The organism is Streptomyces sp. NPDC028928, from assembly GCF_055564915.1.
In genome coordinates this window covers 230602-286982 of record NZ_JBVHVI010000004.1, presented here as the reverse complement: position 1 = coordinate 286982, position 56381 = coordinate 230602, and the positions used below count along the sequence as shown (strand labels likewise).

General features: G+C 72.9%; 47 protein-coding genes and 1 pseudogene (2 of these 48 only partly in view). 20 read left to right on the top strand and 28 right to left on the bottom strand.

Going from position 1 to position 56381, the window contains the following annotated elements:
• Positions 1 to 923, bottom strand: partial view of a ketopantoate reductase family protein gene (locus ACZ4U1_RS12520; RefSeq protein WP_467902604.1) — the 5' portion only. The gene continues 94 nt to the left of window position 1, outside the view; 923 of the gene's 1017 nt are visible here — the first part of the coding sequence; it begins with the start codon at positions 921 to 923; the stop codon falls past the left edge of the window.
• 449 nt (positions 924 to 1372) lie between these two features.
• On the opposite strand from ACZ4U1_RS12520, the gene ACZ4U1_RS12515 reads away from it, so the two are divergent.
• Positions 1373 to 3616, top strand: a complete 2244-nt coding sequence (locus ACZ4U1_RS12515) for an MMPL family transporter (RefSeq protein WP_467902602.1) — start codon at positions 1373 to 1375, stop codon at positions 3614 to 3616.
• 103 nt (positions 3617 to 3719) lie between these two features.
• Complete coding sequence (locus ACZ4U1_RS12510; RefSeq protein ID WP_467902600.1) at positions 3720 to 4706, top strand: hypothetical protein; 987 nt, start codon at positions 3720 to 3722, stop codon at positions 4704 to 4706.
• Here ACZ4U1_RS12510 and mgt read toward each other — a convergent pair.
• Genes mgt through ACZ4U1_RS12490 form a run of 4 tightly spaced genes read right to left on the bottom strand, consistent with a single transcriptional unit; the run spans position 4697 to position 9057 of the window.
• Positions 4697 to 5911, bottom strand: coding sequence for a macrolide-inactivating glycosyltransferase (mgt, locus tag ACZ4U1_RS12505; protein WP_467902599.1), 1215 nt, complete (start codon positions 5909 to 5911; stop codon positions 4697 to 4699). The genes ACZ4U1_RS12510 and mgt overlap by 10 nt on opposite strands.
• Positions 5912 to 5969: 58 nt before the next feature.
• Positions 5970 to 7250, bottom strand: coding sequence for an ABC transporter substrate-binding protein (locus ACZ4U1_RS12500; RefSeq protein WP_467902598.1), 1281 nt, complete (start codon positions 7248 to 7250; stop codon positions 5970 to 5972).
• The gene (locus tag ACZ4U1_RS12495; protein ID WP_467902597.1) at positions 7250 to 8128 is read right to left on the bottom strand and encodes a carbohydrate ABC transporter permease; all 879 of its coding nucleotides are present in this window, start codon (positions 8126 to 8128) and stop codon (positions 7250 to 7252) included. Before ACZ4U1_RS12495 ends, ACZ4U1_RS12500 begins: the two co-directional genes overlap by 1 nt.
• Positions 8125 to 9057, bottom strand: coding sequence for a carbohydrate ABC transporter permease (locus tag ACZ4U1_RS12490; RefSeq protein WP_467902596.1), 933 nt, complete (start codon positions 9055 to 9057; stop codon positions 8125 to 8127). Before ACZ4U1_RS12490 ends, ACZ4U1_RS12495 begins: the two co-directional genes overlap by 4 nt.
• Before the next feature lie 176 nt (positions 9058 to 9233).
• Between ACZ4U1_RS12490 and ACZ4U1_RS12485 the strand changes: the two genes are divergently transcribed.
• Entirely contained in the window at positions 9234 to 10100 is an 867-nt protein-coding gene (locus ACZ4U1_RS12485) for a phosphotransferase enzyme family protein (RefSeq protein ID WP_467902594.1), read from the top strand.
• Between the two features lie 25 nt (positions 10101 to 10125).
• Here the strand turns inward: ACZ4U1_RS12485 and ACZ4U1_RS12480 are convergent, their stop codons facing one another.
• From ACZ4U1_RS12480 to ACZ4U1_RS12465, 4 genes and pseudogenes are all read right to left on the bottom strand, one after another.
• A complete protein-coding gene (locus tag ACZ4U1_RS12480; RefSeq protein WP_467902592.1) occupies positions 10126 to 10851 on the bottom strand; it encodes an exonuclease domain-containing protein in 726 nt (241 codons plus the stop codon).
• Positions 10852 to 10975: 124 nt separating this feature from the next.
• Positions 10976 to 12257, bottom strand: a pseudogene (locus ACZ4U1_RS12475) (SAV2148 family HEPN domain-containing protein).
• 74 nt (positions 12258 to 12331) lie between these two features.
• Positions 12332 to 13681: a copper amine oxidase gene (locus ACZ4U1_RS12470; protein WP_467902591.1), complete on the bottom strand. Its 1350-nt coding sequence runs from the start codon at positions 13679 to 13681 to the stop codon at positions 12332 to 12334.
• Between the two features lie 54 nt (positions 13682 to 13735).
• A complete protein-coding gene (locus ACZ4U1_RS12465) occupies positions 13736 to 14548 on the bottom strand; it encodes a Tat pathway signal sequence domain protein (protein WP_467902589.1) in 813 nt (270 codons plus the stop codon).
• A gap of 198 nt (positions 14549 to 14746) precedes the next feature.
• On the opposite strand from ACZ4U1_RS12465, the gene glgX reads away from it, so the two are divergent.
• Positions 14747 to 16858, top strand: a complete 2112-nt coding sequence (gene glgX, locus ACZ4U1_RS12460; RefSeq protein ID WP_467902588.1) for a glycogen debranching protein GlgX — start codon at positions 14747 to 14749, stop codon at positions 16856 to 16858.
• 16 nt (positions 16859 to 16874) lie between these two features.
• Here the strand turns inward: glgX and ACZ4U1_RS12455 are convergent, their stop codons facing one another.
• Positions 16875 to 18485: an MFS transporter gene (locus tag ACZ4U1_RS12455; protein WP_467902586.1), complete on the bottom strand. Its 1611-nt coding sequence runs from the start codon at positions 18483 to 18485 to the stop codon at positions 16875 to 16877.
• A gap of 80 nt (positions 18486 to 18565) precedes the next feature.
• On the opposite strand from ACZ4U1_RS12455, the gene treY reads away from it, so the two are divergent.
• On the top strand, positions 18566 to 20935 hold the full coding sequence (gene treY / locus ACZ4U1_RS12450) for a malto-oligosyltrehalose synthase (protein WP_467902585.1): 2370 nt from the start codon (positions 18566 to 18568) through the stop codon (positions 20933 to 20935).
• 261 nt (positions 20936 to 21196) lie between these two features.
• Here treY and ACZ4U1_RS12445 read toward each other — a convergent pair whose 3' ends face one another.
• Positions 21197 to 22132: a LysR family transcriptional regulator gene (locus ACZ4U1_RS12445; protein ID WP_467902583.1), complete on the bottom strand. Its 936-nt coding sequence runs from the start codon at positions 22130 to 22132 to the stop codon at positions 21197 to 21199.
• 88 nt (positions 22133 to 22220) lie between these two features.
• Here ACZ4U1_RS12445 and lpdA point away from each other — a divergent pair, with 88 nt between their 5' ends.
• Together lpdA and ACZ4U1_RS12435 are read left to right on the top strand one after the other, a co-directional pair.
• A complete protein-coding gene (lpdA, locus tag ACZ4U1_RS12440; RefSeq protein ID WP_467902581.1) occupies positions 22221 to 23690 on the top strand; it encodes a dihydrolipoyl dehydrogenase in 1470 nt (489 codons plus the stop codon).
• 137 nt (positions 23691 to 23827) lie between these two features.
• Complete coding sequence (locus ACZ4U1_RS12435) at positions 23828 to 25078, top strand: M14 family zinc carboxypeptidase (protein WP_467902579.1); 1251 nt, start codon at positions 23828 to 23830, stop codon at positions 25076 to 25078.
• 168 nt (positions 25079 to 25246) lie between these two features.
• On the opposite strand, the gene ACZ4U1_RS12430 is transcribed toward ACZ4U1_RS12435, so the two are convergent.
• Together ACZ4U1_RS12430 and ACZ4U1_RS12425 are read right to left on the bottom strand one after the other, a co-directional pair.
• On the bottom strand, positions 25247 to 25660 hold the full coding sequence (locus tag ACZ4U1_RS12430) for an SSI family serine proteinase inhibitor (RefSeq protein ID WP_467902577.1): 414 nt from the start codon (positions 25658 to 25660) through the stop codon (positions 25247 to 25249).
• Between the two features lie 120 nt (positions 25661 to 25780).
• On the bottom strand, positions 25781 to 26332 hold the full coding sequence (locus tag ACZ4U1_RS12425; RefSeq protein WP_467902575.1) for an FHA domain-containing protein: 552 nt from the start codon (positions 26330 to 26332) through the stop codon (positions 25781 to 25783).
• A 178-nt stretch (positions 26333 to 26510) separates the two neighbouring features.
• Between ACZ4U1_RS12425 and treZ the strand changes: the two genes are divergently transcribed.
• Positions 26511 to 28256: a malto-oligosyltrehalose trehalohydrolase gene (gene treZ / locus ACZ4U1_RS12420; RefSeq protein WP_467902574.1), complete on the top strand. Its 1746-nt coding sequence runs from the start codon at positions 26511 to 26513 to the stop codon at positions 28254 to 28256.
• Positions 28257 to 28361: 105 nt separating this feature from the next.
• On the opposite strand, the gene ACZ4U1_RS12415 is transcribed toward treZ, so the two are convergent.
• The 4 genes from ACZ4U1_RS12415 to ACZ4U1_RS12400 all read right to left on the bottom strand — a co-directional run bounded on the left by ACZ4U1_RS12415 (position 28362) and on the right by ACZ4U1_RS12400 (position 32627).
• A complete protein-coding gene (locus tag ACZ4U1_RS12415) occupies positions 28362 to 29297 on the bottom strand; it encodes an aminoglycoside phosphotransferase family protein (protein ID WP_467902573.1) in 936 nt (311 codons plus the stop codon).
• A 53-nt stretch (positions 29298 to 29350) separates the two neighbouring features.
• Positions 29351 to 30478 carry an aminopeptidase P family protein gene (locus ACZ4U1_RS12410; protein WP_467902571.1) on the bottom strand — a complete coding sequence of 376 codons (1128 nt, stop codon included), beginning with the start codon at positions 30476 to 30478 and terminating at the stop codon, positions 29351 to 29353.
• 263 nt (positions 30479 to 30741) lie between these two features.
• Positions 30742 to 31305: a PDZ domain-containing protein gene (locus tag ACZ4U1_RS12405; RefSeq protein ID WP_467902569.1), complete on the bottom strand. Its 564-nt coding sequence runs from the start codon at positions 31303 to 31305 to the stop codon at positions 30742 to 30744.
• Positions 31306 to 31760: 455 nt separating this feature from the next.
• On the bottom strand, positions 31761 to 32627 hold the full coding sequence (locus tag ACZ4U1_RS12400; RefSeq protein ID WP_467902567.1) for a LysR family transcriptional regulator: 867 nt from the start codon (positions 32625 to 32627) through the stop codon (positions 31761 to 31763).
• Positions 32628 to 32723: 96 nt separating this feature from the next.
• Here ACZ4U1_RS12400 and ACZ4U1_RS12395 point away from each other — a divergent pair, with 96 nt between their 5' ends.
• Complete coding sequence (locus tag ACZ4U1_RS12395) at positions 32724 to 33446, top strand: CTP synthase C-terminal region-related (seleno)protein (protein WP_467902928.1); 723 nt, start codon at positions 32724 to 32726, stop codon at positions 33444 to 33446.
• Positions 33447 to 33485: 39 nt separating this feature from the next.
• On the opposite strand, the gene phsA is transcribed toward ACZ4U1_RS12395, so the two are convergent.
• Positions 33486 to 35360, bottom strand: coding sequence for an O-aminophenol oxidase PhsA (gene phsA, locus ACZ4U1_RS12390; RefSeq protein WP_467902566.1), 1875 nt, complete (start codon positions 35358 to 35360; stop codon positions 33486 to 33488).
• A 113-nt stretch (positions 35361 to 35473) separates the two neighbouring features.
• Positions 35474 to 37636, bottom strand: coding sequence for a germacradienol/geosmin synthase Cyc2 (gene cyc2 / locus ACZ4U1_RS12385; protein ID WP_467902565.1), 2163 nt, complete (start codon positions 37634 to 37636; stop codon positions 35474 to 35476).
• Between the two features lie 152 nt (positions 37637 to 37788).
• On the opposite strand from cyc2, the gene ACZ4U1_RS12380 reads away from it, so the two are divergent.
• A complete protein-coding gene (locus tag ACZ4U1_RS12380; RefSeq protein WP_467902564.1) occupies positions 37789 to 38670 on the top strand; it encodes an alpha/beta fold hydrolase in 882 nt (293 codons plus the stop codon).
• On the top strand, positions 38667 to 39932 hold the full coding sequence (locus tag ACZ4U1_RS12375) for a cytochrome P450 (RefSeq protein WP_467902562.1): 1266 nt from the start codon (positions 38667 to 38669) through the stop codon (positions 39930 to 39932). The genes ACZ4U1_RS12380 and ACZ4U1_RS12375 overlap by 4 nt, the downstream gene beginning before the upstream one ends.
• Here the strand turns inward: ACZ4U1_RS12375 and ACZ4U1_RS12370 are convergent.
• Both ACZ4U1_RS12370 and ACZ4U1_RS12365 read right to left on the bottom strand, forming a co-directional pair.
• Positions 39909 to 41108: a damage-control phosphatase ARMT1 family protein gene (locus ACZ4U1_RS12370; protein ID WP_467902560.1), complete on the bottom strand. Its 1200-nt coding sequence runs from the start codon at positions 41106 to 41108 to the stop codon at positions 39909 to 39911. The genes ACZ4U1_RS12375 and ACZ4U1_RS12370 overlap by 24 nt on opposite strands.
• Positions 41109 to 41130: 22 nt before the next feature.
• The gene (locus tag ACZ4U1_RS12365; protein WP_467902558.1) at positions 41131 to 41778 is read right to left on the bottom strand and encodes a ScbR family autoregulator-binding transcription factor; all 648 of its coding nucleotides are present in this window, start codon (positions 41776 to 41778) and stop codon (positions 41131 to 41133) included.
• A gap of 428 nt (positions 41779 to 42206) precedes the next feature.
• On the opposite strand from ACZ4U1_RS12365, the gene ACZ4U1_RS12360 reads away from it, so the two are divergent.
• Positions 42207 to 43157 carry a lytic polysaccharide monooxygenase auxiliary activity family 9 protein gene (locus tag ACZ4U1_RS12360; protein WP_467902557.1) on the top strand — a complete coding sequence of 317 codons (951 nt, stop codon included), beginning with the start codon at positions 42207 to 42209 and terminating at the stop codon, positions 43155 to 43157.
• A gap of 18 nt (positions 43158 to 43175) precedes the next feature.
• On the opposite strand, the gene ACZ4U1_RS12355 is transcribed toward ACZ4U1_RS12360, so the two are convergent.
• Complete coding sequence (locus ACZ4U1_RS12355; RefSeq protein ID WP_467902556.1) at positions 43176 to 43826, bottom strand: Tat pathway signal sequence domain protein; 651 nt, start codon at positions 43824 to 43826, stop codon at positions 43176 to 43178.
• A gap of 645 nt (positions 43827 to 44471) precedes the next feature.
• Between ACZ4U1_RS12355 and ACZ4U1_RS12350 the strand changes: the two genes are divergently transcribed.
• From ACZ4U1_RS12350 to ACZ4U1_RS12340, 3 genes are all read left to right on the top strand, one after another.
• Positions 44472 to 45191 carry a DUF6230 family protein gene (locus ACZ4U1_RS12350; protein ID WP_467902927.1) on the top strand — a complete coding sequence of 240 codons (720 nt, stop codon included), beginning with the start codon at positions 44472 to 44474 and terminating at the stop codon, positions 45189 to 45191.
• A gap of 5 nt (positions 45192 to 45196) precedes the next feature.
• Complete coding sequence (locus ACZ4U1_RS12345) at positions 45197 to 45649, top strand: DUF6114 domain-containing protein (RefSeq protein ID WP_467902554.1); 453 nt, start codon at positions 45197 to 45199, stop codon at positions 45647 to 45649.
• Positions 45650 to 46098: 449 nt separating this feature from the next.
• Positions 46099 to 47100 carry a sporulation protein gene (locus ACZ4U1_RS12340; RefSeq protein ID WP_467902552.1) on the top strand — a complete coding sequence of 334 codons (1002 nt, stop codon included), beginning with the start codon at positions 46099 to 46101 and terminating at the stop codon, positions 47098 to 47100.
• A gap of 4 nt (positions 47101 to 47104) precedes the next feature.
• On the opposite strand, the gene ACZ4U1_RS12335 is transcribed toward ACZ4U1_RS12340, so the two are convergent.
• The gene (locus tag ACZ4U1_RS12335) at positions 47105 to 47425 is read right to left on the bottom strand and encodes a cation-transporting P-type ATPase (protein WP_467902550.1); all 321 of its coding nucleotides are present in this window, start codon (positions 47423 to 47425) and stop codon (positions 47105 to 47107) included.
• Between the two features lie 4 nt (positions 47426 to 47429).
• A complete protein-coding gene (locus tag ACZ4U1_RS12330) occupies positions 47430 to 47798 on the bottom strand; it encodes an ArsR/SmtB family transcription factor (RefSeq protein ID WP_467902548.1) in 369 nt (122 codons plus the stop codon).
• Positions 47799 to 47993: 195 nt separating this feature from the next.
• On the opposite strand from ACZ4U1_RS12330, the gene ACZ4U1_RS12325 reads away from it, so the two are divergent.
• Positions 47994 to 48449: a tellurite resistance TerB family protein gene (locus tag ACZ4U1_RS12325; RefSeq protein WP_467902546.1), complete on the top strand. Its 456-nt coding sequence runs from the start codon at positions 47994 to 47996 to the stop codon at positions 48447 to 48449.
• Positions 48450 to 48772: 323 nt separating this feature from the next.
• Here the strand turns inward: ACZ4U1_RS12325 and ACZ4U1_RS12320 are convergent, their stop codons facing one another.
• Positions 48773 to 49732, bottom strand: a complete 960-nt coding sequence (locus ACZ4U1_RS12320; protein WP_467902545.1) for an ABC transporter substrate-binding protein — start codon at positions 49730 to 49732, stop codon at positions 48773 to 48775.
• A 298-nt stretch (positions 49733 to 50030) separates the two neighbouring features.
• Between ACZ4U1_RS12320 and ACZ4U1_RS12315 the strand changes: the two genes are divergently transcribed.
• From ACZ4U1_RS12315 to ACZ4U1_RS12300, 4 genes are read left to right on the top strand one after another with little or no spacing between them, the layout of a single operon-like run.
• On the top strand, positions 50031 to 52445 hold the full coding sequence (locus tag ACZ4U1_RS12315; protein ID WP_467902544.1) for a sensor histidine kinase: 2415 nt from the start codon (positions 50031 to 50033) through the stop codon (positions 52443 to 52445).
• Complete coding sequence (locus ACZ4U1_RS12310; RefSeq protein WP_467902543.1) at positions 52442 to 52918, top strand: roadblock/LC7 domain-containing protein; 477 nt, start codon at positions 52442 to 52444, stop codon at positions 52916 to 52918. Before ACZ4U1_RS12315 ends, ACZ4U1_RS12310 begins: the two co-directional genes overlap by 4 nt.
• A 16-nt stretch (positions 52919 to 52934) precedes the next feature.
• Positions 52935 to 53351, top strand: coding sequence for a DUF742 domain-containing protein (locus ACZ4U1_RS12305; protein WP_467902541.1), 417 nt, complete (start codon positions 52935 to 52937; stop codon positions 53349 to 53351).
• Positions 53338 to 53940 carry a GTP-binding protein gene (locus tag ACZ4U1_RS12300; RefSeq protein WP_467902540.1) on the top strand — a complete coding sequence of 201 codons (603 nt, stop codon included), beginning with the start codon at positions 53338 to 53340 and terminating at the stop codon, positions 53938 to 53940. Before ACZ4U1_RS12305 ends, ACZ4U1_RS12300 begins: the two co-directional genes overlap by 14 nt.
• 3 nt (positions 53941 to 53943) lie before the next feature.
• On the opposite strand, the gene ACZ4U1_RS12295 is transcribed toward ACZ4U1_RS12300, so the two are convergent.
• The 3 genes in view from ACZ4U1_RS12295 to ACZ4U1_RS12285 are tightly spaced (each overlapping or abutting the next) and all read right to left on the bottom strand, a layout consistent with a single transcriptional unit that may run on beyond the window.
• The gene (locus ACZ4U1_RS12295; RefSeq protein WP_467902538.1) at positions 53944 to 54612 is read right to left on the bottom strand and encodes an ABC transporter permease; all 669 of its coding nucleotides are present in this window, start codon (positions 54610 to 54612) and stop codon (positions 53944 to 53946) included.
• Positions 54609 to 55262, bottom strand: coding sequence for an ABC transporter permease (locus tag ACZ4U1_RS12290; RefSeq protein ID WP_467902536.1), 654 nt, complete (start codon positions 55260 to 55262; stop codon positions 54609 to 54611). The genes ACZ4U1_RS12295 and ACZ4U1_RS12290 overlap by 4 nt, the downstream gene beginning before the upstream one ends.
• Positions 55259 to 56381: the 3' portion of an ABC transporter ATP-binding protein gene (locus tag ACZ4U1_RS12285; RefSeq protein WP_467902534.1), read on the bottom strand. It continues 11 nt past the right edge of the window; the window shows 1123 of its 1134 coding nt (coding positions 12–1134); the start codon falls outside the window, past its right edge; the stop codon is at positions 55259 to 55261. The genes ACZ4U1_RS12290 and ACZ4U1_RS12285 overlap by 4 nt, the downstream gene beginning before the upstream one ends.

Genomic DNA, 56381 nt, shown 5'->3' with positions numbered 1-56381 from the left:
GCGAGGCGTTGCAGCAGCTCGTTCAGCGGGGTCGGGACGCCGTGCAGCCGGCCGAGCAGGACGATCTCACCGTTGAGGTAGTCCGCCTCGATGGTGCCGGTGCCCCGGACGAGGGACTGCCAGGAGGAGCCGCCGCCGCGCGGGGTCCCGTCCAGCGGGACCAGGGTGACCTTGTCCCCGCGGGCCGCGCGCTGCTCCTCCGCGCCGGTGTACGGGATCCCGGCGGCGTCGAGCACCGCCTCGCCCTCGGCCCGGACGCGCGCCAGCAGGGCCTGGGCGGCCTCGCTCGCCACGGGTCCGCCGACAGCTTCGAGGGCGTTGCCGAGGTTGCCGAGCAGCTTGGCGTACTGCCAGCGGGCCACGTCGGGCACCACGGGCGCCTCGAAGTGCGCCTGGGCGAGGTCGGCGGCGATCCGGCGGGCGGTGTCGTCGGTTCCGTGCGGGGTGCGGCCGAGGTGCAGGATGCCGGTGAGCGGGGCGCCGGCGGCGGAGACGACGCCGGGTTCCACGAAGGTGGACGGCAGCCAGACGCAGACGCCGTACACGTGCCGGAAGCGGCGCAGCGCCAGCCGACCGCTCTCGACGCCGTTCTGCAGGCAGACGAGCGGCAGCCGCTCGGCCGCCGTGCCGCCGCCGGCCACGGGCGCGTCGGCCCAGGTGTCCAGGGCGGCCACGGTGTCCTGGGTCTTCACGGCGAGCACCAGGACGTCGTCGGCGCGCAGCCCGCCGAGCGGGCCCGGCCCGTCGACGGCGGGCAGACGGTACGTCAACTCCCCCTCGGGGACCCGCAGTCGCAGCCCGTTCTCCTGGAGGGCGGCCAGGTGCCGGCCACGGGCGACGAGGACGACCTCACGCCCGGCCTGGGCCAGCCGGCCACCGACGGTACCGCCGACCGCGCCGGCTCCGATGATGATGTAGCGCATGGCGCAGAGCCTCGCACACGCGTCCGACGCGCGGCGCCGGCACCCGGTGGCGGAGGTGCGGCCGTCGTGCCCCGTGGGGGCGGGCACGACGGCCGCGCCCGGCGTACGCCGGGTTGCGCGAAACTCTCGCTGATCAACGGGGGGCGGTTCAACTCCTACACGCAGCTGTGACTTGTTCAACAAGCTTTCGTCATCACAAACGGGATCCCTGTCGGCGGATCGGGCACCGGGCCCCGGAGACTCGCCCCAAGACTCGACCCCCGAGACTCGCCCCCGAGATGCGGCGATAGATGTAAGGGGCCCCGTCCTCCCCTGCGGTGATCCAGGCCCCGCACAGTTCACCGGACAGTACGACGAGACGCTTTTGTCCGGCCCCTACCGTCGAACCGGAGCAAGCACACAGGTGAGGGCAGGGGGCCGTCACCGCACACGAGGGGGGCAGACCCGTCATGGGGAACACAGAGGTGCGGGTGCGGGGGCTGGCCGCCCGCGCCGGCGGCTGGAGCGCCCGGCACCGCTGGGCGGCCGTCGGCATATGGGTGCTGTTCGTCGTCCTGGCGATGGGGCTCGGCTCGGCGGCGGGCCGGGTCGACGTGACCGAGAGCGACCAGCTCAAGGGCGAGACACACACCGCCGCGACGATCATCGATGACGCGGGGATCAAGGAGCCGGCCGGGGAGACCGTCCTGATCCAGGCGAAGGACGGCGCCGTCAAGGCGGACAGCGCCCCGTTCCGCGCGGCCGTCACCGACGTGGTGAAGGCCGTCGAGGGCACCGGCCGGGTGACGGACGTGACCTCGCCGTACGACACGCACACCATCTCCCGGGACGGGCGCAGCGCCCTGGTCCGGTTCGACCTGCGCGGGGAGGCGGAGACGGCCGCCGACCGGATCCAGCCGGTGCTGGACGCCGTCGCCGGGGTGCAGAAGGACCACGCCGGCCTGCGGATCGAGGAGATCGGCGGCGCCAGCATGCAGAAGCAGTACAAGGACGCCTTCGGGGACGACTTCCAGCAGGCCGAGTACTCGGCGGTGCCGGTCGCCCTCGGCATCCTGCTGATCGCGTTCGGCGCGCTGGTGGCCGCGCTGCTGCCGGTGGCCCTGGCGATCACCGCGATCATGGCGACGATGGGCCTGATGGGCCTGGTCAGCCACCTCCAGCCGATGAGCGACACCGCCAACTCCGTGATGCTGCTGGTCGGTATGGCCGTCGGCGTCGACTACTGCCTGTTCTACCTGCGCCGCGAGCGCGAGGAGCGGGAGGCCGGCCGGGACCCGGGCACCGCCCTGCGGATCGCCGCCGCCACCAGCGGGCGGGCGGTCATCGTCTCCGGTGTCACGGTGTGCGTGGCGATGGCCGGCATGCTGTTCACCGGGCTCGCCGAGTTCGAGGCGATGGGCCTGGCCTCGCTGATGGTTGTGGCGGTCGCCATGGTGGGCTCGGTGACCGTGCTGCCCGCGCTGCTGTCGCTGCTCGGCGAGCGGGTCGAGAAGGGCCGCATCCCGTTCCTGGGCCGCCGCAAGCGCCGGGGGAACGGGGAGAGCCGGTTCTGGACGGCCGTGCTGCGGGGCGTGCTGGCCAAGCCGCTGGTCTCGGTCCTCGTCGCGGCCGGTGCGCTGTTGGCGGTCGCCGCGCCCGCGCTCGGCATGAAGACCCAGCAGCTCACCCTTGACCAGGAGTTCGGCGACTCGCTGCCCATGGTGCAGACGTACAACCGCCTCAACGACGCCTTCCCCGGCGGCAGCGAACCGGCCCAGGTCGTCGTCAAGGCCAAGGACGTGGGCGCCCCCGAGGTACGGCAGGCGCTGGCCGACTTCAGGAAGCAGGCGGTCTCCTCGGGCGCCTCGCGCGGCCCGGTCGACATCAAGCTGTACGACGCGCAGAACGTCGCCGTCGTGTCCGTACCGCTGGTCGGCGGCTCCGACATGGACCGGGCGACCACGAGCCTGGAGAAGCTGCGCGACGAGGTGCGGCCCGCCACCCTCGGCAAGGTCGACGGCGTGCAGGCACCGGTGACCGGTCAGGTCGCGGGCAACCACGACTTCAACGACCAGCTGATGGGTTCCGTCGTCCCGGTCTTCGTGTTCGTGGTCGTCTTCGCCTTCCTGCTGATGCTGCTGTCGTTCCGGTCGCTGACCGTCGCGCTCACGTCGATCGTGCTCAACCTGCTGTCGGTGGCCGCCGCGTACGGCATCCTCGTCGCCGTCTTCCAGCACGGCTGGGGTGCCTCGCTGGTGGGCGCGGAGGGGGTCGGCGCGATCGTCACCTGGCTGCCGCTGTTCCTCTTCGTGATCCTGTTCGGGCTGTCGATGGACTACCACGTGTTCGTGGTCTCCCGGATCCGCGAGGCCCGGATGCGCGGCCGTACGACGAAGGACGCGATCCGGCACGGCGTGGTCACCACGGCCGGGGTCGTCACCAGCGCCGCGGTCATCATGGTCGCCGTCTTCGCCATCTTCGGCACGCTGTCCATGCAGTCCATGAAGCAGATGGGCGTGGGCCTGGCCGCGGCGGTGCTGATCGACGCCACGGTCATCCGCGGGGTGCTGCTGCCGGCGGTGATGGCGCTGCTCGGCGAGCGCAACTGGTACCTGCCGAAGTGGCTGCACCGGCTGCCGGACCTCACCCACGACGAGGCGCCGGAGCCGGCCGCCCCGCCGGTAGCCGACCGTGGCGAGCGACTGACTGTCTGATTCCGCCCGTTGACGCGGGGCCCGTCGGTTTCCGTGGGAACCGACGGGCCCTGTGCGGCTTCTCTCTGTCCGGACGGACACGACCGTACGGGGGGAGAACCACATGGACGCGCTGAACGGGCCGAACAGGCTGAGCGGGCTGGGCAGGCGGAGTCTGCTGAAGGGCGCGCTGGCCGTGCCCGCGGCCGGACTGCTGACCGCGGCCCCCGCGCACGCGGCGGCACCCCCGGCGTTCAACGTGCTCATCGGGGACGTGAACTCCGGGAAGATCTTTCTCTTCGACCGCAACAGGCCGTTCACCGACGCCAACATCAAGTGGCAGCTGAACCCGGTGGGTTCGGGCCATCCGATGGAGCACCGGTTCCGCGACACGAGCGGCGACGGGCAGATCCTGCTCGCCGTGACCGGCACCCCGGACAGCGGGACGGCGAGCATCTACCGGCGCCGGGACAAGAAGCTGCTGTGGTCCGCGAACATCCCCAACTACCCGCACGCCATCGAGCGCGCCCGCGGCACCGGCGTGGTCGTGGTGGCCGGGCGCAGCAAGGGACCGGGCGGCGGCCAGGCCAAGGGCGGCAGCCTGCACGTCTTCCGGCCCACCGGCAGCCACAGCAGCTCGCTGGTCCGCGCGGGCTCGCCGATCCCCTTCCACCAGGCGCACGGCCTGCTGTGGGACCCGCAGCTGGAGCGGATGTGGGCGGCGGGCGGCTCGGTGCTGACGGCGTACCGGATCGTGACGACGGCGAGCTCGGCCAAGCTGGTGGAGGACACCGCCCGCCGTCTCACCGGCTTCCACCACCCGCACGACCTCCAGCCGGACCACCAGCACCCCGGCCGGCTCCTGGTCACCGACACCAACGGCGTCTACTCGGTCGACAAGTCGACCATGCGGCCGACCACCCTGCACACGCGCAAGCTGGTGAAGTCGTATGTCCACCACGTCTCGGGCGAGCAGATGTGGACGGGTGCGGTGCCGGGCGGCAACGCCTTCGGGACGCAGTACGTCCACTTCAACGTGAGCGGTGTGCCCCGGGCCCGGCGGGGCGCGGTGATCTACAAGGCCCGGCTGGACACCACCGCCTACCTCTGACCCCGGCCGGGCAGCTCGGCCTCGATGAGGTCGGCCGCCCGCCGGGTGCCGCCCTCCTGGGCCATCTGCGCCTGCACCTCCCCCAGTCGACGGGCGACCTCCGGGTCGTCCACCAGGGCGAGGGCGGCCTCGCGGAGGCGGTCGGCGGTGGCCTCCCCGGCGGGCAGGTGCCGGGCGACCCCGAGGCCCTGGAGCATGTCGGCGTTGCCGAACTGGTCGACCGCCTGCGGTACGGCGATCATCGGCGTGGCGGTGGCCAGCCCCTCCTGGCTGCCGCCGGCGCCCGCGTGCGTGACGAACAGGTCGGCCTGCCGCAGGATCGCCAGCTGCGGCACCCAGCTGTGCACCTCCACGCTGTCGGGTACGTCGCCCAGTTCGGCGCGGGTCACATGCCGGCCGACCTGTAGGACGACGTGCCAGCCGGGCAGGTCGGCGAAGGCGCGCACGCACTCCCGGTAGAAGTCGGGCCGCTTGGTGAAGGCCGAGCCGAGCGACACCAGCACGACCTTCTCCGCGTCCGCGGGGCGCTGCCAGTCGCCCTGGTCGGCGCGGTCGCCCTGGCAGGCGCCGACGAAGGTGTGGACGCGTTCGTCGACCCGGTCGGCGTGCGGCTGGAGGGCCTTCGGGATGAGCACCAGGGAGCGTGCCGGACGGCCGGCGAAGGGGTCCGGGTGCTGGGTGATGCCGTTCTCGGCCAGCCACGCCTGGAAGCGGGCGTAGTACGCCCGACCGCGCTCGGTCTGCCGCGGCTCCTTCCACATCGGCTCGGCGACCTCCTCCTCGTAGCCCTCCCAGGCGACGAGGTTCGGGGAGAGGGAGATCGCCGGGACACCCCAGCGGTGGGCGAGGACGCGGGCGGGGTAGGAGGCGATGTCGTGCAGGACGAGGTCGGGGGTGTCGTCGGCGTAGGCCTCGATGAGCTGGGGCAGCGCCTGGATCGCGTCGTCCAGGAACGGCTCCGCGTTGTCGAGCAGGGTGGTCCCCCAGGCCTCCGGGTCGGCGTCGGGTCCGGGCAGCGTGGAGGTGTAGGGCACGGGCTGGGCACCGGTGGCGGCCACCTTGTCGGCGAAGGCCGGCGGGATGGCGTAGGTGACCCGGTGGCCCCGGGCGACGAGTTCGCGGATCACCTCGATGCTGGGGTTCACATGGCCGTGGGCGGCGATGGAGAACATGGCGATATGAGCGGGTGTGGTCACTGGGGTCATGTCATCGAGGCTAGGTGAGACGATACGTCTCGTCTAATCAATTCCGGAGGGCGGTGGCTCAGCGCTGGTAGCGGGCCAGCACGAGATTGCCGTCCTCTTCGAGGCGGCTGCGCAGTTCGGTGAGGCCGATCGCGCCGCTGTAGTACTCCTGGTAGGCCGGGGTGGCCACCTTGTCCTTCCATTCCGGGTAGCCGCGCACGGACTGGGCGGGCGCGGGGCGCAGCCGGGCGGCGAGGGCGGTGCCGGTGGCCCAGCCGTACTTGCCGGTGTGCAGGGCCGGGTCCCTCAGGGCCTGGGTGCCGGTGGGCAGCATCCAGTCGCCGAGGGCGAGGCGGACCATGTTCTTCGGCCGCAGCAGGAAGTCGATGAACGCGACCGCCTCCTTCTTGTGCGGGCAGTCGGCGGACACGGACAGCGTCTGCGGGCTGACGCCCTGGGTGAGCCCGTCGGCGCCCGCCGGGGCCGGCAGCACGGTCCAGCGGAAGTCCTCGGGGGCCTGCTGCACGATCTGCTGGCGGTAGGAGAAGCCAAGCGGGACCATCGCGTACCGGCCGCCGAAGAAGCCGGGCAGGGTGTCCGAGCCGCCGCTGCCGAGCGTCGAGGCGGGTGCGCTGCGGTCGATGGCGACCTGGTCGTGGATGGTGCGCGGTACGACCGCGTCCCCGTCCCCGAACCGTACGGTCACCTTGCCGTCCGCGCCCCGGTGGAAGAGCCGCCCGCCCGCCGACAGGGACAGGTTGAGCGTGGCGGAGACGGGCTCCTTCAGCGGCCAGGCCACGCCGTACCTCCCGGGCCCGCTGAGCCGCTTGGCGACCTGCCGGAACTCCGCCCAGCTCCAGGGGTGGCCGGGTGTGGGTATGCGCACCTTCGCCGCGCGCAGCCGGTCGGCGTCGGCGATCAGCACCCGGGGCTCCTGGAGGAAGGGCACGCCGTAGACGCCGTCCCCGAAGGTGGCCGTGTCCCAGCTGCTCCGCGGGATGTCGGCTCTGAGCCGGGCGGGCAGCAGGTCCGTCAGCTCGGCGAGGTAACCGCCGTAGGCGAAGTCGGCGAGGTCGTCGGAGGCGTCGTGGATGACGTCCGGGGCCTCGCCGCCCTCGAAGGAGGTGAGCAGCTGGTCGTGGACGCCGTCCCAGCCCCCTTGGACGTACTCGACCTTGACGTCCGGGTGGGCGGCGTTCCACTCCTTGACCAGCTCCTTGTTGGCGGCGACGGACTCCTGCTGCCAGGCCAGGGACTGGAAGCGCAGGGTGATCGGGCCGCCGTCGGTGCGGCCGCCCGCGGAGCAGCCCGCGAGGAGCAGCAGGAGCACGACGAGGGCCGTGGCGCCTCTGGTCCGCATCAGCTCTTCACCGCCCCGGCGAGCAGGCCGCCCGTGATCCGCCGCTGGAGGACCCCGAAGAGGGCCACGGAGGGCAGGGTGGCGAGGAACGCGGCGGCGGCCAGCGGGCCGAGGTCGGCCACGCCCTCCGCGCCGATGAAGTGGGTGAGGACGACCGGGAGGGTCTGCCTGGCGGGACTCTTGAGCAGCACCAGCGCGAAGAAGAACTCGTTCCATGCGGTGACGAACGCGAACAGGGCCGTCGCCGCGATGCCGGGGCCGAGCAGCGGCGCCGTCACCGACACGAGCGTTCTCAGGCGCCCGGCCCCGTCGACGGCCGCCGCCTCCTCCAGCTCGGCGGGCACCGCCCGGACGTGGCCGACGAGCATCCACAGCGCGAACGGCAGCGCCCACACCACGTACACCAGCGTCAGCCCGAGCAGCGAGTCGATCAGCCGCAGGTTCTTCAGCACCAGGAACAGCGGGATGATCAGCAGCACGAAGGGGAACGCCTGGCTGACCACCACCCAGCCCGTGGCGGCCCGGGCCAGCCGGGTGCGGTGCCGGGCCATGACGTAGGCCATCGGGGTCGCGATCAGTACGGCGACGACCGCGGTGCCGAGCGCCACCAGCAGGGAGTTGAGGGCGGCGTGCGCCAGCGGCTGCTCCGCGAAGGCCTGCCGGACGTTGGCCAGGGTCGCATCGCGCGGGATCCAGGACGGGTGCAGGCTGCCCAGCTCGCGCGGGGACTTGAGCGCGGTGGACAGCAGCCACAGGAAGGGGAAGGCCAGGAAGAGCAGGTAGCCGAGGAGGGCGGCGTACTGGCCGGCGCGGGCGGCACGGCGGGTCCGCTTCCTCGGCGTGGTCCGCCCGGACCGCACGGGCCTCGTGAGCGTCATGCCTCGTCACCGCCCCGCAGCCGCCCCGCCAGGAACACCGCGAGCAAGACCGAGACGACCGCGACGAGCACACAGCCCATCGCCGCCGCGTAGCCGAACTGGCCGTAGCGGAAGGCCTCTTCGTAGGCGAAGAGCATCGGCAGCCGGGTCTTCCCGCCAGGGCCGCCGTTGGTGAGGACGTAGACCAGCGCGAAGGAGTTGAGGTTCCAGATGAGCTGGAGCGCGGTGATGGCGAGGGCCACGGGTCTGAGGGCGGGCCAGGTGACGGTGCGGAAGCGGCGCCAGGCGCCCGCGCCGTCGACCGCCGCCGCCTCGTGGAGTTCGCGCGGGACGTTCTGCAGTCCGGCGAGCAGGGCGACCGTGGTCTGCGGCAGGCCCGCCCAGACGCCGACGACGATGACCGCGGGCAGCGCGGTGGCCAGGCCGCTCAGCCAGTCCCGGCCGGCTCCGAGGCCGAGGTCGCGCAGGGTCTCGTTGAGGACACCGGCGTCCGGGTTGTAGACGAGCCGCCACATGATGCCGACGACGACCTCGGGCATCGCCCAGGGCACGATCGCGAGGGCACGGGCCAGGCCGCGCAGGCGTAAGTCCTGGTTCAGCAGCAGGGCGAGGCCGAGGGCCAGCAGGAACTGGGGCACGGTCACGCCGACCGCCCAGACCAGGCCGATCCGGAACGACTCCCAGAAGAGGGTGTCGTGCAGCAGGTCCTGGAAGTTGAGGGCGCCGATCCACCGGGTGGCGGCCGTCCGGCCGGACTGGGCGTCGGTGAAGGCCAGCAGGATGCCGTAGAGCAGCGGGCCGACGCTGAGCACGAGGATCGGGACGAGGGCGGGCAGGACCAGGAACCAGGTGCCGTGACCGGCGATCCGGCGCCGGGCAGGCCGCCGCACCCCCGTCGACGGTGTCCGCGCTTCGGCCACTGATGTCACGGAATCAGCCCCTTTGCCAGCCCCGGTTGGCGTGTTCATGGTCGTAAAGGCCCGGTACCTCGTCAAGGGACCGCGCACGGCGGCCGGGCCCGCGCACGGCGGCCGACCAGGGCGGATGCGAGACTGGCCGAGGACCGGACACGCAGGGCACGGGAAGACGGTACGGAGGCAGGACGATGGACGAGGCACGCGCGCGGGACGTACTGGCCGCGGCGGGAGTGCTGCCGGGTCCGGCCGCCCGGGACGCGCGGCTCCTGGCTCTCGGCGAGAACGCGGTGTTCGCGGCCGGTGATCTGGTGGTGAAGGTGGGCCGGGACGCCGAGCTGCTGCCGCGGGCCGAGCGCGAGCTGGCCATCGCCGGATGGCTGGCCGAGGCCGGCGCACCGGCGGTGCGGGCGGCCGAGCCGAAGCCGTTGCTGGTGGACGGCTGTCCGGTGACCGTGTGGCACCGGCTGCCGGATCCCGTGCGGCCCGCCGAGCCGGGGGACCTGGCCGGTCTGCTGCGCATGGTGCACGCACTTCCCTCCCCTCCCTTCGGATTGCCGCCCCGCGATCTGCTGGGCGGGGTGGAGCGCTGGCTGCGGCTCGCGGGGGACGCGGTCGACCCGGAGGACGCGGCCTACCTCCGGGAGCGCCGCGACGGCTTCGCGGCCCAGGCAGCGGCGCTGACGCCGCGTCTGACGCCGGGCCCGATCCACGGCGACGCGCTGCCCCGCAATGTGCACGTCGGGCCGGACGGGCCGGTCCTGGTCGACCTGGAGACCTTCTCCGCCGACCTGCGCGAGCACGACCTGGTGGTCATGGCCCTCTCCCGCGACCGCTACGGGCTGCCCGCCGAGGCGTACGACTCCTTCACCGAGGCGTACGGCTGGGATGTACGCGCGTGGGAGGGCTGTGCGGTGCTGCGGGGTGCCCGGGAGACGGCGAGCTGCGCCTGGGTGGCCCAGCACGCTCCGTCCAACCCCAAGGCGCTGGCCGAGTTCCGGCGCAGGGTGGCGTCGCTGCGGGACGGGGACGAGACGGTGCGGTGGTACCCGTTCTGACGGCGAGCGACCGCGGGCGACAACGCTACGCGGGCTGGCTTTCGGTCAGCTCCCGCAGCGGCCACGCCCCGTCCACCACCGCCTCGGTCTCCCCCTTGCGCCGCAGGAACGCCTGGAAGTCCGCCGCCCATTCCGCGTACCACCCGATCTGCCGCTGGTGAAGCTCGGCCGGACCCAGGGACGCGATCTTCGGGTGGCGGTCAGCTATCGCGGACGCGAGCCGCGCCGCGGCGAGGGCGTCGGCGGTGGCGTTGTGGGCCGCGCCGAGGACTATGCCGTACTCGGCGCAGACCGCCTCCAGGTTCCGCTTGCCGCGGCGGTAGCGGTCGACCCAGCGGTCGATGGTGTACGGGTCGATGACCGGGGCGGGGTGGGTGCCGCCCAGCCGGTCGGTCAGCGACGGCAGGCCGTACCTCCGCAGCTCCGCCGAGAGCAGGGTGAGGTCGAAGGCCGCGTTGTAGGCGACGACCGGAACGCCCGACTTCCAGTAGGAGACGAGGACGTCCGCGATGGCGTCGGCCACCTGGTCGGCCGGACGGCCCTCGGCCGCCGCGCGTTCGTTGCTGATGCCGTGGACGGCGACCGCGTCGGCCGGGATCTCCACGCCCGGATCGGCCAGCCATTCCCGGCGCCCCATGGGCTCACCGGCCCTGACCTCGATCACGGCACCCGTGACGATGCGTGCCTCACGCGGATCGGTCCCGGTCGTCTCCAGGTCGAAGCCGATCAGCAGCTCCTGGTGCCAGCCCATGGGCGGCCCCCCTTCTTGGTGGTGCTTTCCCCCAGTGGCCTCCACCATCGCACGGGGCACTGACAATCCGAGGACGGCGTTCCGCTTCGCGGCCCCGAACCGCCCCGCACCCGGCCCCGACCGTTCAGGACACCGGGCGCGAATCCGCCCAAGCCAGTTCGAATTCCTCGCGGTATGTCGGGAAGAGCCCGGATTCACCCACGTCGTCCGACTTCACCAGCCGACTGCCGTTGCGCAGCACCAGCACCGGAGACTCCATCCCGCGCGCCCCGCGCAGATAGGACTGCACCACGGCGATGCCGTCCGCGCCGTCGCCGTCCACCAGGTAGGCGGTGAAGCGGGGTGTCTCGTCGTAGACCTGGATCTCGAAGGCGTCCGGGTCGCGGAGCCGGGACCGCACCCGGCGCATGTGCAGGATGTTCATCTCGACCGAGCGGCTCAGCTCGCCCCGTTTCATCCCGAGTTCCCGCTCACGGCGCTTGACCGAGCTGGAGGCCGGGTTGAGGAAGAGCAGCCGGACCCGGCAGCCGGACTCGGCGAGCCGGACCAGGCGCCGCCCGGAGAAGTTCTGCACCAGCAGGTTGAGGCCGATGCCGATCGCGTCGAGCCGGCGGGCGCCGCCGAAGATGTCCTCGGCCGGGAACTGGCGCATCAGCCGTACCCGGTCGGCGTGGACCGCGACGACGTCGGCGTACCGGTCGCCGACCAGGTCCTCGACCGCGTCGACGGGCAGCCGGCGCGCGGAGGGGACGTCACCGCCCGCGCCGAGCATCTCCAGCAGCCGTGCGGAGGCCCGCTCGGCCTGGCCGAGGACCGCCTCGGACAGGGCCCGGTTGCGGGAGACGACGTTCCGGGTCACCTCCAGCTCGTCCAGGGCGAGTTCGAGGTCCCGGCGCTCGTCGAAGTACGGCTCGAAGCACGGCCAGTGCTGCACCACCAGCTCGCGCAGCTGGGGCAGGGTGAGGAAGCTGAGCACGTTGTCGTCGGCCGGGTCGAGCAAGTAGCCCTTGCGACGGCTGACTTCGCGCACGGCGACCGCCCGCTGCACCCACTCCTGCCCGGCCGGCCCGGCCGCGGCCACCACCCACTCGTCGCCGTGGACGGGTTCGTAGATGGGCCGCAGCACAGCGGCCACGACGGCGCGCAGCCGCTGTTCCACGAGGTTCAGCCAGATGTAGGCCCGGCCGGCCCGCTGGGCGCGGGTGCGCACCTCAAGCCAGGCGTCGGCGTCCCACTCCAGCTCCGGCCCGATGGATCCCGCGTCCATCGGGCGGGCCAGGGACACCGCGCCGGGCGGGACGTCTGTGGAGTTCCCCTCGTGACCCTCGTCACCAGGAGGCAGCTCCAGCCCTCCCGAGCCCACCCGTTGCACCGCCTTCCGCTCCCCCGGGCCTTTCCCGTGTCAACGATCAAGGAAGGGTACTCCGCAAGCGGTCGGCGGTGCAGCCGGATGGACAGGTCGGTTTCCCGACTGCTGTGCTCAACTACGCGGTTCCCAGTGACCGTTCTGCCATGCCAGCTCCTTGGGAGTGAGCGGATTCATAGCCGTGACGTCCCGCGGGGCGATGGAGAAGCCCTGCCAGTGCACGGGCATGGGCTGCTGGTCCTCGTCCCGGGCGATGTGGTGGAATCCGACGTTCATCCAGACCACGGGGTGGGTGAGGGCCTGGCCGCCGACCCACTTGTCGACGGACTTCGGGTGGCCGGTCGCGCACTTCTGGTTGTTGCTGGCGAACAGCTCGCACTTGTTGTACTCGGTGACGTACATGTCGTGCTTGGTGAAGCTGCGGCCCGGGTACCTGGTGGTGGGTCCGGGGACCAGTTCGTAGGAACGGGCGTGGCCGTCCTTGTTCTTGCCGGTCGCGCTGACCACCCGCCACCAGCGGTAGGTCTTGTAGTCGGCCGCGAGTTCCTTGCCGACCTTGGTGCGGGTGGTCTTGGCGGTCGGGCCCTCCCGGCCGCCGGCGGGGGCGCTGACGGTGGAGTCGTACTGCTCGACCTTCGTCTTCGAGGAGCCGTCGAGGCCGAAGTCGAGCCGCCAGAAGATGTTGTGGCTGTGGCTGGTCGCGTAGTCCCTGGCGCCCTTGCCGATGGGCCAGCCGCGTCCGTCCTGGGCGTTGTAGTCCTCGTAGGAGAGGCTGCCGGTCGCGCCGGCGTTCATGGAGACCGTGCCGTCGTCCTGGAAGCGCCACTCGGTGATGTACTCGTACCAGCCGACCTGGTTGACCGTGTAGACCAGCAGGTCCTTGCCCTGCTGCTGGTAGGTCTTGTCCGGCTGGAAGAGGTCGTGCATCCGGTAGGCGTGGCCACGCGAACGGGTGGTGGTGCACAGACCCTTGACGTCGGGGTGGCGCGGGTCCCCGTCCGGGACCTTGACGGTCTTGATGGTGCCGCCGGGGCACTCGGCGGGCGACAGCTCCATCAGTTCCTGGGCGAAGTCCTGGCCCGTGAGGTCGTAGTACTCGTGCTTCCCGTCGTCGTACGGGACGTGGATCTGGGCGAGTCTGGCGCTGTTGAGGACCTTGATCGGCTTGCTCTCGTCCTTGGGCTGGTAGGAGACGTTCTCCAGGACGAGGCCGGCCTTGCTGTCGTAGCGCCAGCACATCCGCCAGGTGGTGCCGGTGGAGAGCTTCTGTTCGATCGTGTAGGCGGCGCTGCAGCCGGGGACCGCCGCCGCGGGCGCGCTCTGCGGGCGGGCCGCGGCGGGGCCGGCCGTCGTCGTCGCGCCGGCGGCCAGCGCGGCCAGGGTCAGTCCGACGGCCGCGCTCTTGCGGGCGGCACGGCCGAGGGTCCGCGGCCGGACACCGCCGGGCAGGTGCTGTTCGGGCATGAAGAGGTGACTCCCTTACCGGAGGTACGGGTGTGAAGGTCGGGCGGCGGCCGGTCAGCCGCGGTCGAGGGCGGCGGCCTTGCGGGCGCTCAGGTCGATCACGAGGTCCCGGGTGTCGATCCAGGGCCCGTTGAGGACCTTGGAGAACAGCCGCACGCACCGGTGCTCGCCGCACTTGTCGAGCACCGCGGGCTGGGCGCCCGGCGAGGCCTCGTAGATCCCGCCGCTCAGGTCCAGCTGGTCCGGCGAGGTGAGTTCCTTGCCCGTGGCGTCCTTGTAGTCCGCCTTCAGGCCCGCGCCCAGCGGGTCGGCGATCAGGATCCGGGCCGCCTCGGCGTTCTCGGCGCGGCTCGGCGGCGGCTGGACACCGCGCTGGACGCCGGTCTGCTCGACCTTCCCGGTCTTCAGGTTGACGGTCTTGGTGACGAGTGTGTCGTTCTTGTAGTCGTAGTAGGTCACGTCGGCCCGCCGTGGCGCCTGCGGGTCGTCCGCCTCGGCGGCCTCGGGCTCGGCGAGGTCGACGCTCAGCCGCTGCGGTCCGCGGTCCCCCTCGACGTCCCGGCCCGTGGCCGAAAGCCGTCCGGCCACGGCGAGCTTCTCGACCCGCCGGATCTCGTCGTCGGTGAGCGGGTCACGGCCGGTGCCCTGCTTCTGCTCAGCGGGTGCCTGCTCCACGACGCCCGGCGGTGCGGCGTCCGGGCCCTGCCCGGTCTGCCGCGCGGCCCGCGTCCCGCCGCCGGCCCCTCCGGAATCGTCCGCACCCGCCGTGCCCGGCAGCGTGACCGCGACCATGGCGGCGGTCCCCGCCGCCGCGAGGGCCGCACCGGTCAGTACTTTGCCCAGATGGCGGTGGACTTTCTCGCGCACATCTTCCCCCTACTCCCCCTGATCCCCGGGAGTACGTGTCTGCCCCGCATGTTCGGCGCACGGCGGGTACCAGAACCGCCGTGCGCACTGGTCACTTGATTAGAGGGCGGGTGAGCCGCGGAAGGTTGCCTCACTTTCGGACGAGACTCGGGGCCAACGCGGCCCCGGCCGGAGGGCACACCTGGGAGAGTCGTCACCATGCAGGTCTGGCCTGGAGAGGCGTATCCGCTCGGCGCCACCTATGACGGCGCCGGAACCAACTTCGCGGTCTTCACGGAGGCCGCGGACCGAGTAGAGCTGTGTCTGCTGCACGACGACGGCTCGGAGACGGCGGTGGAACTGCGCGAGAGCGACGCGTTCGTGCGGCACGCGTACGTGCCGGGCGTGATGCCGGGACAGCGGTACGGGTTCCGGGTGCACGGCCCGTACGACCCCGGGCGCGGGCTGCGCTGCAACTCGGCGAAACTGCTGCTCGACCCGTACGCGAAGGCGATCAGCGGTGCGGTCCGGTGGGGCGAGGAGGTGTACGGCTACCACTTCGGCGCGCCGGACGAGCGCAACGACCTGGACTCGGCGCCGCACACCATGACCTCCGTGGTGATCAACCCGTACTTCGACTGGGGCGACGACCGCCCGCCGCGCACCGAGTACCACCACACCGTGATCTACGAGGCCCACGTCAAGGGCCTCACCATGCGTCACCCGGGGCTGCCGGAGGAACTGCGCGGCACCTACGCGGCCCTCGCCCACCCGGCGATCATCGAACACCTGACCAAGCTCGGGGTGACGGCCCTCGAGCTGATGCCCGTGCACCAGTTCGTGAACGACCACCGGCTGGCCGACATGGGGCTGAGCAACTACTGGGGCTACAACACCATCGGCTTCTTCGCCCCGCACAACGCGTACGCCTCCTGGGGCGACCGCGGCCAGCAGGTGCTGGAGTTCAAGTCGGCGGTCCGGGCGCTGCACGAGGCCGGGATCGAGGTCATCCTGGACGTGGTCTACAACCACACCGCCGAGGGCAACCACCTGGGCCCGACGCTGTCCTTCAAGGGCCTCGACAACCCCTCGTACTACCGGCTCGCGGACGATCCCCGCTACTACATGGACACCACGGGCACCGGGAACTCGCTGCTCATGCGGTCCCCGCACGTGCTCCAGCTGATCATGGACTCGCTGCGGTACTGGGTCACCGAGATGCACGTCGACGGCTTCCGCTTCGACCTCGCGGCGACGCTCGCCCGGCAGTTCCACGAGGTGGACCGGCTGTCGTCGTTCTTCGACCTGGTGCAGCAGGACCCGGTGGTCTCCCAGGTGAAGCTGATCGCCGAGCCGTGGGACGTGGGCGAGGGCGGCTACCAGGTGGGCAACTTCCCGCCCTTGTGGACCGAGTGGAACGGCAAGTACCGCGACACCGTGCGGGACCTGTGGCGGGGCGAGCCGCGCACGCTGGCGGAGTTCGCGTCCCGGCTGACCGGTTCGTCCGACCTCTACCAGGACGACGGCCGCCGCCCGCTGGCCTCCATCAACTTCGTCACCTGCCACGACGGTTTCACCCTGCACGACCTGGTGTCGTACAACCACAAGCACAACAAGGCCAACGGCGAGGACAACCGGGACGGCGAGAGCCACAACCGGTCCTGGAACTGCGGGGCGGAGGGCGACACCGACGACCCGGAGGTACTGCGGCTGCGCGCCCGGCAGATGCGGAACTTCATCGCCACGCTGATGCTGTCCCAGGGCGTGCCGATGATCAGCCACGGGGACGAGTTCGCGCGCACCCAGCGCGGCAACAACAACGCCTACTGCCAGGACAACGAGCTGTCGTGGGTGGACTGGCCGGAGTCCCTGGAGAGCGAACTGCTGGAATTCACGCGCGCGATGGTGTGGCTGCGCCGCGACCATCCCGTCCTCCGCCGGCGCCGCTTCTTCCACGGCCGTCCGGTGGAAGGCACCCATGACGAGCTGTCGGACATCGCCTGGTTCACCCCGGAGGGCGGCGAGATGACGCAGCGGGACTGGAACTCGGCGCAGGCGTCCGCGCTGACGGTGTTCCTGAACGGCAACGCGATCTCCGAGCCCGGGCCGCGCGGGGAGCGCATCACCGACGACTCCTTCCTGCTGATGTTCAACGCCTCCCCTGAGGAGCTGGACTTCGTGGTGCCGGTCGACCACGGCCGGCAGTGGCAGGTGGTGGTCGACACGGCCCGCCCGGAGGGGGTGCCGCCGGGCGCGGGCGCGAAGGTCGCGGCCGGCGACCGCATCACCCTGCCGGACCGCAGCCTGACGGTGCTGCAGCGGCCGGCTTAGGGGGTGCCGCAGCCCCCTAGCGGGGCTGCGTGTCCCGCACGCGCGCGTGGAGGGCGTTCCCGGGCCCCTCCGCGTACGTCGTCGGGCGCACCGTGAGGGCGAGCACGAAGGCGAGGCCGGCCGCCGTGCTCGCCGCCGCGAAGGCCGCCCAGGGGCCGTGGGCCTCCGCGAGGCGTCCGGTGACGGCGACCGCCAGGGCCTGGCCGCCGACGAGGGCGCTCGTGGCCACGCCCATCGCCTCGGCCAGCCGGGACGGCGCCACCGCGCGCTCCAGGAGGCCGAACGCGGTGATCAGGTGCGGGGCGTAGGCGACGCCCAGGACGGTCACGACGGCGTACAGGCCGGGCAGGCCGCCCGTGCCCAGCAGCGGCAGGGAGAGCGCACAGCCGGCACCGGTCGCCAGCCGCCAGCGCGTCCGGGCACCGACCCGCTCCGGCACGGCGGCCATGGCGAACCCCGCCACGGCACTCATCACCCCCATGGCGGCGTACACGAGTCCGGCCTGGTCCTCCTGTCCGAGCCGGGCGGTGAGCGCCGTGATACCGGCCTGACAGGCCCCGAACATGGCGCCCTGGAGCGCCAGCGCGGCGAAGAGGGCGGGCACGCAGCGGGGCATGGGGGCGGGAGCGGCACGCGCGGCTCGCACGCGGACCGGGCCAGGCTGGACGGGGAGGGATGCGGGGGGTTCGGGGGGTTCGGGGAGCGCGGGAACGTAAGAGGGCCCGGGAGCGTCGGAGAGCGCGGGAGCCTCGGACGGGGCGGGGGCGTCGGTCTGGTGGTGCTCTGCGCGCGTGGGTGCGGTCCTGGTGGCCGAATGGGAGTGCACGCGCGCCGATGCGGCTTCACGGAGCGGCCCGGACTCCCCGCGCACGGACGCAGCCGCGTCCCCCGGACGGCACTCCCCCCGCTCGGACGCGCCCGCGCCCTCCCGGCACCGCTCCCCGCGCGCGGCCGCGCCCCCGCGGCCCGGCCCGGACTCCCCGCGCGTGGGTGCCGTCGCCCGGGCCGTCGGGTGGACGGCGAAGGCGCTGCCGCAGGTGGCCACCAGGGCGGCCGCGGCGGCCATCGCGCAGGCCGGGTGGGCGAGTACGGCGGCCAGGCCGACGAGTGCGGGGCCGAGGACGAACGACAGCTCGTCCAGGGTGCTCTCGAAGGAGAGGGCCGCGCCGACGACGGTCTCCGGGGCGTCGGCGCGGCGGGCGAGGGCGATGAGGCGGGTGCGCGCCAGCGGGCCGACGAGCGGCACGGTGGCGCCCGCGGCGGCCCCCAGGAGGGCCAGGACGGGCGTCGGCAGCCCGGCGAGCGCGCCGGCGACGAGCGCGGCCACGGCGAGGGCGTTGGCGAGTGAGAACGCGAGCACCACCGGCCGCTGTCCGTACCGGTCCGCGAGCCGCCCCACCAGCGGTCCGCAGGCCACCTGGCCGAGCGCGAGCGCGCCGCCGGTCAGCCCGGCCGCGCCGAGGGAACCGCTCGTACGGGCGACGAGCAGCACACTGCCGAACTGGATGGTGGCCGTCGGCAGCCGCCCGAGGAAGGACACGCACTGCAGCAGCGGCCCCGTCAGGCCGATCACCCGCCGGTAGGTGTCCCGTGTGCGGCGCCGCCCCGGTTTCCCCGTCGTACCCATCGCTCGAACGTAGACACGCGTGCGTGATCCGGGCAGCGGCCGATGACACGAAAGCCGGCGAGCGGGGTACGTAGGTTCCCATGACTTCTGCGCGACCCGGACCGGGGGTGCCCACGGCCACCTACCGGCTGCAGCTCCAGCCCGCGTTCCCGTTCGCCGCCGCCGAAGCGGCCGTACCCTACCTGGCGTCGCTCGGCGTCTCGCACCTGCATCTGTCCCCCGTCCTGGAGGCCGTGCCGGGCTCCGCGCACGGCTACGACGTCGTGGACCACGCGCGCGTGCGCGAGGAGCTGGGCGGCGAGGAGGGGCTCCGCGCGCTCGCGCGCACCGCGCGGGAGCACGGCCTCGGCCTGGTGGTGGACATCGTGCCGAACCACATGGCGCTGGCGCCCCGGCACAACCCCGCCCTGTGGGAGGTGCTGCGCGAGGGGCCCGGTTCACCGTACGCGCGCTGGTTCGACATCGACTGGGAGGCGCAGGGCGGCCGGGTGCTGCTGCCGGTGCTCGGCGGCCCGATCGGCTCGGAGCTGGACCATCTGAGGGTCGACGGTGACGTGCTGCGCTACCACGACCACGCGTTCCCGCTCCGCCCGGGCACCGAGCACCTGCCGCTGCCCCAGCTGCTGGACGCCCAGTGGTACCGCCCGGTGTGGTGGCGGCTGGCCCGGACCGAGCTGAACTACCGGCGGTTCTTCAGCATCTCGGAGCTGATCGGGCTGCGGGTGGAGGATCCGGAGGTGTTCGACGCCACCCACGGCACGATCCTGCGGCTCCTGGCGGACGGAGTGTTCGACGGGCTGCGGATCGACCATCCGGACGGGCTCGCCGACCCCGACGGCTATCTGGCGCGGCTGCGCGAGGCGACCGGCGGGCGCTGGACGGTGGTGGAGAAGATCCTGGCCGACGGCGAGCACCTGCCGCCCTCCTGGCCGGTCGCGGGCACCACGGGCTACGACGCCCTGCGGCACGTCGACGGCCTGTTCACGGACCGCACCGGGGCGTACGAACTGCTCGGTCGCTACCGGGCGTTCGCGGCGCCGCAGACGGACCGGGGCGGCAACTGGGAGGCCACGGCCCGGCGGGCCGCGTACAAGGTGCTCACCCACGAACTGGCCACCGAGACGGACCGGCTGACCCGGGTGGCGGCCCGGCTGTGCGCCGCCTCGCCCGACCTCTCGCTGCGCGACCGCGCGCCCTGGGCGCTGCGTACGGCCGTGGAGGAGCTGCTGGTCCGGATGCGGGTCTACCGGCCGTACGCCTCCGGTGACGCCTCGGCCGTGATCACCGAGGAGGCCGCCGAGGAGGCCCGGCTGGCGTTCGTGGTGCCGGAGGAGGCCGAGGCCGTCGGCATCGTGCGCAGGCTGCTGGTGGAGCCGCCCGGCGAGGCGTCGGCGCCGGACCACGCCGACCGGGTGGAGTTCCGCACCCGGTTCGCGCAGACCGCGTCCGCGCTGCGCGCCAAGTCGGTGGAGGACACGGCCTTCTACCGCTATGTGCCGCTGCTGTCGGCGGCCGAGGTGGGCGGCGACCCGGGCAGCCCGGGCGTGTCGCCGGAGGAGTTCCACGCGTACTGCGCGCGCGTGCAGCGCGACTGGCCGCTCACCGGCACGGTGGTCTCCACGCACGACACCAAGCGCAGCGCGGACGTGCGCGCCGCGCTGGCCGTGCTCACGGAGTGCCCGGACCGCTGGGCGGAGCTGCTCGCCGAGGTGACGCGGGCCGAGGAGGGCGTGCCGGACGGGCAGCTGGCATGGGCGGCCTGGCAGACGGTGTTCGGGCTGGGCCCGGCGGAGGAGGAGCGGGTACAGGGGGCGCTGCTGAAGCACGTGCGCGAGGCGGGCATGTACACCAGCTGGACGGAGCAGGAGCCGCCGTACGAGGAGGCGGTGGCGGCCTTCGTCGCGGCGGGGCCGTGCGGGCCGCCCGGGGAGCGTGTGGCCGCGTTCCGCAAGGCGCTGGAGCCGCACGTCCGGGCCAACGTCCTCGGTACCGCGCTGGTCCATCTGACGATGCCCGGGGTGCCGGACGTGTACCAGGGCACGGAGGGCGAGTACCGGGCGCTGGTGGACCCGGACAACCGGCGACCGGTGGCGTTCCCGCCGGAGGCGCCCGGCGAGAAGGACGTGGTGACGGCGGCGGCGCTGCGGCTGCGGGCCCGGCGGCCGGACGCGTTCGGGGCGGCCGCGTCGTACGACCCGCTGCCCGCCGAAGGCCCGGCGGCCGAGCACTGCCTGGCCTTCGCGCGTTCCGGCGAGGTGGTCACGGTGGTCACCCGGCTGTCGCTGCGGCTGGCGGAGGCGGGGGGCTGGCGCGAGACACGGCTGCCGCTGCCACCCGGCCGGTGGACGGACGTGCTCGTCCCCGGACGGGAGTTCACCGGGCACGCACGCGTGGCGGACCTCCTGGACCGACTGCCGGTAACGCTGCTGGAGCGGATCGCGGACGACTGAGGGAACCCGGCGGCCAGGCAGCCGCCACGGCGAGCAGGCGGACGCGCCCGTCCCCGGACGGGAATTCACCCGGCACACTGACCGGCTGCCGGCGGCGTTGCCGGAGCGGATCGCGGACGACTGAAAGAACCCGGCGGCCAGGCAGCCGCCACGGCGAGCAGGCGGACGCGCCCGTCCCCGGACGGGAGTTCACCCGGCACACTGACCGGCTGCCGGCGGCGTTGCCGGAGCGGGTCGCGGAGGACTGAGGGATCCCGGGGGTCAGGGGGCCGGTGGGGTGGGCAGTTCGCAGTGCTCGTACGGCCCAGGGGCGCTCAGGGCCGGCCAGGTGGCGCGCAGGAGGTCCACGAAGGCCGCGGCGGCCCCGGTGGGCGGCACGCGCGCGTAGACGGCCAGGGGGCGCTTCCAGGCCGGGTCGGGACTGAGGACCACGCAGTCCTCGCCGACGGCGCCGCGCACGATGTGGGCGGGCGCGGTGCACACGCCGACGCCGGCGGCTGCCATGCGGACGGCGGTCGAGGTGTGCTCGGTCCACACGGCGGTCCGGGGGCGGAAGCCGGCCTTCCCGCAGGCCCAGTCGAGGAAGCGCTCGCCGTGCACGACGGGTTCCATGGCGCAGCGGATCCACGGGCGGTCGGCGAGTTCCGGGAGCGTGACCGTCGTACGGCCCGCGAGCCGGTCGTCGAAGGGCACGACGAGGACCAGTTCCTCCTCGCCGACGGGCACGACGGTGCCGGGCCGGCCGGTGGGCTCGGGGCCGACGGCGAGGTCGGCGGTGCCGCGCTGCACGGCCTCTTCCAGGGCCTCGGCGGTGGCGTACTCGTGCAGGCGCAGCAGCACCCTCGGGTGGGCCGTGCGCCAGCGGGCGAAGACATCGGGCAGGGCGCCGACCGCGATGGAGTGCAGGGCCGCGACATGCAGTTCGCCGCCCTCGGCCCCGACGGTGGCGCGGGCCGCGCGGCGGGCCTGCGCGGCGCTGCGGACGGCGAGTTCGGCGTGCGGCAGGAAGGCGCGGCCCATGGGGGTGAGGCGCACGCCCCGGGGCAGGCGCTCCAGCAGGGCGCCGCCGACCGACTTCTCCAGCGCCTTGATCTGGTGGGAGAGCGCGGGCTGGGTGACGTGCAGGGCGTCCGCCGCGCGCGTGAACGACGCCTCCTGGACGACCGTCACGAAGTACTCCATCTGACGCAGGCTCACCGTCACGTCCTCCCATAAGGATCATGCATGGATTCCACAACAACATTGCCTTGGACTCATGACAAGGGGTGGACGGAGGGTGGATGCCATGACCATCGATACGGGCATCACCACATCCGACGTGATCGTCGTCGGCGGCGGCACCGGCGGCTACAGCACCGCCCTGCGCGCCGCCTCCCTCGGGCTGGACGTCGTCCTCGTCGAACGCGACAAGGTCGGCGGAACGTGCCTGCACCGGGGCTGCATCCCGAGCAAGGCGATGCTGCACGCCGCCGAGCTGGTCGACGGGATCGCCGAGGCCCGCGAGCGCTGGGGCGTGAAGGCGACCGTGGACTCCGTCGACTGGGGTGCGCTGGTTGCCACCCGGGACGACATCGTCGCGCGCAACCACAAGGGCGTGGAGGCGCATCTCGCCCACGCGGGCGTGCGGGTGGTGCGGGGCAGCGCGCGGCTGACGGGGACGCGCACGGTGCGCGTGGAGGGCGTGCCCACGGATGCCACGCCGAGCGCTTATGGCGGGGTCGCGCCCGGCGTGCGCGACCTCACCGCGCGCCGTGGGATCGTCCTCGCGACCGGCTCACGCCCGCGCACGCTCCCGGGGCTCGCTCCCGACGGGCGGCGCGTGGTGACCAGTGACGACGCCCTGTTCGCGCCGGGGCTCCCGGCGTCCGTCCTGGTGCTGGGCGGGGGCGCGATCGGCGTGGAGTACGCCTCCTTCCACCGTTCCATGGGCGCGGAGGTCACCTTGGTGGAGGCCGCCGACCGGATCGTGCCGCTGGAGGACGCCGACGTCAGCCGGCATCTGACGCGCGGCCTGAAGAAGCGCGGGATCGATGTGCAGGCGGGTGCGCGCCTGATCGACGCGGAGCTGCTGGACGGCAGCGTACGCGCGCGCGTACGCACCGCGCGGGGTGAGACCCGGACGGTGACGGCGGACCGGCTGCTGGTGGCCGTGGGCCGGGCCCCGGTCACCGAGGACCTGGGCCTGGACGCGGCCGGCCTGACGACGGACGAGCGGGGGTTCGTCGTACCGGCGGACTGGCGCCGGCTGGAGACGGCCGTGCCCGGTGTCCACGTGGTCGGCGACCTGCTGCCGCCGCCCTCGCTCGGCCTCGCCCACGCCTCGTTCGCGGAGGGCCTGCTGGTGGCCGAGACGCTGGCGGGGCTGGAGTCGGCCCCGGTCGACTACGCGGCCGTGCCCCGGGTGACGTACTCCTCGCCGCAGACCGCCTCGGTGGGGCTGACCGAGGCCGAGGCACGCGCGCGTGGGCACGAGGTCGACGTCAACACGATGCCGCTGACCGCCGTCGCCAAGGGGATGGTGCACGGTCAGGGCGGCATGGTGAAGGTCGTGACGGAGGCCGGCGGCGGGCAGGTGCTCGGCGTCCACCTGGTCGGCCCGCACGTGTCGGAGATGATCGCCGAGAGCCAGCTGATCGTCGGCTGGGACGCCGAGCCCGCGGACGTGGCCCGGCATGTGCACGCGCACCCCACCCTCTCGGAGGCGGTGGGCGAGGTGTTCCTGACCCTCGCGGGACGCGGCCTGCACCAGCAGTGAGCCCACGCAGCGCAGTGGCCCGTACGGGGGCGGGCCACTGCGTCCGGGCGCCCCCGGGAGCCTCCCCCGCCGCATGCTTGACAGTTCACCCGTCGCGTGCGGGACTGGGAGTGCGAAGCCGGGCGGACAAGTCGGGGGTGAGTCCTCTGCCGGAGCTGCGCTATCCCAGCGTTCCCGAACTGGTCGCCTCCGCTCAGGCGTTGGCGGCTCAGGAACCCGGGCTGTGCGCGCTGCGTCAGGTGGGCCTGTCGCGCGCGGGAAGACCCCTGCACCTGCTGTCGGTGGGGCACGCCCGCCGTGCGGTGCTCGTGGTGGCGGGTGCCCACGCCAACGAGCCGACGGGCGGTTCCACCCTGCGGGTGCTTGCCGAAAGAGTGCTGGCGGAGCGGGAGTTGCGGACGGACACCTCCTGGCACTTCCTGCTGTGCGCGGACCCGGACGGCGCGAGTCTGCATGTGACCCCGGCGCCGCGCAGCCTGCTCGACTACCACCTCGGCTTCTACCGGCCGACGGGCGCGGAGCAGCCGGAGTGGTCGCCCGCGGTCCTGCCGCCGGACCGGCTGCCGCCCGAGACCCGGGCGCTGACCGGGGTCATCGACGAACTGCGCCCGTATCTCCAGGTGACGTTGCACGGCACCGATCTGGGCGGCAGCTGGGTGCAGCTGACCAGGGACGTGCCGGGCCTCGCCGAGCCGTTCGCCAAGTCCGCCGCGGAATTGCACATTCCGGTGGAGACGGGGGCCTCGGACGCGGCGGGCTGGCCGGCCTCCGGCCCCGGGGTGCATGTGATGCCCGGCCCGGAGACCGGCGTGGCCTATCCGAGCATGCCGGACGACGCCCGGCACAGCACCTGGTACCACGCGCACCGGTACGGCGGCCTGACGGCGGTGGTGGAGGTGCCGATGTGGGCCAGCGACCTGGTGGACGACCCGGCTCCGCACCCGGCGCCGGCGGCGGCCATGCGGCGGCTGGCCGCGCGGCTGCTGCGGGACGCGCGCGAGGTGGAGCGGATCCTCGCCGAGGCGCTGCCCCGGCTGGAGGGCGTGGACGGTCCGCTGCTGCGGGCCGCGCGCTGGGCGCTGGAGCTGATCCCGGGCCTGGCCGAGGACTGGGTCCACACCTCCCCGGCGGGCACGACGATGGCGTACGTCGGCAGTGTGGACGCCTTCGGGCGGCGGCTGCCGCTGCGGGCCGCGGCGATGCTGCTGCGGGTGCTGCGGGAGACGGACGACCGGGCGGCGCCGCGCCTGGAGCAGCTCGTCGCCGACTGGTGCGACGCCTTCGCGGAGCGGTTCCGGGCCCGCTGGGTGCCGTTGGAGCACCAGGTGGAACACCAGTCCCGGACGGTGCTGGTGGCGGCGCAGCAGGCCCGGGAGCAGGTGGCCTGAGCCGTCGTCCCCGGCCCACACCGCCCGGTCACCGGCCCACCCCACGCAGGACCCGGCCCACGCCACCCCGTCACCGGCCCACCCCACGCAGGACCCGGCCCACGCCCCCGGTCACCGGCTCACGCCCCCCGGCGCCCGACCACACCGCCCGGTCCTGGGGCGCGCCGGTCAGCCGTCCAGGTCGAAGACGGATCCCGTGCGCGCCTTCATGACGCACGCGCTGGTGTACGTCTCCGCGAAGTCGACCCAGCGGCCGTTCCAGCGCCCGCGCGCGTGGGCGGTCACCGGAGCGAAGATCATCGGACAGAAGGCGTGCGCGGCCGGGATGCGGTCGATGTGCCCGTCGGCGGCGTCCAGTGCGGCGCAGGCCTCGGCCGCGTGCGCATGGCCCAGGGGCGGGTCGCACAGCAGCAGCGTGCCGAGGGTGCCACCGGACCGGGCGCCGCCCTTGGTGACCGTCAGGTGGAGCCAGTTGCCGGGATGAGTGTCACGGGTGGCGGCCCGGGCCGGACCCGCGGTGAGGAGGCCGGCGGCGGCCAGCAGGGCACCGGCCGCCGCTGCCGCTCTGGTGAGGTACGTCATGCCCGTTCCATCGGCACGGCGGCCCGGCATCCGCAGTGCGGCTCACCCGATCGGGACGGCACACGCGCACGGCCGAGCGTCCGTTCGAGCGGGACCGGCCAGAGAGGCTCAGAGGGACCTTCAGGGGGCCGTGAGCCGGAACGCCATTCTGCCGAAGGCGACCTGGTCGCCCTCGCGGACGACGACCGCCCCGATCACCCGGCGGCCGTTGACGGTGGTGCCATTGGTGGAGCCGAGGTCCTTGAGGACCCACAGCCCGCCCTGATGACGCAGCTCGGCGTGGACCCGGGAGACCGTCTCGTGGTTCAGGCGCAGCCCGTTCGCGGGGTCCCGGCCGATGCGCAGCGGATGGGTGTGCGCCGGGTGCGGCAGCAGCAGCTTGGGCAGCCGCTCGGCCTGCCAGGCCCGGCGCAACCGCACGGTGAACCCGGAGACCGCCTCCACGGTGCCGAAGACCGCGCGGGAGAACCGGTTCTCCCGGGGCAGGTCGGCGACCAGGGCGGCGAGTTCGTCGGAGTGGCGCGCGGCGAGCGCCAGCTCCATGCGGCGCACGAACGTGTCGTGCGAGAGCCGGCCCAGGGCGACGCCGTCGCGCAGCACCTGCAGCGCCTTGTCACGTTCCGCGTCGGACAGGCGCGCGGGGTAGGTGGAGAACTCGAAGGACGACGTCACACAGGTGATTCTCGGGCAGTGAACCCCGGGTGTCCAGAATCGGCGGAACCGGTGCCCGTGTGCGGGCACTTCCGCGACACCTGCCGGCAAAGGGCGGATTCGAAAGCGGATTGATCGTCCGGGGCGGCACGATGGGATCCGCGGGACATCACGGTGAGCAGACGAAGGGGAACCGTCCGTGCAGTTCGAGGTGTGGGCACCGCAGGCAGACCGAGTGACGCTCCATTGCGAGGGCACCACGCGCGCGTTGGCGCGCGATCCCGCGCGCGAGGGCTGGTGGACGGGTGAGGCGGAGGCGGGTGACGGCGCGCGGTACGGGTTCGCGCTGGACGACGGCCCCGTGCTGCCCGACCCGCGCTCACGCCGTCAGCCGGACGGCCCGGACGGGCTGAGCGCGGTCGTGGACCACGGGCGCCACGAGTGGCGCGCTCGGTGGGCGGGGCGCGGGCTGCCGGGCGCGGTGCTGTACGAGCTGCACGTGGGCACGTACACCCGCGAGGGCACCCTGGACGCCGCGGCCGCCCGGCTGGAGCACCTGGTGGAACTGGGCGTGACCCACGTGGAGTTGATGCCGCTGTGTCCCTTCCCGGGGCGGCACGGCTGGGGCTACGAGGGGGTGTCGCTGTGGGCGGTGCACGAGCCGTACGGCGGCCCAGAGGCACTGAAACGCTTCGTCGACCGGGCGCACGAACTCGGACTGGGCGTCGTCCTGGACGTCGTCCACAACCACTTGGGCCCGTCGGGTAACTATCTTCCCCGGTTCGGGCCGTACTTCACGGACACGCACACCACGCCGTGGGGCGCGGCGGTGAACCTGGACGCGCCCGGCTCGGACGAGGTGCGCGCGTTCCTCGTCGGCAGCGCGCTGGCGTGGCTGCGGGACTACCGGATCGACGGGCTGCGGCTGGACGCGGTGCACGCCCTGTACGACACGCGCGCGTGCCACTTCCTGGAGGAGCTGTCGGCGGCCGTGGACGGCCTGGCGGCCGAGTCCGGCAGGCCGCTGTTCCTGATCGCCGAGTCGGACATGAACAATCCGCGGTTCATCACCCCGCGCGCGGAGAACGGCCTGGGGCTGCACGCGCAGTGGAACGACGACTTCCACCACGCCCTGCACACCGCGCTGACCGGGGAGTCGCAGGGCTACTACGCCGACTTCGCGCGGGACCCGTTCGCCGCCCTCGCCAAGACGCTCACCGGCGGTTACTTCCACGACGGCACGTACTCCAGTTTCCGGGGCCGCGGTCACGGCCGGCCGCTGGACCGCGCGCGGGTGGGCGGGCACCGGCTGCTCGGCTACAGCCAAACCCACGACCAGGTCGGCAACCGCGCCCAGGGCGACCGGCTCTCCGCCCTCCTCTCCCCCGGTCTGCTGGCCTGCGCGGCCACGCTGACGCTGACGGCGCCGTTCACGCCGATGCTGTTCATGGGCGAGGAGTGGGCGGCGGGCACGCCCTGGCAGTTCTTCACCGATCACACCGACCCCGAGCTGGCCGAGGCGGTACGGCGGGGCAGGCGGCGGGAGTTCGCCGCGCACGGGTGGGCCGAGGAGGACGTGCCCGACCCGCAGGACCCGGCGACCCGGGAGCGGTCCTGCCTGGACTGGTCGGAGCCGGAACGCGCGCCCCACGCGCGCGTGCTGGCCTGGTACCGCCGGCTGATCGCGCTGCGCCGGGAACAGCCCGACCTCACCGACCCGGACCTCGCCGACACCAAGGTCGCGTACGACGCGGACGCCCGCTGGCTGGCCTTCCGGCGCGGGGACGTGCGGGTGGCGGTGAACCTGGGCAAGGAGCAGGCGGCGATCCCGCTGGGCACCGGCCAGGTGGAGGTTCTCGCCGCCTGGGACCCGGTCGAGGCACCGGGCCCGGACGGACTGCTCCAGGTGCCCGGGGAGTCGTGCGTGGTGCTGACACAGCCCTGAGGGGTGCTACGGCCTCTGATGGGCTCTGCGGCCTCCGTGGCGCTCTCTCGCGGAGCCCACGGGGTCCGCGGGCGGCGCCGGGGCCCGGAGGGCTGTACGGCCCCGTCAGGGCTCCGGCTCGTCCTCCTGGAAGTCCGTCACCCGCTCCAGCAGGATCGGCTCCCAGGCGCGCCGCAGCTGGGTCCGGAGGAGGGCCAGGGAGCCGGTCGTACGGCCCTCCAGGTGGTCGGTGAGGCGGATGACGGCGTCGCAGCGGGCCAGCCACAGACCGCGCAGGCAGGGGCGGGCGCCGTAGCCGGCGAGGGTGGCGGCGCGGACGGCCGCCGGGGAGCCGACGGCGACGGCGAGCCCGGCGATGTCCTCGGCGGGGTCGCCCAGGGCCGCCGCGGTCCAGTCCAGGATGCCGCGCACCCGGCCGTCGGCGCTGACCACCACGTGCGCGCCGGTCAGCCCGTGGTGGGTGAGGACGGCGGTGCCGGGCTGCGCGGCGAGCTGGGCCGCGCCGGGCGGGGTGAGCTGGAGCAGCCGGGCGGCGTCGAACTCGTCGGCGGCGGCGAGCCGTTCGGCCGCGTGCACGGCCATCCGGCGCAGCGCCTCCAGCGAGCGCGGCGCGACACGCGGCACACCGAGCGCCTCCACCTGGCGCACGGGCACCGCGCGCAGTCCGCTGAGCAGCCCTGCGAGGTCGGCCTCGCCGACGGCGGAGACGTCGTACTCGTCGGCCGTGCCGCCGGGCACCCGGGTGTCGAGCGTGTAGGCGAGGCCGGGCGCCCAGTCGCCGTGCGCGACGCTGGTGGGCACGGCGACGGGCATATGCGGGCGGACCACGTCCCGCAGGCGCAGTTCCCGGCGGCGGCGGACGGAGGCCTCGCGGTCGGGGGCGAGGCGCAGCACATGGCGGCTGCCGACCCACCAGGTGTGCTCACGGTCCTCCGTCACGGGCCGCACATCGGGCCCCCCGGTGCCGTCGTCGCCCTCCTTGAGCAGCGAACGGACCAGTCTGCGGACGGTGTCCGCGGTGGGTGTCGGTGCCTGGGTCATGGGTCGCGGGTAGCCGTTCCGGGTGTCGTCGAGAAGGGGTCTCCTGGGGCCTCTCAGTCCACTATGACCATCTCACGGGTGGTGTTGTTGAGGCGGCGGCCGCCGTCCTCGGTGACCGTGACGATGTCCTCGATGCGCACCCCGAAGCGGCCGGGCAGGTAGATACCGGGCTCCACGGAGAAGCACATGCCGGGCACGAGCGGCTGCTCCTCGCCCTCGATCATGTACGGCGGCTCGTGCGTCGTGACGCCGATGCCGTGCCCGGTGCGGTGGATGAAGTACTCGCCGTACCCGGCGTCCGTGATCACCGCGCGGGCCGCGCGGTCGACCTCCTGGCAGGCCACGCCCGGGCGTACGGCCTGGACGCCGGCCTCCTGGGCGGCGCGCACGACGTCGTGGACCCGGCGCTCCTCCTCGGTCGGCTCGCCGACGTGGACCGTGCGGGTGGTGTCGGAGCCGTAGCCGTCCATCAGGCCGCCGAAGTCGAGGACGACCATGTCGCCGGGCCGGATGACCCGGTCGCCGACCTCGTGGTGCGGGTTGGCGCCGTTCGGGCCGGATCCGACGATGGTGAAGTCGACCTGGGAGTGGCCGAAGCGGCGCAGCAGGCCGGCGAGGTCCCGGCCGACGTCGGACTCGCGGCGGCCGGCGAAGGGAACCTTCCGGATCTCCTCGAACGTTGCGTCGGCAGCCGCTCCGGCGGCCGCCAGAAGCTCCAGCTCGGCCGCGTCCTTCACCGCGCGCAGCATGGGCAGGGCGTCGGTGAGGGAGGCGTAGGAGGTGTCGGGGAGGGCCCGCTGGAGGCCCAGCAGGTGCATCGCCCAGGTGTTGTCGCTGATGCCGAACCGGCCGTGGTCGTCGAGGAGGCCGGCGGTGACGGCGTAGGGGTCCTTGCCGTCGGTCCAGTCGCGCAGGGTCAGCGCGGTCGCGCCGGCCGCCTGCTCGGCGTCCGGGGCCTCCAGGGTGGGCACGACGAGGACGGGGTCCCGGCCGGGGGCGAGGACGAGCAGGGTGAGCCGTTCCGTGACCGCGGTGGGCGTGTAGCCGGTGAGCCACACCATGTCCGGTCCCGGGGCCACGAGCAGCCCGGCGAGGCCGGCGTCGGCGGCGGAGCGCGCGGCGCGCTCCATGCGGGCCCTGTAGTCGGCGGCGGTGAAGGGCGCGGGCGTACTACCGGTCATCCGGGCCTCCGGGCGCGGGTGAGAAACGGGCGGGGCGGCGGGTGTGGCAACGGGGGTCGCAACGGGCGGGGCGACGGCGCGCCGGTGTCCCGGGCAGCATCCTGCCCGCCCGGGCAGGGGCACGCGAGCCGGTCCCGGGGACCGGTGTCCCGCGGTCCGTGGCGAAGGGACTCGGCATGGGCCCATGATGACGCGAGGGACGGACGGTGACCAGCGGGTTTCCTGGCGTGTACGAGACCGCCGAGTCCAAAGGCGCGGCTCGGTCAGGTGACCAGGCCGGGGATCACCGACAACTGCTGGTAGCCCCCGCTGCTGTGGCGCACGGTGAGGAGCACCGCTTTTCCGGAGCGGGCGCGGGTGACGGCTCGAGCGAGGTCGGCGGCGGTGTCCACGCGGGCCGCGCCGAACTGCAGCACCACGTCCCCGCGGACCAGGCCCGCCGCGTAACCGGGGCCCGGCACGTGCACGCCCACGACCAGCGCGCCGGCCTTCTCGGCGTCGACGACCTCGACGCCCAGGGTCGAGCCGGGTCCAGCGGGGCCGGGGGCCGGTACGGCCGTGGGGGTGACCGCGGCCGAAAGGGCGGGCGATGGGGCCTGGCGCTGCAGCTCGGCGAGTCGGCTCATGCCGAACACCGTGGCGCCGACGGTGCCGATGCCGACGCCGGAGAGCACCAGCAGGGTGCCGGCGCACACGCCCAACAGCACGGTCCGCAGCCGCCGTCCGCGCCGGGGTGCGGCGTGCGGGCGGCGGGCGGGGCCGGCGGTTCCGTCGTCCCGCCGGTCCTGACCGGGCATCGGCTTGGGACGCAACGCAGTCTGTTCCATGGTTCGCTCGCCTCCGGCTGGTGCTCTACCCGGGGCGGCGGGCCGCGACGAGACACGAACGAGTGAGATTGGCCGAAGGCTGGCGGAGGGTAGTCATGGCTGTCGAAGCGGCACGCACGCGCCCCCGGCGGGCTCCGGCGCCCGCCGCCGCTCCTGGCCGACAGCCGGCACCCTCCCACGGCCGGATCCGGGAATCGGCGCCCTGAGGAGCCTCCGCCGATGCGGTCCGCCCGCGACCTCCTGCCCGGGCGTACGCCTTCCACCCCCGCCGTCGGATCCACATCGGCACCGGACCGCCGTCGGCCCAGCTCGGTCCTACGCCACCACTACCGAGCGCGCGTCGGCCCGCACCGCCTCGGGTGTACGCCGCCCTGCCCGGCCGCCCGGTCCCCGGCGGCCCGTCGCCCGGTGCCGCTCCCCCCGGTCCGACGTCTCCACCCCGACCCCCGGCGCGCTCACCGCCCGCCCAGGAGCCGCCGCACCACCTCCGCCGCCGCTCCGCCGGGGCTGCCGCCGTGGAGGAGTTCTGTGCGGTGGACGAGGCGGGGAGCGGTGAGGGGGACGGCGGCTGTGCCGGGGATGGCCGTGGCCGCCGAGCGGGGCAGCAGGGTGAGGCCGTGTCCGGCCGCCGTGAGGGCGGTGAGGGTGCGGACGTCGGTGCCCTCGTAGCGCAGGGCGGGCCGGAAGGCGCCCCCCGCCGTCGCGGCCCGCAGGTGCGCGAGCGGGAGGGCCGCGTCGGGCGCGTCGAGCCAGCGGGCGTCGCGGAGGTCGCCGAGGCGCAGGCCGGGGCGGCCGGCGAGGGGATGTCCGGCGGGCAGCAGGACGCTCACGGGCTCCTCGGCGACGCCGTGCGTGGTCAGCGGCGCCACGTCGGGCAGCCGCAGCGGGTCGCTCGGCGCGGCCAGCCCGTCGACGAGGCCGAGGTCGGCGGTGCCCGTGGCGACGGCGGCGGGGATCTCCGCGCGGGTGAGGACGCGCAGGGTGACGCCGGCCGGCGGGAGTGCGCCGAGGACGGCGGGGCCGAGCGCGGTCGCGGTGGTGACGAGGGTGAGGCCGTGCTGGGGCGCGGCGGCCATGCGGACGACGTCGGCGCGGGCCGCGTCGAGCCGCAGCAGCAGTGGACCCGCGTGCTCCAGCAGCCTCTCGCCGGCCGTGGTGGGCGCGACCGGCCGGCGCGTCAGCAGCGGTGCGCCCAGGTCCTGTTCGAGGGCGGCGATGTGCTGCGAGACCGCGGACTGGGTGTAGCCCAGCTCGCGCGCGGCCTCCGAGAAGGAGGCGAGACGCGCCACGGTCACGTAGGTACGGAGCAGATGCGGGTCCATGCCGCCCAGCATCCCACTCCATCAGCAGTGCTTATCGGCCGTGCAGGAACCATCGTTGGACGTGAACCACCCGGCGTACGGAGGATGGTGGCCATGATGAACACCGCCACCCTCGCACTCGTCGGCGACCGCTCCCCGCACGTCGTCTCGCACACCCGCGTCCCGCTCCTGCTGGACGCCCTGGCCGCCCGCGACCGGCTGGTCCTGGACGCGTACTGGATCTCCTCGGAGGACGCCGGGGCCGAGGGCGCGGTACGCGGGTTCGATGCCGTGTGGGTGCTTCCGGGCAGCCCGTACCGCAGCGAGGCGGGCGTCCTCGCGGCGGTGCGCACCGCGCGCGAGGAGGGCATCCCGTTCCTGGGCACGTGCGGCGGCTTCCAGCACACGCTGCTGGAGTACGCCCGGAACGTGTGCGGGCTGACCGGCGCGGCGCACGCCGAGAACGACCCGGACGCCGAGGACCCGCTCATCGAGCCGCTGGCCTGCTCGCTGGTGGGCCACGAGGCCGCGGTGGCGGTCGAGCCCGGCTCGCTGGCCGCGTCCGTGATCGGCTCGGCGCGCACGGTGGAGCGGTACTTCTGCGCCTACGGCCCCACGCGCCACCTCGACACCCTCCGCGCCCACGGGCTGCGGTTCTCCGGCCACGACGAGGACGGCCAGGTCCGGATGGCCGAGCTGCCCGGCCATCCGTTCTTCCTGGCCTCGCTGTTCCAGCCGGAGCTGGCCGGCGACGGCTCGCAGCCGCACCCGATGATCAGGGCACTGGCGCGCGCCGCGGTCGAGCACGCGGCCTCCCGGGCCGTCGCCCGACCGGTGTGAGCCTCGCCCGCCCGCACCCGCGGCCGCTCCGGCCCGGTGTCAGCCCGTGTGGCCCTCGCCGTGGCCGCCGTGCGCCCCGCCGTGGTCGAACTTCAGGGCCTCCGGCGGCATGACGACGAAGGGCCGCATCATGCCCATGTCCTCGTGCTCCAGCAGATGGCAGTGGTACATGAACCGGCCGTACGCGCCGTCGAAGCGGCCCATGACCCGCAGCATCTGGTTGCCCGGCACCCGGAAGACGTCCTTGTGGCCGCGCTCGTTGGGCGCGAGCGGTATCGCCCTCCCCGCGTCGTACCGGATCGGGGTACGGGTGCCGCCGGCCGCCGGGTCGAAGCCGGAGACGTCGTAGGCGTCCCGGCCCAGCAGCTGGAAGTCGGCCAGGTGGATGTGCATGGGGTGCACGATGGGCGCGAGGTTGAGGAAGCTCCACTGTTCGTGGCTGCCCTCGCCGATGGTGAAGCCGAGCCCGTCGTTGAACGTCCGCGCGGTGCGGCGGTACGTCTTCGTGGTGCCGTCGGGTCCGGTGATCTGGACGATGCCCTCGGCCGGCAACCGCAGGCCGGAGGCGTCCGGGACCTCGGTCATCTCCCAGATCTCCGGGTGCCCGCCGGCGCCCTTGGTGGCCGGCGGGGTGAGCAGGATCAGGCGGTGACCGTGCGGGATGTCGTGGGTGAGCCGGCGGAAGGAGCCGGAGAGCACCTCGGGCAGCTCGAAGGTGTCCTCCTCGCAGGTGTCCCGGACCCGGAACTCCAGCACGTCGGGGCAGGACACGTCACCGGCCGGGTCGGGTACGCCCGCCGGCTGGTTGCGGCCCTTGTTCACCAGGCGGAGGGTCCGCCCGGCCAGGCCGCGGAAGTCCACCAGCAGGTCGAAGCGCTCGGCCGGCGCGGCGGTGAGGGCGGGCAGCTGTTCGTCGAAGTCGATCGGCACCGGGCGCGGCAGCAGCCCGCCGTCACTGCCGATCTGGTGGACGATGCCCGGCACCGGCTCGCCGTCCTCGTCGATCAGGACGAGGTCGAAGATGCGCGCGTTGGAGGCGTTGACCAGCCGGAAGCGGTACCAGGCCGGGTCCACGTCGGCGTACGGCCAGATGCGGCCGTTGACCGTGGTGTAGGGGCCGGTGAACGGGATGGAGACCGGCTTGCCCGTCTCCGGGTTCTTCTCCTGGACGATCACCGTCTTGTGCAGCAGCCGGCCGTTGAGGCGGCCGTCCTCGTCGGTGTCGAGGTTGCGGTCGGCGATGAGCAGCGGGATCTCCCGCTCGCCGGAGGGCAGGTGGAGGGCGTCCTCCTCGTCGTCCCGGACGAGGTAGGTGCCGTACAGGCCCGCCATCACGTTCCACCGGGTGATGTTCATGGCGTGGTCGTGGTACCACCACTGGACCGCCTGGTGGTCGTTCGGGTACTCCGACAGCTGGGCGTCGCCGTGGCCGACGGCGTTGTCCGCCCAGCCGTCGTTGCCGCCGCCGGTCTGCGCGCCGTGGAGGTGGGTCACCGACCAGGCGGGCAGGGCGGCGACGTCCTTGTTGGGCTCGACGCCCTCGCGGCCGGGCTCGGTGGTGGCCTGCGGGCGGCCGTCGGTGCGCAGCGGCACCTCCACGGAGGTGACCGGGTACTCGCTGTCCTTGGGAATGCGGTTGGTCCAGGCGATGCGGACGCGCTGTCCGCGCCGCACCTCGATGGTCGGGCCCGGCACGTGCCCGTCGTAACCCCACATCAGGGTCGGCGGGAGCTGCGGGTGCAGGCGCACCCAGGTCGGGCGCAGCGCGATCTCGGTCTCGCGCAGGACGTCGTCGCCGGCGGGCCGCAGCACCGGCGGCACCGTTAACGGCGCGGCGTACGGCGTCAGTTCGCTCGCCCTGGGTGCCTTGTTCCCCGTGCTCTGTCCGGTGGGCCTCTCGATGGTCTCGGTCAAGGCCGAACACCCCCCGTGTTCGTGGTCTGTTGTTCCCCTTACTCCACAAGACTCCCGAGGACTCACCGAAGTTCCCTGAATGCCCGGTTCCGTACGAGAAGTTTCGGTGACCTTCAGCCGAGCGTCAGGGCGGGCACGGCGGGTGCGCGGTCGGGCAGGAAGCCGTGGGCGCGGCGGCCGAGCCACTCGGCCTTGTAGCGGTCGACGTTCCGGTGCCAGTTGAGGATGCCGGCCAGCCAGTTCTGCAGGTCGAGCACATAGCCGCCCATGGCGGTGCGCGCCTCCTCGGACAGCTGGAAGTCGTCGTAGAGAACGGGGAGTTCGTGCCGGATCACATGCTCGAACTGCTGCATGCGCTGGGTCATCAGGTCGTGGACGACGGCGAGTGCGGCCGGATAGTCCACGCCGAAGAAGTTCTGCACGACGAGGACGGAGTTGTGGATCTCGCCCTCGTACTCGATCTCCTTCTGGTAGGAGAAGACGTCGTTGAGCAGGCAGGCGTAGTCGATGGCGGCGTTCTCCAGGGAGCGCACCGGGCCGCTGGCGTACACCTCGGCGGGGATCGCCGGGCCCTGGCCCATCCGGCACAGGCTCAGGGTGAGGTCGGAGCCGAAGGTGGAGCGCCGCATCTCCAGGTAGTCGACCGGGTCGGGGACGCGGTTCTGGAGCTGGTTGGACAGCTCCCACACCCAGCTCTCGGTCATCGTGTCCACGGCCGCCTTGAGGGTGCGCCGCTGGTCCGGGGTCATCTCGGCCGTGGTGCGCGTCCAGAGGTCGATCAGCCCGCGTTCCATGGCGTCGCCGGGGACGACCGTCGGCTCGCCCTCGACGGGCATGCACTGCGACAGCCGCGCGGTGGTCAGGCGGGCGGCGGCCAGGTCCCTGCGGTGGCCGTAGACGAGCGGGTAGTAGTCGTCGCCGTACGTTCCCCAGGCGAGCCACTGCGCGCTGAGGTCGAGGGCCTCGGGGGTGGCGTCCGGGTCCAGGCCGGCGGAGCACAGGGCGAGGTCGTAGGCGGCGAGCTTGTCCTCGTCCCAGACGCCCTCCTGGAGGATGCCCATGCGGTGGCACCAGTCGACGAGGTGGCCGCGGGCCATGTCCAGGTGGGGGCTGAGCTGCAGCTCGAAGGGCATGTACAGGTCGGGGACGCGGGAGGGACCGACCTTCTGGTACGGCACGTGGGAGTAGGCGCGCAGGCGTTCCTGGGCGGCCGAGGCGAGGAGTGCGCCGATGTCGGCGGCGGAGGTGCCGGGGCCGTTCTTCAGCTGCCAGGGCGAGTCGGACCGCGCGCCCTTGTTCATGTAGCGGCTGGAGCGCATGTGCCACTCGTGGCCGCCGGACTGCCAGTCCTGAAGTCCCTTGGTGTAGGCGGCGACCGCGGCGACCTCACCGGGCGTGAGGCCCTTCTCCAGGGCGACGGCGGGCACTTCGGTCAGCGCGGTGTGCTCGAACTGGTGCAGCCGGGAGGTGAGGACGTCGTTGACGATGTCGGCGGCCTCCTGTGTGGTGCAGCCGAAGAACTTCTCCAGGACGAGCACGCCGTTGCTGTTCTCGCCCTCGTCCTCGACCTCGCGCTGGTAGGAGAACAGGTCGTTGCGCAGGTGGACGGCGTCGGAGAAGGTCTCCATGAGGACGCGCAGCGGCCGGGTGCCGGCGACCGCGGCGGGCACCTCGGCGGTCGCGTACTCCACGAGCCCGGACGACCAGGGTGCGCCGCCGACCTTGCGGCGCATCTCGATGTACTCGACGGGGTTGGCGATCCGCCCCTCGTTGATGTTGGACAGCTCCCACATCGACTCGTTGAGCAGGTGCTCGGTGGCGACGGAGAACCGGCGGCGCCAGTCCACGGACATCGACGGCACCGTCCGCGCCCACAGGTCCTTCAGTCCGGCCTCCACCGGATTCTCCGGCTCCGGCACGGGGGTGGCGAGGTCGAGCGGCATGAACAGCGGCAGGCGGTCCAGGTGCGCCTTGCCCGCGGCACGGTCCTGGGTGCGCTTGTACATGTCGAGGAAGTGGTCGTCGAAGAAGAACACCCACACGTACCAGTCGGTGATCAGCGAGAGAGCGGGTCCGTCGCAGTCGGGATGGGTGTAGGCGCACAGCAGGCCGTAGTCGTGCGCCTCCAGGTCGGCCTGTTCCCAGATCCCGGAGCCCTCCAGCATGCCCATCTCCCGTGCCCACCGGGTCGAGTGGGCACGGGCCTCGTCCAGGTGCGGGTTGAGCCGGGCGGGATACGGCATGTAGAAGTGCGGGAGTTCGAACGGCTGCGTCATGGCCGGGCACTACCCCTGGCCCCGGACCCCCATCCGCACGGCGGCACATGATCACACCATCGCGTGAACCGCCCGGGAAACCTGGAACTCCGGCGGGGTCTTGTGGCGTTGGTGCTCTTGCCGTGCCCGCGCGCGGGGGCCACGGTAAGCGCATGACCTCCTTCGTACTGCCCCATGAGGTGCACGGCGACGGCGCCCACAAGGTGTTCGCCGTGCACGGCTGGTTCGCCGACCGCTCGGCCTACGCGGCCGTCCTGCCGGACCTCGACCGCACGTCGTTCGCCTACGCGCTGGTCGATCTGCGCGGCTACGGCGAGGCCCGGGACGCCACGGGCGCGTACACGACGGCCGAGGCGGCCGTGGACCTGGTGGAGCTGGCGGACCGGCTCGGCTGGGAGCGGTTCTCGGTGGTCGGGCACTCCATGGGCGGCGCGGTGGCCCAGCGGCTGCTCGCCGTGGCCCCGCACCGGGTGCGCCGGATCGCCGGTGTCTCGCCGGTGCCGGCCTCGGGCATGCCGCTGGCCGGCGAGCAGGCGGCGCTGTTCACGGAGGCGGCGCACCGGGCGGAGAACCGGCGCGCGATCATCGACGTCACCACCGGAGGCGGCCGGCCCGCCGCCTGGCTGGACCGGATGGTCACCCGCTCGCTGGAGCGCAGCGACGCCAAGGCGTTCCGGGCCTGGCTGGACTCGTGGGCGGGTGAGGACTTCAGCGCCGACGTCGTGGGCAGCGAGGTGCCGGCGCTCGCCGTGGCCGGCGCGCTCGATCCGGCGCTGTCGCCGGAGGTCATGCGGCAGACCTGGATGTCCTGGTACCCGCGCGCGCGGCTCGCCGTGCTGCCCGGTGCCGGCCACTACGCCATGGACGAGACCCCGCTGGAGCTGATCCGCACCGTCGAGGACTTCCTGCGGGCGGACGGAACCGACGGGACGGACGCGGCGCGCGAGGCGGACGAAGCAGGCGAAGCGGTCGAAGCGAATGAAGCCGTCGAAGCCCGCGAGGCCGGCGAGGCACGCCAGGGCGAGCCGGCGTGAGCGTGCGCGAGGCGCCGCCGGTCCCGGACGTCTTCGACCCGCGCCGGTACGCCGCCGGGGTGCCCCACGACGCCTACCGCGTGCTGCGCGACCACCACCCGGTCGCCTGGCAGGAGGAGCCGGAGGTACTGGGCTGGCCGGCCGGGCCCGGGTTCTGGGCGGTGACCCGGCACGCGGACGTCGTGCGCGTACTGAAGGACGCGAGCGCGTACTCCTCGTACGCCGGCGCCACGCAGATCCGCGATCCGGAACCGGAGGATCTGCCGTTCATCCGGCGGATGATGCTCAACCAGGATCCGCCGGCGCACGGGCGGCTGCGCCGGCTGGTGAGCCGCGCCTTCACGCCGGGGCGCGTCGAGCGGTTCGCGTCGGTCGCCCGGGAGCGGGCGCGCACGCTGCTCACGGGCGCCCTGGCGACGGCGCGGGAGCGGGACGGCACGGTCGATCTGGTGGCCGCCGTCACCGACGAGTACGCCCTGCTGAACCTGGCGGATCTGCTGGGCGTCCCGGAGAGCGACCGGCATCTGCTGCTGCACTGGACGCAGCGGGTCATCGGCTACCAGGATCCGGACGAGGCCGGTCCGCCGGTGCGGGACGGGTCGGGCAGGCCGGTGAACCCGCGGTCCCCGGCGATGTTGCGGGACATGTTCGCCTACGCCGGACAGCTCGCCGTACACAAAAGACGGCACCCCGCCGACGACATCATGACGACACTCGCCCACGAACCCGGACTCGCCGACGCCGAACTGGAGATGTTCTTCTTCCTGCTCACCGTGGCGGGCAACGACACCGTGCGCGGCGCGGCCCCGGGCGGGCTGCTGGCGCTGGCGGAGCATCCGGAGGCGTACGAGCTGCTGCGCGCCGGGAAGGTCGGCGTACCGTCCGCCGTGGACGAGCTGCTGCGCTGGCATCCGCCGGTGCTGACCTTCCGGCGGACGGCCGTGCGGGACACCGAGCTGGCGGGCCGGACGATCCGGGCGGGCGACAAGGTCGTGGTGTTCCACGCCTCGGCCAACCGGGACGAGCGCGTCTTCGCCGATCCCGGCCGGCTCGACCTCGCCCGCTCGCCCAATCCGCACGTCTCCTTCGGGGACGGCCCGCACGTCTGCCTGGGCGCCCACTTCGCACGGCTGCAACTGCGGCTGCTCCACGAGGAAGTGCTGCGCGTGCTGCCCGGGCCGCCGCGGCTCGCCGCACCGGCCGGGCGGCTGGTGTCGAACTTCATCAACGGCATCAAGTCACTGCCGCTGCGGGTCACCTGACGGGTCGGTCTGGATCAGCGCGTGCGTGCCGTTCGTCCGCCAGGTCTGCCCTTCGGCCTCCACCAGCGCGGCCTCCGTGTCGGGTGTGAGTCCGGTGATCACGTCGGACTTGAGGGTGCGCAGCGCGGCGACCGGGCCGGGGAAGTACGCGGTCGTCTCCCGGAAGGGCGTGGTCGGCGGCCACAGTCGGTCGCCCACCAGGCGGCGGTAGTTGAGGTCGCCCTTGACCACGGTCAGTGTGGCCGCCGCGAACTCGGCGCGCAGGTCGTCCGGCATCGCGCTGTAGGGCAGCGGGGCGCAGGAGAAGGGGTGGGCGCGGACGGTGAACCGGCCGTCGGCCATGGCGGACCAGAGCACGCGCGCGTACTCGGCGGCCGCGCCCGGGGCCACGCGCAGCCGGTGCAGGGCGTCGACGGTGTCGGCGGTGGTGGCGTCGGAGACGTAGTACGGGTACGGCTTGACGTGCAGCACCGCCCGCGCGACCCGGCCCTCGGCGAGGAGGTGGGCGATCAGCAGCAGGTCGGGGACGAGTTCGCGGCCCGCGTTGTCGGCGACGAGCACGAGCGTGCCCGCTCCGCCGGGCGGGAGCAGCGACCAGAGGGTCTCGCTGTCGTCGGCGACCAGCGCGGGGGCCGGTTCCCGGGCCTCGGCGCCCGCGGCGGAGAGCCGGAAGCCGAGGTCGGCGCGGTTGCCCCACAGCGAGCCGTGCAGCAGGGCCTGGGCCCGTTCCTGCTCCGGCAGGTCGCGCAGGCCGTCCAGGGCGGCCAGTTCCTCGCCGGTCTCGGGGGCGTCGAGTTCGGCGCGTTTGAAGGGGCGGAAGGGGTCGATGCCCTGCCAGGCGCCCGGTCCGAACCAGCCGACGGCCTCCAGCAGCCGGCGGTAGAAGTAGCTCTCGGACCACAGCCAGGGCACGTCGTACCAGGACCGGCCGGTGTACTCGGCCAGGCCCCAGCCGTGCCACCGCTCCCGGTCCGGGGCGTCGGCGGGAAGCGGCTCGACCGTCCCCTGGGTGCAGCTCTTCAGCAGCTCGTCCAGCGCCGTGTGCTGCCCGGGGCCGTACGGGAAGGCCTCCCGTACCTGCCGGATGATCGCGGGGTGCCGCTCGGCCAGCACGCTGTGCGGGAACGAGCCGGGTTCGTTGCCGAGGATCACGGGTGCGAAGGGGGTGTCGGGCATGTCCGTCACCGTATCGCGGGCGTCAGGCGGCGCGGATCTCCCGCTCCAGCTGCGTGGCGAGGGTGACGTAGCGGGGGCGGCGGTGCACCGGGACGAGGCCGCGGATCATGAGGTGCCACATCTCGGCGACTCTCCGTGGCAGGCGTCCGACGGGTTCCAGCGAGCGGCCGGCGACCCGGGTGCCGATGAAGAAGCAGACGAGGGAGTGGGCGACGGCGCCGACATCGAGATCGCCGTGGACGTCGGCCTCCCGGACCGCACCGGTGAACTTGCGGGTGGCGAACTCCAGCCACTCGGTGAACGGATGGCGCAGCGGCGGCCGTACGGCGATGTCCGCGGTGGCGAGGCGCAGTCCGGCGCGCGGCACGGGGTCCTCCACGGCGAGCCGGGCGATCCCGAACGTGGTGCGCATCAGAGCCTCCAGCGAGGAGCAGCCGCGGCTCTCCACGTCGGCCACGAGCTGTTGTGCGGCCTTGGCCTGGAGTTCCAGGATGGCGTGGGCCAGATCCTCCTTGGCGGCGAAGTGGAAGTACAGGGCGCCCTTGGTGACCTTCGCGTGTGCGACGATGTCGCTCAGGCTGGTGGATTCGTAGCCGTGCCGGTCGAACAGATCGGCGGCGGCCGTGATGATCGTTGACCGAGTCTGTTCAGCGCGTAACTGCCTCGCCATCCTGGACCCCTCCTCGCATCTCTAACGAACAGGACATGCGGTTTGTTTTAACCCCTTGCATACGATAACTCACCGAGGGGCAACGGGAGTCCGGCGTACCACGCGCGCGGTACGACACGTGTCAGCGCCACGCACAGCGCCGACCGGGCGCTCGGTCCTGCGTGAACGGGCGAGCCCACAGCGGTTCCCCCTTCGGTGCCAGCCGGTGCCCGGCAGCCTCGTGGCGACGGATGCCGCCCCCATGATCGCCACGATACGAGGCGGACGGCCGGCTCCTCAACGGGATGCGGGAGCAGGCGCAAAACAGCCCAACCGGTCGGTGCTTTCACGCCCCCCGCGCGCGGGCGCGCCGTACGGCTGAACACGGCGGGCGCCGGCGTCGTACTGGACGCCGCAGACCCCTTCCCGCGCCCGCCGAGGAGACCCGGATGACTCGGATGACCGCCCGCCTGAGCGTCAGGGTGGCCGCTGCGACGGCACCGCTCCTGCTCCTGCCGTGGGCGGCGGGTTCCGCCCAGGCGCACGGAGCCCCCACGGACCCGGTCAGCCGGGTCTACGCCTGCTCCCCCGAGGGCGGCGCCGTCCGGTCGGCGGCCTGCCGGGCCGCGATCGCGGCGAACGGCGCTCCGTTCACCGCCTGGGACAACCTGCGGGTGGCGGGGGTGGGCGGCCGTGACCGGGAAGTGATTCCGGACGGCCGGCTGTGCAGCGGGAACCTGCCGGCGTACCGGGGCCTGGACCTGGCCCGGGCGGACTGGCCGGCGACGCGGCTGGCACCGGGCGGCCGGCTGACACTGACGTACGCCTCGACCATCGCGCACACGGGCACGTTCCGGCTGTACCTGACCAAGCAGGGGTACGACCCGTCGAAGCCGCTGACCTGGTCCGACCTGCCGGAGCGACCCTTCGCCGAGGTCACGGACCCGCCGCTGCGCGACGGGGCGTACCACCTGCGCGCCACCCTGCCGGCCGACCGGACGGGGCGTCAGGTGCTGTACACGGTCTGGCAGAACAGCAGTACGCCGGACACGTACTACGCGTGTTCCGACGTGGTGTTCCCGGAGCGCGGGAAGGCCGCCGGGGCGGTACGGCCGTCCGCGCGGCCGGAGGGGTCACCGACCGGACCGGCGTCCCCTGCTTCCCCTGCTTCCGCCGCTCCCCCTGCGGTGAGCGCCCCGGCGGAGAGTGCGGTTCCGGCCGCGGGCAAGAACGGTGGGCGGGCCGGGAGCACCGCCGACGGCCAGGCTCCGGTCGCGGAGGCCACGCACGCCGGCTCGGGGCCCTCGGCGCCCCTGCTGGCGGGCGGCGCCACCACGGTGCTGCTGCTCACCGGGGGCGCCGCCCTCACTCTCCGGCTACGGCGTCTGCGACGACGCTGAACCGGACGGTCCGGCCCGTCAGTTGACGTAGACCCGGGCGCCCGCGTCGGTGACGGGCGCGTACTTGGCCGTGAAGTAGCCGTTGGCGAAGCACAGCGAGGAGCCTGAGCTCTTGGTGAACTGCTGGTTGGTGAAGGTGATGCTGCTGTCGGCGTTGTCGGCCTTGCCGGTCAGGTTGGGCGCCTGGTAGACGCAGCTGACGGTGCCCAGCAGGGTGCGCAGCTGCACCGTGGCCTGGATGACGGAACCGCTCGGGGGCGAGACGGTGAGGGTTCCGTCCGAGGTGATCGTCGCCGAGTAGGGCAGGTTGTTGATGGTGATGCCGTTGACGCCGAGGACACCGGTGACGTTGCTGGTGCAGGTGGCGCTGTTGAAGGTGTGCGCGGTGACCGACTCCGTGGCGGTGCCGGGCGCCGTCGGGTTGCCGGTGACCTGGGCGGTGAACTGGGAGCCCGTGCACTTCACGCCACTGGTACCGGTCGCGCTGGAGTAGAAGGTGGCGGAGGTGCCGGAGGCCAGGGGCGCGGTGAGGGTGTCACCGACGGCGACCGCGGTGCCGCCGGTGCTGCCGGTGGTGAGGACCGTGCCGGCCGCGGAGGCCGGGGCGGCCCAGGTGAGGGCGAGCGCCGTAGCCGTGCCGGCGACGACGAGGAGGGAGCGCGTGCGCATGCGGGTGCCTCTCTTCCGATGTGGGGGGGACAGCTGAGGTGAGGTGGGGGGTGGCGGGTGGAGCCGGAGATGCCGCCGACGCAGGGCCGTCGCGCCTTCTCCGTACGCGGCGGACCCGCGACGGCGGCACACCGGGCACCGGCCGAAGGCCTCGGGGGAAGACCTCCGGCAGGGCCGGACAAGGGGGCGGCCGGGCACGGAAAGAGAGGAAGCGAACGACCGTGCCGGTGCCGCGCTGCGGGGTGGAGCGGTTGCCGTGACAGGGCCGGGAACGCGGCCGGTGCCGCGAGGGCGCGGGTGGTGCCACGCCGGGAAACGCGACGGGTGCCGCTTGCTGGATCCGGCGCCACGGATCCGGGGAAACAGGGGAAGTTGTAGACCTCGTCAACCGTCAACGTCAAGCGCCAGAAGGGGAGTTGTGGCAGGCAGAAACAGCCCGCGCACATCCGACACCCTTTTTTCACGTCTCCCTTGACCCCTGAAAGTAACCGGCGGTAACTTCCTCGAAAGGCTACTGCCGCGTAACGAGAAAGCCCTTGCTCCCGCCGGGAGTTGTGAGGAGGCGTGCGCGGCACCCCCTGTCCGCGCCAGGACACCGCGCCACTGAAGCCCAACCCGCATTGATCCATGCCCATGGGAGCAGACATGGCCTCGTCCCCGGACGTCCCGTCCACCGGCAACACCCCCGAGAATCCGGGAAGCGACACCTCGTTCGACACCTCGTTCGACAGCTCCTCCGACACCTCTGACGCCCCCGGGACCACGGGCGGCGAGAGACGGGGGCGCGTCCGGGCCCGCCGGGCCGCGGTGATGGCCGTACCCGCCACCCTGGTCGCCGCCGGGCTCGCGGTCCTCACCGCGCAGGGAGCGCTGGGTGTGCAGTTCGCCATCTCCGGAATGCCGTTCACGGTCACCGCGACGGAACTGAACGGCACCGGATTCGAGCAGTTCGGCGGGCTCGACAACATGGCGGAGGGCAGCCCGAACGCCGGGGACACCGGCGGTCAGGTGCTCATCGTCACCTCCGCGATCAAGCACGCCACGCTCACCAAGCTGTGCCAGAGCGTCGACCTCGGCGGCACCAACCTCCTGATCACCGCGGGCAGCGGGTCGGAGAAGGTCAGCGCGACCGACCTGACCACCGACTCCACCGAGCTGTCGGGTGACGCGGCGTTCAACAACATCGAGATCGGCAACGACGCCAGTACGTTGACCAAGGCGGGCGTGAAGGGTCCGATCGGTGTCTTCAGCCAGCAGGCCGACACCGTGCGGATCGCCAACCTGCGGCAGACCAACTACGCGACCACGGCGGGCGTGTTCAAGCTGCCTGGCCTCAAGCTGCGCTTCAGCGACTCGGGCTGCTGATCGCCGTGCCGGACCGTCCACGTCGGGGACCGAGGCTCGCCTTCCGCGGATGGCGGGCCCGCCGGCCGTTCTGGGGCGGGCTGCTGCTCGCCCTCGGCGGCGGCGAGATCCTGCTCACCGAGAAGGCCTCGCTGAAGGTCGTGCTGCACATCGGCATGCAGGGCCTGGCCGGTTACCTGCTGCCGACCCTCATGGTCCTGCTGGGCCTGCTCATCCTCTTCAACCCCTCCCAGCGGCTCTTCTACTCCATCACCGGCATCCTGCTCTCCCTGGGCACCTGGCTCACCTCCAACCTGGGCGGCTTCTTCCTCGGCCTCCTCCTCGGCGCCACCGGCAGCTGCCTCACCTTCGGCTGGCTCCCGGACCAGGAACCACGCACCAGCCGCCGCAAACGCCGCAAGCGGGCGCGCGCCGCGGGGCGCGCTCTGGGGTCGGAGGGAGCGGAGGGGGCGGCCTGAGGGGGCGCGGGGTGGGGTGGCCGACCACACCTTCGGGTCGGCTGCTTGCTTCTCTTGGCGCCGGGTGAACGCTGCTTTCCGCTTGCGGGGCCGGGAGCTGCTCGCCTCTCATGGCCCGGGAGCTGCTCGCCTCTCATCGCCCGGGAGCTGCTCGCCTCCCGTGGTGCCGGGTGGGGGCTTTGCCATTCCTGATGCCCGGGTGGGGGCGAGCGCTGCCCGTGACGCCGGGGCCTGTGCTGGCGGTACGCCGAAACGCACCGGGCGCCTGGGCCGGCCGCCATCCGCGGAGCCACGGGGCTGAGCGACCGAGCCGCAGGACCGTCAAGCCACCAACACACCGTCACCTGAACAGGTGACTTGGGAACTTCTTTGCCATTGCGGTGAGTTCATCGGGCAGCGGTCGGCGGTGGAACGCCGGCCTGGATGAGGCGATGAGCGAAGGAGGCGGCATGGTGTTCAAGAGGCTGCTGGGCGCGATGGGGGTCGGCGGCCCCTCCGTGGACACGGTGCTGGACGGCGGCGCGGTGCTGCCCGGTGGCACGTTGGCGGGCCGGGTGCTGCTGCGGGGCGGGGCTACGGCCGTGGAGGTGGAGCACATCGGCCTGGAGCTGATCGCCCGTGTGGAGGCGGAGCACACGGAGGGGGAGAGCGAGGGCGCCGTCGTCTTCGAGCGGTTCACCGTCAGCGGCGGCTTCCGGCTCGGCGAAGGGGAAGAGCGCGAGGTGCCGTTCAGCGTGCCGCTCCCCTGGGAGACCCCGGTGACCGAGCTGCACGGGCAGCCGCTCGGCATCGTGCTCGGCGTCCGCACGGAGGTCGCGGTGGCCGGCGCCCGGGACAAGGGCGACCTGGACCCGCTGGCGGTCCGCCCCCTGCCCGTACAGGAGGCTGTGCTGGAGGCGCTCGGAAACCTGGGCTTCGGCTTCCGCTCGGCCGACCTGGAGTACGGCCGCATCGGCGGTACGGGCCAGCAGTTGCCGTTCTACCAGGAGATCGAGCTGACGCCGGCCCCGCAGTACGCGCACGCGGTGAGCGAGTTCGAGCTGACCTTCCTCGCCTCCCCCACGGGTGTCGAGGTCGTCCTGGAGGCGGACAAGCGGGGCGGGCTGTACTCACCGGGCCATGACGCCCTGACCCGATTCGTCGTGCGCCACGAGGACGCGCCGGCCCGTGACTGGCCCACGGAGGTGGACGGCTGGATCCGCCAGGTGACCGAGCACCGCGACGCCTACGGCAGCCACGCGGCGTACGGCCACGACAGCAGACCTCTCCCCGGCCCGTACTCCACCGACGCCCACCCCTCCGGCCCGGGCCTGGGCACGGCCGTGGCCGCCGGTGCGGCGGGCGTCGCCGTGGGCGTGGTGGGCGGCATGGTGGCCGCGGAAGTCGTGGACGAGATCGGGGACTTCTTCGAGGGAGAAGAGGGAGAGGGGGACGAAGGGGACGAGGGCTGACGGCTCAGCCGGCGGAGCCCTGCATGCGCAGGGACTTTCCCAGGGCACGGGCCGTGTCGGGGAGCTTCCGGGAACCGAACGGCAGGAGGAACACGGCGGCAGTGCCCCAGGAGGCGATCGGTCGCCGAGACCAGGCCGCGGGTGAGCAGGACGGCCGTGAAGGGGCGCGCAGGCCGCGCGCCCAGCAAACGGGCCAGGAGGGGGTGTGGGGGTGGGGCGGGGTGTTCTCGCCGACGGCGGCGAGCCGGGCGGTGGCCTCGGCGTCGGTGAGTCCGCTCGGGCCGGCCTCCAGGCGCCGCAGCTCCTGGAGGATGGTTCCGGTCACGGGGTCAGAGGCCACGGAGCCGGCGGGCCGGGACGGCTGCGGGGGCCTCCTTCTCGGCGAGGCGGCCGACGAGGAGGCGTACGACCTCTACGACGGCGGCCTGTTCGGCGGTGTCGACGAAGTACACCTGGCGGCGGCCCTCGCGGCGGGAGCGGACGAGGCCGGCGAGTTTGAGCTTGGTCAGGTGCTGGCTGACGGCGGGCAGCGCACCGCCGACCCGCTCGGCGAGTCCGGTCACGTCGCTCTCGCCCTGGGCCAGCACCCACATGATGTGCAGCCGGGCGGGCGCGGCGAGCAGTCCGAAGGCGGCGGCCGCCTCGGCGAGCACCTCGGCGGAGGGGTCCTGGTCGCCGGTGCCGGGCGCTGTCGCCACTGTCGCCTTCCCCCCGTTGCGTCGTCGCTGTGTTCCGGCTGTGTCCGTCGTGTTCGCGGGCTCAGTCTAGATCTCCGGAACTTCCCGGCCGCCCCATTCGTTTCTACATCGCTGTAGAAGTTATCTTCTACAGCGATGTAGAAATCCCCGCCGGGATGCTGTCCGAGCATCAGGCGGCCGATACGAGGAGCGCACATGGCCCTGTGGGACCGCATCAGGGAGTCGGCGTCGCAGATGCAGACCCAGCTGGTGGCGAAGAAGAACGACCTGAAGAGCGGCGCGTTCCGTGATGCGAGCATGGCGATGTGCGCGCTCGTGGCCGCCGCCGACGGGACGGTGGATCCGTCGGAGCGGCAGCGGGTGGCCCAGCTCATCGCCACGAACGAGGTGTTGCAGAACTTCCCGGCGGACGACCTCCGCCGCCGTTTCGAGGAGAACCTGAACAAACTGACGGCGGACTTCGCCTTCGGCAAGGTGAGCGTGCTGCAGGAGGTCGCCAAGGCGAAGAAGAAGCCCGCCGAGGCGCGGGCCGTCATCCAGATCGGCATCGTCATCGGCGGCGCGGACGGCGACTTCGACAAGGACGAGCAGGCCGTGGTGCGTGAGGCGTGCTACGCGCTGGACCTGCCGCCGCACGAGTTCGACCTCTGACATCCCGCGGAGCGCGAGGGTGAGGGCATGCTCGACGACCTCGGCCGTGCCCTCATCCGGGATCAAGCGCCGGGGTCACGACTCCACCAGGCGCGGCAGGAGTTCGGTTGCCAACGTGTGTCCCCGGTCGGTGGCCGGTCCTCCAGGCCGACGGGGAGTGCCGAGTTGGCGGTGTACTCCAGGATCATCGTGCCGAGCGGGACGCGGGTGTCCCCGGGAGGCGGAGGCACCCGCGTCGGCACGTCACGGTCGTTCCTGGTCGTTCGGGTCGTTCAGTTGCTCAGACCGCTCACATGCGCTCAGGCTGTTCCGAGCAGGGGACGTCAGTCCAGGCCCGCGGACTTCAGCCAGGCCTTGGCGACGTCCAGCGGGTCCTTGTTCTCCTCCTGCAGCTGGGTGTCCAGCTTCAGCAGGGTCGCGGTGTCGAGCTTGGCGGAGACCGCGTTGAGCGCCTCCACGCCCTTCTGGGACAGCGCGCTCCTGTAGACGAGCGGCTGGACGTTCTCGAAGCCGAAGAGGTTCTTCGGGTCCTGCAGGACGACGAACTTCTCCTTGGAGATGTTCGGGTCCGTGGTGAAGAGGTCCGCGGCCTGTACGGCGTCCTTCTTCAGCGCCGCCAGCGTGAGCGGGCCGCCCGCGTCCAGCGCCTTGAAGGACTTGAACTCCAGGCCGTACACGGACTTCAGGCCCACCAGGCCCTGGTGCCGGGTCTGGAACTCCGGCGAGGCGCCGATGACCAGGTCGCCGGCGATGTCCTTCAGGTCGGCGATGGTGGAGTTCTCGGTGAGGTGGTACTTCTTCGCGGTGGCCGTGTTGACGGTGACCGAGTCCTTGTTCTCCGCCGACGCCGGGTTCAGCAGCGTGAGCTTGGAGTCCAGCTTGGCGTTGATGGCGTCCGTGGTCTGGCCGAGGGTCTTCGGGGTGGCCTTCGGGTCGAGATAGGCCAGCAGCGCCCCGTTGTACTCGGGCAGGACCGATATGGAACCGTTCTTGATCAGCCCGTAGGTGGTCTCGCGGCTGCCGATGTTCGGCTTGTACGTGACCTTGATCCCCTTGGCCTTGAGAGCCTCACCGTAGATGTCGGCGAGCAGGGTGCTCTCGGGGAAGTTGTTGGATCCGACGACGACGCTGTCGCCGCTCGCCTTGCCCTCCGTAAGAGGGTTGTCGCCCTTGTCGTCCTTGGAGGAACAGCCCGCCAGCAGAGCCGTCGCCGCCGCGAGGGCGACCGCCGCCGCGCCTCGGTTCCTCCGGATGGACCTGCTGATGTGGGTCGTGGAAGTCACCCACTGATCCAATCCAGCTCGTTCTCGGTCAGTCAAGGCCCGCAGATCACCGATTGGCCTCGATCTGCGACCACTTGTGCACGGAGAGGCGTCTCTTCGTAACGGATTCTTGATGAAAGCCGAGCTGAACCCCACCTCAACGGGCCTGTAGTCTCAGGCGAGTTGGTCTCGGCCACAGCGGTGCTGCGGGCCCGCTCCGGTGTCGTGAACACAGGCGTTTCGAGGGCGACGAGGCCCTCGTGTCCGGGAGTTCGGGAGTGATGTCTCCCCCGGACCAGACACCCACGAAGGAGGCCCGGTGTCCACGAACGAGGTGGACGCACCTGCCCGCCACACACCCGCGCGGAACGGCACACGGGCGGCGTTCGCCGACCGCTGGCCCTTCCGGCGCAAGCTCAACCTCCTCGTCGGCATCCCCCTCGCGGTCATCGCGGCCCTGCTGGCGTACCTCTTCACCGATCTGGTGCGGCAGTCGTCCAGCGCGGCCTCCGCGGCCCGGCTGGTGCGGGACAGCGCGCAGGTGGCACGGCTGGTGGACCGGGTGGAGGCCGAGCACCAGCAGGCCATCCTGCTCTCGACGCGCCACGAGTCCGGCGACGCGCGTCCGTCGGCGTCCGCCTACCGAGCGGCACAGCGCGCCGTCGACTCCCAGGTGACCAAGGTGCGCGAGACCTTCGGCGACCGGCTGCCGGAGAGCGAGGCGCAGGCCCTGCGCGGGGTCGAGGGCCTCACCAGCCTGCGCGCCTCGGTGGAGCGGTCGTACCTGCCCGCCGACAACATCGACCCGGCCTACGCGGGCGCCGCCCAGAGCCTGATCGACGGCCTCGGCCTCGACCGCGACGCCGACCTCGCCGACACCTTCACCGGCAGCCTGCTGGACTCCCTGCTGCGCGCCGACGCCGCCCACGGCGCCTTCGAGACCAATGTGTTCGCCGCCACCACGGGCGACACCAACGCGCTGATCGAGTTCACCAACGCGGTCGGCGCCCACGACCTCTACACCCACCAGGCCGCACGCTTCGGCCGGTTCGCCACCGAAGCGCAGGCCCAACGGTTCTCCGGCATCGAACACACCCAGGCCCAGCGGGAGATCGCCGACGCGTACGCGGAACTGCAGGTCGGCATCGGCCGGTCGCAGACGGACGACCAGGCGCAGCTGCGGCGGGCGGTGCGGGACGCGCTGGCCGGCTACCCCGCCTACCCCGAACAGGCCGCCGCCCGGCTGAAGATCACCACCGCGCTCATCGGCCAGATCGCCGACCGGGCCGACGGTGCCGCCGACACCGCCCGCCGACGGGCCGCACTGCTGCTGAGCGGCACGCTGATCGCCTTCGCGCTGTGGATCGCCTTCGCGGTCCTGGTGCGCCGCTCGGTGGTCCGGCCCGTGCAGGCGCTCACCGGAGCGGCGCGGGAGGTCGCCGAGGTGGCGGGGCGCGAACTGGCCCGGGTGGCCGACGACGACGCCGAGGACGACGGACCGCCCCGGCTGCGGGAGATGCCGGTCACCGCCCGCGACGAGATCGGAGACCTCGCGGAGGCCTTCAACCGCGTGCAGACGACAGCCGCCGCGCTGCTGGAACGCCAGGTGCTCAGCCGCCGCAACACCGCCGAGATGTTCGGCAACGTCGGCCGCCGCGTCAGCAACCTGACCACCCGCCAGCTCGCGCTGATCGACGCCGTGGAGCGCGGGGAGACCGACCCGGCGCTGCTGGAACGGCTGTACTCCATCGACCACATCGCCGTACGACTGCGCCGCAACGCCGACAGCCTGATGCTGCTGGCCGGCATCCGCGAGACCGTGCTGGACGCGGGGCCGACGGCGCTGTCCACCGTCGTCCGGGCCGCGCTCGGGCAGATCGAGGGCTATCAGCGGGTACGGCTGTACGCCGCGTCGGACGCCCTGGTCGAACCGGACGTCATCGGCGACCTCACCCTGATGACGGCCGAACTCCTGGAGAACGCGGTGTCGTTCTCGCCGCAGGACAGCCCCGTCGAGGTCACCGTCCGCTCGGGCGCCGAGGGCACGCACATCGTGGTCACCGACCACGGCCTCGGCATGAGCGGCGAGCGGCTCGCCGAGGAGAACGCCCGGCTGATCCGCCGGGAACGCCTGGACCTGGTGCCGACGAAGGTGCTCGGCCTGTTCGTCGTGGGTGCGCTGGCGCGCCGCTGGGAGATCGGGGTCGAACTGACCCGGACGCCGGGCGGCGGGGTGACGGCGGAGGTGACACTGCCGGCCTCGCTGCTGGTGACACCGAGCGCGGGCACGGGAACCCCGGCCACCGCGACACCAGCACTCGCACGGGCACCGGCACCGGCACCGGCTAAGGCGTCAGGACCGGTACCGTCCCGGGGCGCCCGCGCGGAACACGGCGGCGGCCCCCTGCCCCGCCGCGTCCCCCGCCGCGCACCGGACGAGACCCACGCACCGGACGAGACCCAGCCCTCCGGACCCGCACCCTCCGGCACCGGACGCCCGCTCCGCCGCCGCGTCCGAGGGGCCACGCTCCGGACCACCGCCGGTGCCGCGCCGACCGTGCCGAAGACCGTACGACCGCTGGACGCGGAAGCCGTCCGCAGCGAGCTGGAGGAGTTCGAGGCGGCGGTGGAGCGTGCCCGGCGCGACGCCGGCACGGGCACCTCCACCCGCCCGGACGACTTCAGCGACAGCACCAGCACCGGACCCACCTCCCGGAAGGAGCCCGAGCAGTGAGCACCTCGACAGGTGACAGCCCGACGGGCGGCACCCCGCCGACCGACCTGCGGGCCGCCGCGGCCGACTTCACCTGGCTGCTGAACCGCTTCGCGACCGAGACCGCCGGTGTCGTGGACGCGATCGCCGTGTCCTCGGACGGCCTGCTGATCGCGGTGTCCGAGCTGCGCGAGCAAGCCGACTCCGAGCGGCTCGCGGCGATCGTGTCCGGCATCACCAGCCTGGCCGCGGGCGCCTCCGGCAACTACGGCCTGGGCGGGCTGAACAAGGTCATCATCGACCTGGAGGGCGGGCACGTCATCGTCTCCGCGATCGGCAGCGGCGCCGTGCTCGGCGTCGTCACCGACAAGGAGGCGAAGCTCGGCAACATCGCCTACGAGATGACGCTGTTCGCCAACCGCGCCGGTGCCGCGCTCAGCCCGCAACTCGTGCTGGAGCTGAAGAACAGCGTCGGCGCGGCGACGGCCCGCTGAGAAGGAGAGACCTCCCATGGCGGACGGCACCGCGCCGCCGGGCCCGGACCCGGTCGGCCCCGCCCCCGCCGTACGGCCGTACCTGGTCACCGCCGGCCGGGTCGCGGACGCCGCCTCCGGCCGGGCGCTGCCCGTGGAGACCCAGGTGGTGGCGACCGCCGACGGTCTCGACGCGCTCGGCGGGCTCTCCTTCGAGCAGCACGACATCGTCGCCGCCTGCCGGCTGCCGCAGTCCCTCGCGGAACTCGCGGCCCGGCTGCGGCTGCACCTGAACGTGGTCCGCGTCCTGGCCGAGGACCTGCGCGAGGAGGGCCTGCTGGCGGTGTACGTGCCGGACGCCGAGGCCACCCACGACGCGTCCGTCCTGCGCCGGGTCATCGATGGCCTGCGGGCCGTCCCCGACTCCCGAGAGGTACCGAGTGACACCGACTGAACCGCTCCCGGCCCGGGGCCCGGCCGCGCCGGCGGCCGTGCGGCCGCCGCTGCCGGTGAAGATGGTGATCGCGGGCGGTTTCGGCGTGGGCAAGACCACGGCCGTCGGCGCGATCTCGGAGATCGAGCCGCTGACGACGGAGGCGTCGATCACCGAGGTCGCGGCCGGCGTGGACGACCTCACGCACACCCCGCGCAAGACCACGACGACCGTCGCGATGGACTTCGGCTGCCTCACCATCGACCCGACGCTGAAGCTGTACCTGTTCGGCACGCCCGGACAGGAGCGGTTCGGGTTCATGTGGGACGACATCGTGGAGGGCGCGGTCGGCGGGCTCGTCATCGTCGACTCCCGCCGGCTGGACGACTGCTACGCGGCCGTCGACTACTTCGAGCACAAGGGCATCCCGTTCGCGGTGGCGGTGAACGCCTTCGACGGAAGGGTCGAGCACTCGCTGCAGGAGGTCCGCTGGGCGCTGGACGTCTCCGCCGGGGTGCCGGTCGTGGTGTTCGACGCCCGGGAGCGCGGCTCGGTGCGGGACGCGCTGCTCGTCGTACTCGAACTCGCCCTGGCCCGCTCCGAGTCGTAGGCCTCAGCCGCTGCGGCGCACCCCCGGTGACACCGTGAGCCGGGACGCCGCCCAGAACACGGCGAGGGTCACGAGGGCGAGGCCGGCGACGAGGGTGGCGCCGCCGACGACCTTCTCGTAGTTCTTCTGGTAGAGGCCGTCGATGATGTAGCGGCCGAGGCCGCCGAGGCTGACGTAGGCGGCGATGGTGGCGGTGGAGACGATCTGGATGGCCGCCGTGCGCAGGCCGCTGAGGATCAGCGGGAGCGCGACCGGCACTTCCACCTGGAGCAGCACGCGTGCCTCGGGCATCCCCATGCCCCGGGCCGCGTCCACCGGGGAGGGGTCGACGGAGCGGATCGCCTCGTAGGTGGTGACCAGGATCGGCGGTACGGCGAGGACCACCAGCGGGATCATCACCGGGAGCAGTCCGAAGCCGATCCAGATGAACATCAGCACCAGCAGGCCGAAGCTGGGCAGGGCCCGGCCGGCGGTGGCGACGAGGGCGAGCGCGTTGCCGCCGCGCCCGGTGTGGCCGGTGAGCAGGCCGACGGGCAGCCCGATCGCGGCGGCGATCAGGAGGGCTTGCAGGGAGTACGTGACGTGCTCGGTGAACCGGGTGGGGATGCCGTCGTAGCCGTGCCAGTGGGTGCTGTCGCTGAAGAAGGCGTGTGCGAAGTCCAGGACGTTCACCGGGTGGTCCCCTTCCGCGGCATCCAGGGGGTGAGGAGGAGGCGGACGAGGACCAGCACGGCGTCGGCGAGGATGCCCAGCACCGCGATGGTCAGCACCGAGTTCACGGCCAGGGCGGGCCGGTGGTAGGTCTGGGCGTCGTAGAGCATGTTGCCGAGGGCGCCCTGGTTGCCGATGAGCATGCCGACGCTGACCAGGGAGATGCTGGAGACGGTGGCCACCCGCAGGCCGGCGATGATCGCGGGTACGGCGATGGGCAACTGCACCTGGAAGTACCGGCGTACGGGCCCGAAGCCCATGGCCTGGGCGGCGGCCAGGGTCTCCGGCGGCACCGAGCGGACGCCGTCCACGATCGCCGGGACCAGCACCACCAGGCTGTAGAGCGCGAGCGGGATCATCACGGTCGTCTCGCTCTGCCCAAAGTAGTCGATGAGCACGACGAAGAAGGCGAGGGAGGGGATGGCGTAGAGGACGGTGGTGATGCCGAGGACGGGCGGGTAGATCCAGCGGAAGCGTACGCACAACTGGGCCACGGGCAGCGAGACGATGAGCCCGGCCAGCACCGGCAGCAGGGCCTCGCGCAGGTGCAGCCCGACGAGACCGAGGTAGCTGTGCTGGAGGTCGCTCGGGAGGTCGAAGAAGCCGTTCATCGCCCGGCCTTCGCATCGGTCCGCGCGGCCACCCTGCTGTGGGCGGCCCGGATCGCCTCGCCGATGACCTGCTGGGACACGACGCCGACAGCGCGTCCCTCGCCGTCCACGGCCACGGCCCACCCGGTCGGTGAGAGCACGGCGCCGTCGAGCGCGGTGCGCAGCGAGTCGGTGCCGGGCACGAACGTCCGCCCGAAGTCCAGCAGCCGGCCGGGGTCGATGGCGCCGGCGGTGAGCCGGTCCGGCTCGCTCCAGCCGAGGGGCCTGCCGTCGAGGTCGGTGACGAGGAGGAAGGGGGCCGCCGAGGCCCGGGAGGCGAGGCGGCCGGCGTCGGCGTCGATCGCGACGATGGGCGCGGTCTGCAACTCCAGGCCGGCGGAGGGGAAGAAGGAGAGCCGGCGGATGCCGCGGTCGGCGCCGAGGAAGTCCTCCACGAAGGAGTCGGCGGGGGCGCTGAGCAGTTCGGCGGGCGGGGCGAACTGGGCGAGCCGGCCGCCGGTGCGCAGCACGGCGACCTTCGTGCCCAGCTTGATCGCCTCGTCGATGTCGTGCGTGACGAAGACGATGGTCTTGCCCAGCTCGTCCTGGATGCGCAGGAGTTCGTCCTGGAGTCCCTTGCGGACGACGGGGTCGACGGCGGAGAACGGCTCGTCCATCAGCAGCACCGGCGGGTCCGCGGCGAGTGCGCGGGCCACGCCGACGCGCTGCTGCTGGCCGCCGGAGAGCTGGTACGGGTACCGCTTGGCCAGGGCGGTGTCGAGCCCGACCCGTTCCATCAGCTCGGCGGCCCGGGCGCGGGCCTTCTGCTTGCTCCAGCCGAGCAGGCGGGGCACGGTGGCGATGTTGTCGAGGATGGTGCGGTGCTGGAAGAGACCGGCGTTCTGGATGACGTAACCCATCGACCGGCGCAGGGAGTTGACCGGCTGCTGCCGGATGTCGTGGCCGTCGAGGAGGATGCTGCCCTCGCTGGGTTCCACCATCCGGTTGATCATCCGCAGGGTCGTCGTCTTGCCGCAGCCGGAGGGCCCGACGAGGACGGTGATCGCGCGGTCCGGTATCTCCAGCGACAGCCGGTCGACCGCCACCGTGCCGTCCGGGTACCGCTTCGTGACTGCATCT

What these genes read in the sequence shown, in the direction of transcription:
- ACZ4U1_RS12515 (WP_467902602.1), top strand. Translation starts at nt 1,373, where the DNA reads ATGGGGAACACAGAGGTGCGGGTGCGGGGGCTGGCCGCCCGCGCCGGC.
- ACZ4U1_RS12510 (WP_467902600.1), top strand. Translation starts at nt 3,720, where the DNA reads ATGGACGCGCTGAACGGGCCGAACAGGCTGAGCGGGCTGGGCAGGCGG.
- mgt (WP_467902599.1), bottom strand. Translation starts at nt 5,911, where the DNA reads ATGACCCCAGTGACCACACCCGCTCATATCGCCATGTTCTCCATCGCC.
- ACZ4U1_RS12500 (WP_467902598.1), bottom strand. Translation starts at nt 7,250, where the DNA reads ATGCGGACCAGAGGCGCCACGGCCCTCGTCGTGCTCCTGCTGCTCCTC.
- ACZ4U1_RS12495 (WP_467902597.1), bottom strand. Translation starts at nt 8,128, where the DNA reads ATGACGCTCACGAGGCCCGTGCGGTCCGGGCGGACCACGCCGAGGAAG.
- ACZ4U1_RS12485 (WP_467902594.1), top strand. Translation starts at nt 9,234, where the DNA reads ATGGACGAGGCACGCGCGCGGGACGTACTGGCCGCGGCGGGAGTGCTG.
- ACZ4U1_RS12480 (WP_467902592.1), bottom strand. Translation starts at nt 10,851, where the DNA reads ATGGGCTGGCACCAGGAGCTGCTGATCGGCTTCGACCTGGAGACGACC.
- ACZ4U1_RS12470 (WP_467902591.1), bottom strand. Translation starts at nt 13,681, where the DNA reads ATGCCCGAACAGCACCTGCCCGGCGGTGTCCGGCCGCGGACCCTCGGC.
- glgX (WP_467902588.1), top strand. Translation starts at nt 14,747, where the DNA reads ATGCAGGTCTGGCCTGGAGAGGCGTATCCGCTCGGCGCCACCTATGAC.
- ACZ4U1_RS12455 (WP_467902586.1), bottom strand. Translation starts at nt 18,485, where the DNA reads ATGGGTACGACGGGGAAACCGGGGCGGCGCCGCACACGGGACACCTAC.
- treY (WP_467902585.1), top strand. Translation starts at nt 18,566, where the DNA reads ATGACTTCTGCGCGACCCGGACCGGGGGTGCCCACGGCCACCTACCGG.
- lpdA (WP_467902581.1), top strand. Translation starts at nt 22,221, where the DNA reads ATGACCATCGATACGGGCATCACCACATCCGACGTGATCGTCGTCGGC.
- ACZ4U1_RS12430 (WP_467902577.1), bottom strand. Translation starts at nt 25,660, where the DNA reads ATGACGTACCTCACCAGAGCGGCAGCGGCGGCCGGTGCCCTGCTGGCC.
- ACZ4U1_RS12415 (WP_467902573.1), bottom strand. Translation starts at nt 29,297, where the DNA reads ATGACCCAGGCACCGACACCCACCGCGGACACCGTCCGCAGACTGGTC.
- ACZ4U1_RS12410 (WP_467902571.1), bottom strand. Translation starts at nt 30,478, where the DNA reads ATGACCGGTAGTACGCCCGCGCCCTTCACCGCCGCCGACTACAGGGCC.
- ACZ4U1_RS12405 (WP_467902569.1), bottom strand. Translation starts at nt 31,305, where the DNA reads ATGGAACAGACTGCGTTGCGTCCCAAGCCGATGCCCGGTCAGGACCGG.
- ACZ4U1_RS12400 (WP_467902567.1), bottom strand. Translation starts at nt 32,627, where the DNA reads ATGGACCCGCATCTGCTCCGTACCTACGTGACCGTGGCGCGTCTCGCC.
- ACZ4U1_RS12395 (WP_467902928.1), top strand. Translation starts at nt 32,724, where the DNA reads ATGAACACCGCCACCCTCGCACTCGTCGGCGACCGCTCCCCGCACGTC.
- cyc2 (WP_467902565.1), bottom strand. Translation starts at nt 37,636, where the DNA reads ATGACGCAGCCGTTCGAACTCCCGCACTTCTACATGCCGTATCCCGCC.
- ACZ4U1_RS12380 (WP_467902564.1), top strand. Translation starts at nt 37,789, where the DNA reads ATGACCTCCTTCGTACTGCCCCATGAGGTGCACGGCGACGGCGCCCAC.
- ACZ4U1_RS12370 (WP_467902560.1), bottom strand. Translation starts at nt 41,108, where the DNA reads ATGCCCGACACCCCCTTCGCACCCGTGATCCTCGGCAACGAACCCGGC.
- ACZ4U1_RS12365 (WP_467902558.1), bottom strand. Translation starts at nt 41,778, where the DNA reads ATGGCGAGGCAGTTACGCGCTGAACAGACTCGGTCAACGATCATCACG.
- ACZ4U1_RS12360 (WP_467902557.1), top strand. Translation starts at nt 42,207, where the DNA reads ATGACTCGGATGACCGCCCGCCTGAGCGTCAGGGTGGCCGCTGCGACG.
- ACZ4U1_RS12355 (WP_467902556.1), bottom strand. Translation starts at nt 43,826, where the DNA reads ATGCGCACGCGCTCCCTCCTCGTCGTCGCCGGCACGGCTACGGCGCTC.
- ACZ4U1_RS12350 (WP_467902927.1), top strand. Translation starts at nt 44,472, where the DNA reads ATGGCCTCGTCCCCGGACGTCCCGTCCACCGGCAACACCCCCGAGAAT.
- ACZ4U1_RS12340 (WP_467902552.1), top strand. Translation starts at nt 46,099, where the DNA reads ATGGTGTTCAAGAGGCTGCTGGGCGCGATGGGGGTCGGCGGCCCCTCC.
- ACZ4U1_RS12325 (WP_467902546.1), top strand. Translation starts at nt 47,994, where the DNA reads ATGGCCCTGTGGGACCGCATCAGGGAGTCGGCGTCGCAGATGCAGACC.
- ACZ4U1_RS12305 (WP_467902541.1), top strand. Translation starts at nt 52,935, where the DNA reads ATGGCGGACGGCACCGCGCCGCCGGGCCCGGACCCGGTCGGCCCCGCC.
- ACZ4U1_RS12290 (WP_467902536.1), bottom strand. Translation starts at nt 55,262, where the DNA reads ATGAACGGCTTCTTCGACCTCCCGAGCGACCTCCAGCACAGCTACCTC.